Annotated in this window: 41 protein-coding genes and 4 tRNA genes; 37 read left to right on the top strand and 8 right to left on the bottom strand. The window is 73.2% G+C overall.

The genetic code is table 11. From position 1 onward, the window contains the following. The first annotated feature begins 2 nt into the window (after window positions 1-2). The 4 genes from ACZ4W5_RS10305 (at window position 3) to ACZ4W5_RS10320 (ending at window position 413) form a co-directional block, all read left to right on the top strand. Window positions 3-75: transfer RNA gene (locus ACZ4W5_RS10305), tRNA-Glu, on the top strand. Window positions 76-101: 26 nt separating this feature from the next. Continuing rightward, window positions 102-174: transfer RNA gene (locus tag ACZ4W5_RS10310), tRNA-Glu, on the top strand. 26 nt (window positions 175-200) lie between these two features. Next, a tRNA-Glu gene (locus ACZ4W5_RS10315) sits at window positions 201-273 on the top strand. A gap of 65 nt (window positions 274-338) precedes the next feature. Continuing rightward, window positions 339-413 (top strand) — tRNA-Gln (locus tag ACZ4W5_RS10320). 209 nt (window positions 414-622) lie between these two features. On the opposite strand, the gene ACZ4W5_RS10325 is transcribed toward ACZ4W5_RS10320, so the two are convergent. Then, a complete protein-coding gene (locus tag ACZ4W5_RS10325) occupies window positions 623-1,336 on the bottom strand; it encodes an IclR family transcriptional regulator (RefSeq protein WP_030246527.1) in 714 nt (237 codons plus the stop codon). Between the two features lie 233 nt (window positions 1,337-1,569). On the opposite strand from ACZ4W5_RS10325, the gene leuC reads away from it, so the two are divergent. The 4 genes from leuC (at window position 1,570) to ACZ4W5_RS10345 (ending at window position 5,001) form a co-directional block, all read left to right on the top strand. Next, a complete protein-coding gene (gene leuC / locus ACZ4W5_RS10330; RefSeq protein ID WP_360233052.1) occupies window positions 1,570-3,000 on the top strand; it encodes a 3-isopropylmalate dehydratase large subunit in 1,431 nt (476 codons plus the stop codon). Between the two features lie 3 nt (window positions 3,001-3,003). Beyond that, complete coding sequence (gene leuD / locus ACZ4W5_RS10335; protein ID WP_360233055.1) at window positions 3,004-3,600, top strand: 3-isopropylmalate dehydratase small subunit; 597 nt, start codon at window positions 3,004-3,006, stop codon at window positions 3,598-3,600. A gap of 182 nt (window positions 3,601-3,782) precedes the next feature. Next, the gene (locus ACZ4W5_RS10340; RefSeq protein WP_380591584.1) at window positions 3,783-4,133 is read left to right on the top strand and encodes an SCO5555 family protein; all 351 of its coding nucleotides are present in this window, start codon (window positions 3,783-3,785) and stop codon (window positions 4,131-4,133) included. A gap of 133 nt (window positions 4,134-4,266) precedes the next feature. Continuing rightward, a complete protein-coding gene (locus tag ACZ4W5_RS10345; protein WP_465653850.1) occupies window positions 4,267-5,001 on the top strand; it encodes an HU family DNA-binding protein in 735 nt (244 codons plus the stop codon). 222 nt (window positions 5,002-5,223) lie between these two features. Here the strand turns inward: ACZ4W5_RS10345 and ACZ4W5_RS10350 are convergent, their stop codons facing one another. Next, window positions 5,224-5,448: a hypothetical protein gene (locus ACZ4W5_RS10350; RefSeq protein WP_360233061.1), complete on the bottom strand. Its 225-nt coding sequence runs from the start codon at window positions 5,446-5,448 to the stop codon at window positions 5,224-5,226. A gap of 38 nt (window positions 5,449-5,486) precedes the next feature. Further along, window positions 5,487-6,170 (bottom strand): 2-phospho-L-lactate guanylyltransferase, encoded by a 684-nt coding sequence (gene cofC / locus ACZ4W5_RS10355; protein WP_360233064.1) that lies wholly within the window; start codon window positions 6,168-6,170, stop codon window positions 5,487-5,489. A 230-nt stretch (window positions 6,171-6,400) separates the two neighbouring features. Between cofC and ACZ4W5_RS10360 the strand changes: the two genes are divergently transcribed. The 3 genes from ACZ4W5_RS10360 to ACZ4W5_RS10370 all read left to right on the top strand — a co-directional run bounded on the left by ACZ4W5_RS10360 (window position 6,401) and on the right by ACZ4W5_RS10370 (window position 9,476). Beyond that, on the top strand, window positions 6,401-7,234 hold the full coding sequence (locus ACZ4W5_RS10360; protein WP_360233067.1) for a lysophospholipid acyltransferase family protein: 834 nt from the start codon (window positions 6,401-6,403) through the stop codon (window positions 7,232-7,234). 14 nt (window positions 7,235-7,248) lie between these two features. Continuing rightward, window positions 7,249-8,232 (top strand): NAD(P)H-dependent glycerol-3-phosphate dehydrogenase, encoded by a 984-nt coding sequence (locus tag ACZ4W5_RS10365; protein WP_465653891.1) that lies wholly within the window; start codon window positions 7,249-7,251, stop codon window positions 8,230-8,232. 98 nt (window positions 8,233-8,330) lie between these two features. Further along, window positions 8,331-9,476: a D-alanine--D-alanine ligase family protein gene (locus ACZ4W5_RS10370; RefSeq protein ID WP_360233070.1), complete on the top strand. Its 1,146-nt coding sequence runs from the start codon at window positions 8,331-8,333 to the stop codon at window positions 9,474-9,476. A gap of 60 nt (window positions 9,477-9,536) precedes the next feature. Here ACZ4W5_RS10370 and ACZ4W5_RS10375 read toward each other — a convergent pair whose 3' ends face one another. Together ACZ4W5_RS10375 and ACZ4W5_RS10380 are read right to left on the bottom strand one after the other, a co-directional pair. Beyond that, complete coding sequence (locus ACZ4W5_RS10375) at window positions 9,537-10,058, bottom strand: DUF3515 domain-containing protein (RefSeq protein ID WP_360233073.1); 522 nt, start codon at window positions 10,056-10,058, stop codon at window positions 9,537-9,539. A gap of 19 nt (window positions 10,059-10,077) precedes the next feature. Next, complete coding sequence (locus ACZ4W5_RS10380) at window positions 10,078-10,311, bottom strand: Lrp/AsnC family transcriptional regulator (protein WP_360233076.1); 234 nt, start codon at window positions 10,309-10,311, stop codon at window positions 10,078-10,080. Between the two features lie 226 nt (window positions 10,312-10,537). Between ACZ4W5_RS10380 and ACZ4W5_RS10385 the strand changes: the two genes are divergently transcribed. From ACZ4W5_RS10385 to thiD, 3 genes are all read left to right on the top strand, one after another. Continuing rightward, a complete protein-coding gene (locus ACZ4W5_RS10385; protein WP_360233079.1) occupies window positions 10,538-11,503 on the top strand; it encodes a thiamine-phosphate kinase in 966 nt (321 codons plus the stop codon). 167 nt (window positions 11,504-11,670) lie between these two features. Continuing rightward, complete coding sequence (locus tag ACZ4W5_RS10390) at window positions 11,671-12,696, top strand: 6-phosphofructokinase (protein WP_465653851.1); 1,026 nt, start codon at window positions 11,671-11,673, stop codon at window positions 12,694-12,696. 38 nt (window positions 12,697-12,734) lie between these two features. Next, window positions 12,735-13,532, top strand: coding sequence for a bifunctional hydroxymethylpyrimidine kinase/phosphomethylpyrimidine kinase (gene thiD / locus ACZ4W5_RS10395; RefSeq protein WP_465653852.1), 798 nt, complete (start codon window positions 12,735-12,737; stop codon window positions 13,530-13,532). 173 nt (window positions 13,533-13,705) lie between these two features. Here thiD and rpmB read toward each other — a convergent pair whose 3' ends face one another. After that, window positions 13,706-13,891, bottom strand: a complete 186-nt coding sequence (rpmB, locus tag ACZ4W5_RS10400; protein WP_014138233.1) for a 50S ribosomal protein L28 — start codon at window positions 13,889-13,891, stop codon at window positions 13,706-13,708. A gap of 281 nt (window positions 13,892-14,172) precedes the next feature. On the opposite strand from rpmB, the gene ACZ4W5_RS10405 reads away from it, so the two are divergent. The 10 genes from ACZ4W5_RS10405 (at window position 14,173) to mutM (ending at window position 24,160) form a co-directional block, all read left to right on the top strand. Next, window positions 14,173-15,804 carry a DAK2 domain-containing protein gene (locus ACZ4W5_RS10405; RefSeq protein ID WP_360233088.1) on the top strand — a complete coding sequence of 544 codons (1,632 nt, stop codon included), beginning with the start codon at window positions 14,173-14,175 and terminating at the stop codon, window positions 15,802-15,804. A 62-nt stretch (window positions 15,805-15,866) separates the two neighbouring features. After that, window positions 15,867-18,098: an ATP-dependent DNA helicase RecG gene (gene recG, locus ACZ4W5_RS10410; RefSeq protein WP_465653853.1), complete on the top strand. Its 2,232-nt coding sequence runs from the start codon at window positions 15,867-15,869 to the stop codon at window positions 18,096-18,098. Window positions 18,099-18,218: 120 nt separating this feature from the next. Then, the gene (locus tag ACZ4W5_RS10415) at window positions 18,219-18,752 is read left to right on the top strand and encodes a hypothetical protein (protein WP_350508249.1); all 534 of its coding nucleotides are present in this window, start codon (window positions 18,219-18,221) and stop codon (window positions 18,750-18,752) included. A gap of 133 nt (window positions 18,753-18,885) precedes the next feature. Beyond that, window positions 18,886-19,470 carry a 16S rRNA (guanine(966)-N(2))-methyltransferase RsmD gene (gene rsmD / locus ACZ4W5_RS10420; RefSeq protein ID WP_465653854.1) on the top strand — a complete coding sequence of 195 codons (585 nt, stop codon included), beginning with the start codon at window positions 18,886-18,888 and terminating at the stop codon, window positions 19,468-19,470. Between the two features lie 49 nt (window positions 19,471-19,519). Beyond that, window positions 19,520-20,011 (top strand): pantetheine-phosphate adenylyltransferase, encoded by a 492-nt coding sequence (gene coaD, locus ACZ4W5_RS10425; RefSeq protein ID WP_360233097.1) that lies wholly within the window; start codon window positions 19,520-19,522, stop codon window positions 20,009-20,011. Window positions 20,012-20,206: 195 nt separating this feature from the next. Then, on the top strand, window positions 20,207-21,439 hold the full coding sequence (locus ACZ4W5_RS10430; RefSeq protein WP_465653855.1) for a cell division initiation protein: 1,233 nt from the start codon (window positions 20,207-20,209) through the stop codon (window positions 21,437-21,439). A 161-nt stretch (window positions 21,440-21,600) separates the two neighbouring features. Continuing rightward, window positions 21,601-22,245 carry a YceD family protein gene (locus ACZ4W5_RS10435; RefSeq protein ID WP_465653856.1) on the top strand — a complete coding sequence of 215 codons (645 nt, stop codon included), beginning with the start codon at window positions 21,601-21,603 and terminating at the stop codon, window positions 22,243-22,245. A 2-nt stretch (window positions 22,246-22,247) separates the two neighbouring features. Beyond that, window positions 22,248-22,421 carry a 50S ribosomal protein L32 gene (rpmF, locus tag ACZ4W5_RS10440; protein WP_030056747.1) on the top strand — a complete coding sequence of 58 codons (174 nt, stop codon included), beginning with the start codon at window positions 22,248-22,250 and terminating at the stop codon, window positions 22,419-22,421. Between the two features lie 20 nt (window positions 22,422-22,441). After that, window positions 22,442-23,230 (top strand): ribonuclease III, encoded by a 789-nt coding sequence (gene rnc, locus ACZ4W5_RS10445; protein ID WP_360233106.1) that lies wholly within the window; start codon window positions 22,442-22,444, stop codon window positions 23,228-23,230. 54 nt (window positions 23,231-23,284) lie between these two features. Further along, window positions 23,285-24,160, top strand: a complete 876-nt coding sequence (mutM, locus tag ACZ4W5_RS10450) for a bifunctional DNA-formamidopyrimidine glycosylase/DNA-(apurinic or apyrimidinic site) lyase (RefSeq protein ID WP_465653857.1) — start codon at window positions 23,285-23,287, stop codon at window positions 24,158-24,160. Window positions 24,161-24,166: 6 nt separating this feature from the next. On the opposite strand, the gene ACZ4W5_RS10455 is transcribed toward mutM, so the two are convergent. Beyond that, a complete protein-coding gene (locus tag ACZ4W5_RS10455) occupies window positions 24,167-25,087 on the bottom strand; it encodes a DMT family protein (RefSeq protein ID WP_360233112.1) in 921 nt (306 codons plus the stop codon). 316 nt (window positions 25,088-25,403) lie between these two features. Between ACZ4W5_RS10455 and ACZ4W5_RS10460 the strand changes: the two genes are divergently transcribed. The 6 genes from ACZ4W5_RS10460 (at window position 25,404) to ftsY (ending at window position 33,367) form a co-directional block, all read left to right on the top strand. Next, a complete protein-coding gene (locus tag ACZ4W5_RS10460) occupies window positions 25,404-26,744 on the top strand; it encodes a hypothetical protein (RefSeq protein WP_465653858.1) in 1,341 nt (446 codons plus the stop codon). 147 nt (window positions 26,745-26,891) lie between these two features. Then, complete coding sequence (locus ACZ4W5_RS10465) at window positions 26,892-27,386, top strand: winged helix-turn-helix transcriptional regulator (protein ID WP_402480962.1); 495 nt, start codon at window positions 26,892-26,894, stop codon at window positions 27,384-27,386. Between the two features lie 30 nt (window positions 27,387-27,416). Beyond that, the gene (locus ACZ4W5_RS10470; protein WP_360233122.1) at window positions 27,417-27,716 is read left to right on the top strand and encodes an acylphosphatase; all 300 of its coding nucleotides are present in this window, start codon (window positions 27,417-27,419) and stop codon (window positions 27,714-27,716) included. 411 nt (window positions 27,717-28,127) lie between these two features. Further along, the gene (locus ACZ4W5_RS10475; RefSeq protein WP_030243474.1) at window positions 28,128-28,331 is read left to right on the top strand and encodes a hypothetical protein; all 204 of its coding nucleotides are present in this window, start codon (window positions 28,128-28,130) and stop codon (window positions 28,329-28,331) included. A 156-nt stretch (window positions 28,332-28,487) separates the two neighbouring features. After that, entirely contained in the window at window positions 28,488-32,099 is a 3,612-nt protein-coding gene (smc, locus tag ACZ4W5_RS10480; protein WP_465653859.1) for a chromosome segregation protein SMC, read from the top strand. A 47-nt stretch (window positions 32,100-32,146) separates the two neighbouring features. Beyond that, window positions 32,147-33,367 (top strand): signal recognition particle-docking protein FtsY, encoded by a 1,221-nt coding sequence (ftsY, locus tag ACZ4W5_RS10485; RefSeq protein WP_465653860.1) that lies wholly within the window; start codon window positions 32,147-32,149, stop codon window positions 33,365-33,367. Window positions 33,368-33,564: 197 nt separating this feature from the next. Here ftsY and ACZ4W5_RS10490 read toward each other — a convergent pair whose 3' ends face one another. Further along, entirely contained in the window at window positions 33,565-34,242 is a 678-nt protein-coding gene (locus ACZ4W5_RS10490; protein WP_465653861.1) for a bifunctional DNA primase/polymerase, read from the bottom strand. Between the two features lie 595 nt (window positions 34,243-34,837). Here ACZ4W5_RS10490 and nsdA point away from each other — a divergent pair. The 7 genes from nsdA (at window position 34,838) to ftsH (ending at window position 45,536) form a co-directional block, all read left to right on the top strand. After that, window positions 34,838-36,334: a transcriptional repressor NsdA gene (gene nsdA, locus ACZ4W5_RS10495; protein ID WP_402481589.1), complete on the top strand. Its 1,497-nt coding sequence runs from the start codon at window positions 34,838-34,840 to the stop codon at window positions 36,332-36,334. 357 nt (window positions 36,335-36,691) lie between these two features. Then, on the top strand, window positions 36,692-38,089 hold the full coding sequence (locus tag ACZ4W5_RS10500; protein ID WP_465653862.1) for an ammonium transporter: 1,398 nt from the start codon (window positions 36,692-36,694) through the stop codon (window positions 38,087-38,089). After that, entirely contained in the window at window positions 38,089-38,427 is a 339-nt protein-coding gene (locus ACZ4W5_RS10505) for a P-II family nitrogen regulator (RefSeq protein ID WP_350524594.1), read from the top strand. Before ACZ4W5_RS10500 ends, ACZ4W5_RS10505 begins: the two co-directional genes overlap by 1 nt. A 192-nt stretch (window positions 38,428-38,619) precedes the next feature. Beyond that, complete coding sequence (locus tag ACZ4W5_RS10510) at window positions 38,620-41,055, top strand: [protein-PII] uridylyltransferase (protein WP_465653863.1); 2,436 nt, start codon at window positions 38,620-38,622, stop codon at window positions 41,053-41,055. Window positions 41,056-41,293: 238 nt separating this feature from the next. Then, window positions 41,294-42,859 (top strand): signal recognition particle protein, encoded by a 1,566-nt coding sequence (gene ffh, locus ACZ4W5_RS10515; RefSeq protein WP_360233277.1) that lies wholly within the window; start codon window positions 41,294-41,296, stop codon window positions 42,857-42,859. Window positions 42,860-42,956: 97 nt separating this feature from the next. Then, complete coding sequence (locus ACZ4W5_RS10520; RefSeq protein WP_465653864.1) at window positions 42,957-43,499, top strand: GNAT family N-acetyltransferase; 543 nt, start codon at window positions 42,957-42,959, stop codon at window positions 43,497-43,499. 114 nt (window positions 43,500-43,613) lie between these two features. After that, window positions 43,614-45,536 (top strand): ATP-dependent zinc metalloprotease FtsH, encoded by a 1,923-nt coding sequence (gene ftsH, locus ACZ4W5_RS10525; protein WP_465653865.1) that lies wholly within the window; start codon window positions 43,614-43,616, stop codon window positions 45,534-45,536. The last annotated feature ends 114 nt before the right edge of the window (window positions 45,537-45,650 follow it).

A 45,650-nucleotide genomic window follows, 5' to 3' on the forward strand; every position in this document is an offset into this window, starting at 1 on the left:
AAGCCCCCGTTGTGTAGCGGCCTAGCACGCTGCCCTCTCACGGCAGTAGCGCCGGTTCGAATCCGGTCGGGGGTACTGATCCCGCAAGGGATCGCCTGGAAGCCCCCGTTGTGTAGCGGCCTAGCACGCTGCCCTCTCACGGCAGTAGCGCCGGTTCGAATCCGGTCGGGGGTACTGATCCCGCAAGGGATCGCCAGGATGCCCCCGTTGTGTAGCGGCCTAGCACGCTGCCCTCTCACGGCAGTAGCGCCGGTTCGAATCCGGTCGGGGGTACTTCAAAGCACGAAGCCGGTGGCTGTGTTCTTCCGAGGACATGCCCATCGGCCCTTGCTTTGCGTTGGGGTATGGTGTAATTGGCAGCACGAGTGATTCTGGTTCATTTAGTCTAGGTTCGAGTCCTGGTACCCCAGCCAGAAATATGGAAGACCCCGCCCCGCGGGGTCTTTTCGCTTTTCCACCGCTTCCACCGCTTTCCACGGCTTTCCGTCGCGCCCGGGTGTTTCCGCCGCGCAGGCACGCGAAGGGCCCCGCTCGATCCGAGCGGGGCCCTTTCGCATTCGGTGGGGGGGTGGGGGAACGGGGTACGGGGGAGTCGACGGGGTGGGTGGGGGACTCCGCCGGCTCAGCTGCGCCGCAGCGCCTCGGTGAGCCGGTTCGCGGCCTCGATGATGGCCTGGGCGTGCAGCCGGCCCGGGTGGCGGGTCAGGCGCTCGATCGGGCCGGAGACGGAGACGGCGGCCACCACCCGGTTGGAGGGGCCGCGCACGGGGGCGGAGACGGACGCGACGCCCGGCTCCCGCTCGCCGATCGACTGGGCCCAGCCGCGCCGCCGGACGCCGCTCAGCGCGGTGGCGGTGAAGCGGGCGCCCTGGAGGCCGCGGTGGAGCCGCTCGGGCTCCTCCCAGGCCAGCAGGACCTGGGCGGCCGAGCCGGCCTTCATCGGCAGGGTGCTGCCGACCGGGACGGTGTCCCGCAGGCCGGAGAGCCGCTCGGCGGCGGCTACGCAGATCCGCATCTCGCCCTGCCGGCGGTAGAGCTGTGCGCTCTCGCCGGTGACGTCGCGCAGGTGGGTTAGGACCGGGCCCGCGGTGGCGAGCAGCCGGTCCTCGCCCGCCGCGGCGGAGAGTTCGGAGAGACGGGGGCCGAGGATGAAACGCCCCTGCATGTCCCTGGTGACCAGACGGTGGTGTTCGAGTGCGACGGCGAGTCTGTGGGCCGTGGGGCGCGCCAGACCGGTGGCGGCGACCAGCCCCGCCAACGTGGCGGGGCCCGACTCCAGTGCGCTGAGCACCAGAGCGGCCTTGTCGAGAACGCCGACGCCGCTAGTGTTGTCCATGCCCTAAGACTGCAGTCTCATTCCGCGAGACGCAAGTTCAATCTTCCGGGAAAAGCGCCACTCTGGATGCAGCAGCCCGGGAGACATCCAGGATGGGGCCTCGACAGAGTGTCCGCATCGTGGACAGCGATCCGGCGTGCAGGTCTCGCGAACGCGCTCCGCACGGACGGCGCACGCAATGACCCCGACGACACGAGAAGGCCGGCAACGCGGCCGGCTGGAGGGAATCTCCGATGGGACGGACACTCGCAGAGAAGGTCTGGGACGACCACGTCGTGCGGCGCGCGGAGGGCGAGCCCGACCTCCTGTTCATCGACCTGCACCTGCTCCACGAGGTGACCAGCCCGCAGGCCTTCGACGGGCTCCGGCTGGCCGGCCGCAAGGTCCGCCGCACCGATCTGACGATCGCCACCGAGGACCACAACACCCCGACCCTGGACATCGACAAGCCGATCGCCGACCCGGTCTCCCGGGTGCAGCTGGAGACGCTGCGCCGCAACGCGGCCGAGTTCGGCGTACGGATCCACTCGCTCGGCGACGTCGAGCAGGGCGTGGTGCACGTGGTCGGCCCCCAGCTCGGCCTGACCCAGCCCGGCACCACCGTGGTCTGCGGCGACTCCCACACCTCCACCCACGGCGCCTTCGGCGCGCTGGCGTTCGGCATCGGCACCAGCCAGGTCGAGCACGTGCTGGCCACCCAGACCCTGCCGCTGGCGCCGTTCCGCACCATGGCGGTCACCGTCGAGGGCGAACTGCCCGAGGGCGTCACGGCCAAGGACCTGATCCTGGCCGTGATCGCGAAGATCGGCACCGGCGGCGGCCAGGGCTACGTCCTGGAGTACCGCGGCTCGGCGATCCGGAGCCTGTCCATGGAGGCCCGGATGACCGTCTGCAACATGTCGATCGAGGCGGGTGCCCGGGCCGGCATGATCGCCCCGGACGACACCACCTTCGAGTACCTCAAGGGCCGCCCGCACGCCCCGCAGGGCGAGGACTGGGACGCCGCCGTCGAGTACTGGCGGACGCTGACCACCGACGAGGACGCCGTCTTCGACCACGAGGTGTTCATCGACGCGAGCGAGCTCACCCCCTTCGTCACCTGGGGCACCAACCCCGGCCAGGGCGCTCCGCTCGGCTCGAACGTCCCGAACCCCGAGGACTTCGCGGACCCGCAGGAGCGCGTGGCCGCCGAGAACGCCCTCAGGTACATGGGCCTGGAGGCGGGCACCCCGCTGCGCGAGGTCGCCGTCGACGCGGTCTTCGTCGGCTCCTGCACCAACGGCCGGATCGAGGACCTGCGCGCCGCCGCCGCCGTGCTGGAGGGCCGCAAGGTCGCCGACCGGGTGCGGATGCTGGTCGTCCCCGGCTCCGTCCGGGTCGCGCTCCAGGCCGTCGAGGAGGGCCTGGACCAGGTGTTCACCGCCGCCGGGGCCGAATGGCGGCACGCCGGCTGCTCGATGTGCCTGGGCATGAACCCCGACCAGCTCGCCCCCGGGGAGCGCTGCGCCTCCACCTCGAACCGCAACTTCGAGGGCCGCCAGGGCAAGGGCGGCCGCACCCACCTGGTCTCCCCCCAGGTCGCCGCCGCGACCGCCGTCCTGGGCCGACTGGCCGCCCCGTCCGACCTGTCCGTCAACTCCGCCAACGTCGCCGTGGAGGCCTGAGCCATGGAGAAGTTCACCACCCACACCGGCCGGGCCGTCCCGCTGCGCCGCAGCAACGTGGACACGGACCAGATCATCCCGGCCCATTGGCTCAAGAAGGTCACCCGATCCGGTTTCGAGGACGGCCTGTTCGAAGCCTGGCGCAAGGACGAGTCGTTCGTCCTCAACCGGCCCGAGCGCGCGGGCGCCACCGTCCTGGTGGCCGGCCCCGAGTTCGGCACCGGCTCCTCCCGGGAGCACGCGGTCTGGGCGCTGCAGAACTACGGCTTCCACGCGGTCATCTCCTCGCGCTTCGCCGACATCTTCCGGGGCAACTCGCTGAAGAACGGTCTGCTGACCGTCGTGCTGCCGCAGGAGACCGTGGAACGCCTCTGGTCGCTCACCGAGAGTGACCCTTCGGCCGAGATCACCGTTGATCTGGAAGCACGGGAAGTCCGGGCCGAAGGCATCACCGCGCCCTTCGAACTGGACGACAACGTCCGGTGGCGGCTGCTCAACGGCCTGGACGACATCAGCATCACCCTGCAGAACGAGGGCGACATCGCCGCCTACGAGGCGACCCGTCCGGCGTTCAAGCCCCGTACTCTGCCGGTCTCCTGAGTTCCCCTCAGAACAAGCATTCTGACGATCCACCGGATGGCCCGCGCTCCCCCTCGGGGGGGCCGGGCCATCCGCCGTTCCGGAGCACGAGTTAGCACCGGGGCCTCCCCGGATTGCCCATTCGGCTTTGCGGAAGAGGGCCCCGCGCAAGTACAACTGCGGGTAGATGGCACAATCAGTACATGCACCGGCACCATGAACCTCCGTACGCGGGCGGCGAACCCGCGTCCGAGGAGTCCACGGGCCGGGGATCCGAACGCCGAATTGACGATCGGCCGGACGTCACCTCCGCAACACCAGCTGAGGCGCCGGACGACCAGGAAGTCGCAGCGCTCTACGCGCTTGTGGCCGAGCGGTTGAAGCAAGCTCACGCCCGCGTGCATGCGCTGAACGTGTCTGTCGATGCAAAGACCGCTCTCACCCGTCAACTGCTCATCGTCACGGAGACCGCCAAGCGCGATCTTCCGGAGGCGGCAAGGCGGTTGAGTCGCTTTGTACATGACCTCGACGAGGGGCACCCGCCCCTCGACTGAGGTCGCGGACGCGCAAATCCATTGCGACACTAGGGTGATTCGCGCGTTTGGTAATTGAAAGTCCGCAGATACATACCTAACGTGCGAAAAGAACGGATGGAATCATCCGGCGCCCGTTTCCGAAGGGGAAGACGTGAACAAGGCTCAGCTTGTCGAAGCGGTGGCCGAGCAGCTGGGCGGTCGCAAGGCTGCCGCAGAGGCCGTCGACGCAGTGCTCGACACCATGGTCCGTGCCGTTGTGGCCGGTGACCGGGTTTCGGTCACCGGTTTCGGCACCTTCGAGAAGGTGGAGCGCTCCGCGCGCTTCGCCCGCAACCCGCAGACCGGCGAGCGGGTCAAGGTCAAGAAGACCTCGGTGCCCCGCTTCCGTCCGGGTCAGGGCTTCAAGGACCTGGTCAGCGGCAGCAAGAAGCTGCCGAAGGAAGGCCCCTCGGTGAAGAAGGCCCCCAAGGGCTCGCTCACCCCGGGCAAGACCGGTGTCGCCGCGACCCCGGCCGCCAAGCGTGCCGCCACCAAGCGCGCCGCCACCGCTGCGGCCGCCGCCCCGGCCGCCAAGAAGGCCGCCGCCAAGAAGGCGACCACCACGGCTGCCGCCAAGAAGACCACGGCCACCGCCGCGAAGAAGGCGACCGCCACCAAGAAGGCCACCACGGCCGCCAAGAAGACCACGGCCACCGCCACCAAGGCGGCTGCGACCAAGGCCGCGGCGACCAAGAAGACGGCCGCCGCCAAGAAGGCGACCACCACCGCTGCCGCCAAGAAGACCACGGCCACCGCCAAGAAGGCGACCGCCACGGCCAAGAAGACGGCGCCGGCGAAGAAGACCGCCACCCGCAAGACCACCGCGCGCAAGGCCTCGGCCAAGTAAGTCCCGCGCGACTGTCCTCGGACGGCCTTCGGCACAGAGCCGCGGCACCCCCCCTTCCGCGAATTGCGGAGACCGGGCGGCCGCGGCTCTTTCGATTTCCGGGCGCTTAGTCAGGATTCACCGGCGGCCGCCGTCCGGGCGCGGAAATCCGCGGGAACGGCGGGAAGAACGGGAACAGCGGGAACGGCCGGAACGGCGAGGGCGGAGGAAGGGACGGCGCCGTCAGCGGCCGTCGGCCGGGTCGGGGAAGGTCTGCAGGGTCACGAAGACCACCCGGCGGGCCTCGCCCGTGCCCTCGGTGCGGATCCGCACCCGCTGGCCGGGCCGCAGCAGCAGCAGGCCGCCGGCGTCGAAGGCGGCCGCGTCGAACGGCACCGGGGTCCCGTCGTCGAGCAGCACGGAGCCGGCTCGGGTGGCGGGGTCGAAGGTGAACGCGGTGGCCTGCATGCCAGCAGCATAGCGAGCGGCTCCGACCGGCCCGCTGGTCAGGAGCGGTCCAGACGGGCGAACAGCGCACTGGTGTACGGGCCGAGGCCGAGCGTCGCGGCCTCGCCGAGGTCGGCGCCGGTGTCGACGTCCCGGCGCACCGACTCCACGTCCGCCAGGCGCAGTTCGAGCGCCCCGCCGGCCGCGTGCCGGGCCCGCGAGCCGTCCCCGAACGCGGGGGCGAGCGGACGGCCGGGGCCGCTGGCGAGCAGGGTGGTGCCCAGGCCGGGGGAGTCCGGCAGGAAGGCCCGGCCGTCCGACGGCACCGCGCCCAGCACCCGGGCGAGTTCGGCCGGGCGCAGGGCCGGCAGGTCCGCCGAGAGGGCGGCCAGCGGGGTCCGCGGGGCGAGCGCCCGGGCGGCCGAGGCGCCGTGCGCCAGCGCCCGGTTGAGGCCGCCGCCGGGCTCGTCGGCGACCACCAGGGCGCCCAACTCGGCCAACCGCGCGCCGGCGGTGGCGTCCGGGGTGACCACCAGGACGCGCGAGACGCCCGGGGTGGCCAGCGCGGCGGTGACGGTGTCGAGAGCGAAGGACAGGGCCAGCTCGGCCCGGTGCGGGCCCGCGTACGGGGCCAGTCGGCTCTTCGCGAGGGCGAGCGGCTTGAGCGGTAGCACCAGCGACCAGTCGGCGGCGGGTGCGGCGGGCGCGACGGGCCCGCTGGGGCGTACGGTGTCCTGGGTCATCGGCGTCATTGTGACGCCGGTCCCGGAGCCCTCGCCAGGCCGTCCGAGCTGTGCGGACGTGCGTTTGATCACGCCCGCCCGGCGGGTTGGCGCGGCCGCTCGACAGCCGGTGAGCAGGCGGGCGACACTGTTCCGCGCCCGTGCGCCGGGCCCCGGTCGCAGCGGTGCGCGGCACCGGGAGGCTATGACCGCGGCACCCCACGTGCCGCATCGGATGAGAAGGAGCTGGGGTGGCCCGCCGCTCGTACGCCAAGTTCGGCAACGCCGACTACGGCATCTGGTACCGCTTCGCGGCCGTGCTGGTGAAGCCGGTGACGACCGCGCTGGTGAAGCCCGACTGGCGGGGCTGGGAGCACGTTCCCCGGAAGGGCGGCTTCATCGCCGCGGTGAACCACAACTCGATCATCGACCCGGTGATCTACGCGCACTGGCAGTACAACAGCGGGCGTCCGCCGCGGATCCTCGGCAAGTCCTCGCTGTTCTCGATCCCCTTCATCGGGTTCATGCTGCGCAAGACCGGCCAGATCCCGGTGTTCCGCGAGTCCACCGACGCGGCGCAGGCCTTCCGGGCCGCGATCGACGCCGTCAACAACGGCCAGTGCGTGCAGTTCTACCCGGAGGGAACGCTCACCCGGGACCCGGACCTGTGGCCGATGACCGGGAAGAACGGGGTCGCCCGGGTCGCGCTGATGACCGGTGCGCCGGTGATCCCGGTCGCGCACTGGGGCGCCCACGAGATCATCCCGCCGTACGGCCGGGCCGGTTACGGCAAGGGCAAGTTCAACCTGTTCCCGCGGCACCGGGTGACCGTGGCCGCCGGGCCCGCGGTGGACCTGAGCAAGTACCAGGGCATGGAGCTCACCGCCCAGGTGCTCAACGACGCCACCGAGGACATCATGGCGGCGATCACCGAGGTGCTGGCCGGGATCCGCGGCCAGGAGCCGCCGGCCGAGCGCTACGACATGCGCAGGGCCGCCCGCGAGCGGGCCGCCGCCGCGGTGGCCGAACGCCGCCGTGCCAAGGGCAGCAGGATCGGCAACGACGATGAGGGGACGGGCCGGTGACCCGCTGCGCCGTGATGGGGACGGGCTCCTGGGGCACCGCGTTCGCGATGGTGCTGGCCGACGCGGGCTGCGAGGTCGTGCTGTGGGCCCGCCGCCAGGAGCTGGTGGACGCCGTCAACACCACCCACGAGAACCCGGACTACCTGCCGGGCGTCCGGCTGCCCGACACCGTCCGGGCCACCACCGACGCCGCCGAGGCGCTGGCCGGCGCCGACTTCGCGGTGCTGGTGGTGCCCTCCCAGACGCTGCGCGACAACCTGGCCGCCTGGGCGCCGCTGATCGAGCCGCAGACCGTGCTGGTCAGCCTGATGAAGGGCATCGAACTCGGCACCGCGAAGCGGATGAGCGAGGTGATCGACGAGGTCACCAAGGTCGGCCCGGAGCGGGTCGCGGTGGTCAGCGGGCCCAACCTGGCCAAGGAGATCGCCAACCGGCAGCCCGCCGCCAGCGTGGTCGCCTGCGCCGACGAGGCGGTCGCCAAGCGGCTCCAGGCGGCCTGCCACACGCCGTACTTCCGGCCGTACACCAACACCGACGTGATCGGCTGCGAGCTCGGCGGCGCGGTCAAGAACGTGATCGGCCTGGCCGTCGGCATGGCGGCCGGCATGGGGCTCGGCGACAACACCAAGGCCACCCTGATCACCCGCGGACTGGCCGAGACCACCCGGCTCGGCGAGGTGCTGGGCGCCGACCCGCACACCTTCGCGGGGTTGGCCGGGATGGGCGACCTGGTCGCCACCTGCTCCTCGCCGCTGTCGCGCAACAACACCTTCGGGATGAACCTGGGCCGGGGCATGTCGCTGGCCGAGACCATCGCGGCCACCCGGCAGACCGCGGAGGGCGTCAAGTCCTGCGAGTCGGTGCTGGACCTGGCCCGGCGCAACGGGGTCGACATGCCGATCGTCGAGGCCGTGGTGGACGTGGTGCACAACGGGCGGCCCACCCAGGAGGCGCTGCAGGCGCTGATGTCCCGCTCGGCCAAGGCCGAGCGGCGCTGAGGCCCGGCCCGTCGGCCGTGCACCCGGTGCCGGGCGCGGACTCTCCGGACCGGCGTTGACTTCCCGGAAACACCCCGCACGGTAGTCTCAAACCCGATATGAGCATCGAACAGACCACCCCGGACCCGTCCGCCCCCAAGCCGCGCGTCGCGCTGGTCTTCGGCGGGCGCAGCTCCGAGCACGCCATCTCGGTCTCCACCGCGGGCAGCGTCCTCCGGGCGATCGACCGTGACAAGTACGACGTGCTGCCGATCGGCATCACCCACGAGGGCCGCTGGGCGCTGACCAGCGACGAGCCGTCCCGGATGGCCATCACCGACGGCCGGCTGCCGGACGTGGCCCACGTCGCCGAGGCCGTCGACGGGCAGGTCGCGCTGCCGGTCTCGCCGGGCAGCCGGGAGGTGCTGCTGAGCGAGCCGGGGAGCGCCCCCAAGGCCCTCGGCCAGGTCGACGTGGTGTTCCCGCTGCTGCACGGTCCGTGGGGCGAGGACGGCACCCTCCAGGGTCTGCTGGAGCTCTCCGGCGTCCCGTACGTCGGCAACGGCGTGCTGGCCAGCGCGGCCGGCATGGACAAGGAGTTCGCCAAGCGGATCCTGGCCTCGCACGGCCTGGGCGTCGGCCACTACACGATCGTGCGGCCGCGCGACTGGGAGACCGAGCAGGGCCGCGCCGCGGTGCGCGAGCGGGTCGCCGAGCTGGGCCTGCCGGTGTTCGTGAAGCCCTGCCGGGCCGGCTCCAGCATCGGCATCACCAAGGTCCGGGACCTCGCCGAACTCGACGCCGCGATCGAGGAGGCCCGCCGGCACGACCCCAAGCTGATCATCGAGGCCGGGGTCTCCGGCCGCGAGATCGAGTGCGGGGTGCTGGAGTTCGAGGACGGCCCGCGGGCCAGCGTCCCGGCCGAGGTGCTGGTCGGCGAGGGCTTCGACTTCTACGACTTCGAGGCCAAGTACATCGACTCCTCCGAGGTGCGGATCCCGGCCGAGCTGACCGCCGAGGAGGTCGCGGAGATCCAGCGCCAGGCGGTGGCCGCGTTCGAGGCCTTCGGCTGCGAGGGGCTGGCCCGGGTCGACTTCTTCCTGCTGGAGGACGGCAGCTGGATGATCAACGAGATCAACACCATGCCGGGCTTCACCCCGATCTCCGCCTACCCGAAGATGTGGGAGGCCAGCGGGGTCTCCTACGCGGAGCTGATCGACCGGCTGCTGCAGACCGCGCTGCGCCGCTCGACCGGGCTGCGCTAGCGGGCTCGTACGCGTGACAGGGGCGGGCCGGGAGCTCCCGGCCCGCCCCTGTGTGCGGGCTCAGCCCGGGACGTTGGCCTTCACCGCGGGGGTCAGGGCGGCCGCCGGGTCGAAGGGGTTCTGCGCGGCTCCGGCCGGGACGGTCACCTCGACGTAGGCGGCCCGCATGGTCGTCACGAAGCGGTAGCCGCCGTCGGCGAGCCGCTGCGACCACCAGGTGACGTCGTCGACGGTCGGCGACCAGTCCTTGGCGTGCTCGCCGTCCAGCTCGTCCGGCCGGTCGACACCGCACCGCAGCACCACCCGGGGCGAGTCGCCCCAGGCCGCCACGTACGGGGAGGCCGGGGACGGGTCCCGGCGGGTCCGGCCGAGCAAATCCGGGGGCAGCGCGGCGCCCAGCGCCCGGCAGTAGTCCGCGGCCTTCCCGCTCGGCCGCGGGACCTCCACCGCGGGGTCGTCGGCCGAACTCCAACTGCCGATGAGCACCACCACGGTGCAGGTCAGCGCGACGGGCGCGGCCAGCCAGCGGACCGGTGCGGGAAGCGCGGTCAGCGCCCTGGGGATGCGGAGTTCTCTGGCCACCCGCCGATGGTAGCCGGGCTCAGAGGTGCACCACCGGACAGGTGAGGGTGCGGGTGATGCCCTCCACCTTCTGGACCTTGGCGACCACCATGCGGCCCAGGTCGTCGACCGTCTCGGCCTCGGCCTTGACGATGACGTCGTACGGACCGGTGACGTCCTCGGCGGTGAGCACACCGGGGATCCTGGCGATGGTCTCGGCCACCGCGGTGGCCTTTCCTACTTCGGTCTGGATCAGGATGTATGCCTGTACCACGGGTGACCTCCCGGCGGCCGGTTGGGGGGATCGCCGCCGGGATCGCCCGGGCTGGTGCAGGGGTGGGTGCGGGCGCACCGGCAGGCTGATCACCACGCTACCGCGCAGCGGGCCGGGGAGGGGAGACTTCGGTGCCCCCGGAGGGCGTACGCTGCGCGCGGGGGAGCGACGGGGACGGCATCCCGGACGGCGGTGCCGTCCGGGGAGGAAAGGCGAGAGGACGCAGATGCAGGGGACCGTGGGCGAGCTCGGCGAGTTCGGTCTCATCAGGGAGCTGACCGCCCGGGTACCGCTCACCGACGCGGTCGACCTCGGCCCCGGGGACGACGCCGCGGTGGTGAAGGCCCCGGACGGCCGGGTGGTGGCGACCACGGACGTCCTGATCGAGAACCGGCACTTCCGCCGGGACTGGTCCACCGCCTACGACGTGGGCCGCAAGGCCGCCGCCCAGAACCTCGCCGACGTGGCCGCGATGGGCGCGGTGCCGACCGCGATACTGCTCGGGCTGGTCGCCCCCGCCGACCTGCCGACCACCTGGGCCACCGAGCTGATGGACGGGCTGCGCGACGAGTGCCAGGTCGCCGGGGCGACGGTGGTCGGCGGCGACGTGGTGCGCGGCGACACCGTCACGCTGGCGATCACGGCGCTCGGCGACCTCCAGGGGCGCGCGGCGGTGACGCGCTCCGGCGCCCAGGTCGGCGACGTGATCGCGGTGTGCGGCTGGCTGGGCTGGTCCGCGGCCGGACTGACGGTGCTGCAACGCGGCTTCCGTTCCCCGCGCGCCTTCGTCGAGGCGCACCGCCGCCCCGAGCCGCCGTACCACGCGGGCCCGGCCGCCGCCGAGTTGGGCGCCACCTCGATGATCGACGTGAGCGACGGGCTGGTCGCCGACCTCGGCCACGTGGCCCGGGCCAGCGAGGTGGACATCGACCTCAGGGCCGCCGACTTCGACGTCCCGGCGCAGATGGCCGACATCGGCCAGGCGGTCGGGGTGGACCCGCTGGTCTGGGTGCTGTCCGGCGGCGAGGACCACGCGATCGTGGCGACCTTCCCGCGCGGGGTCCAACTCCCGTCCCGCTGGCGGGTGGTGGGCGAGGTGACCGGCCGCCCGCGGGGCTCGCGCAGCGGCCGGGTGACGGTCGACGGCGCGCCCTGGGACCGGGTCGGCGGCTGGGACCACTTCGCCGAGTGAGGTACGGAGTACGGCCGACGGGGCGTGGACGCCGGTACGGCGCGTGACGCTCCGGGCGTGCGGCGGACGGGCTTCGAGCAGGCGTCTTGCGTAGGCTTGCGCCATCCGAGCCCGCCCGCCGTCGGCTGCGGCCGGGCCGAACCACGGCGAGCGGGAGCACACCACACATGCGCATCGGTGTCCTGACCAGCGGCGGCGACTGCCCCGGCCTCAACGCGGTGATCCGCTCGGTGGTGCACCGGGGCACGGACGTGCACGGCGACGAGATCGTGGGCATCCAGGACGGCTTCCTCGGCCTGATCGAGGGCCGTACCCGGCCGGTCTCGCACGACGACGTCACCGGTCTGCTCACCCTCGGCGGCACCATCCTGGGCTCGGCCCGGGTGCAGCGCGAGCGGATCGCCTGGGCGGTGGAGAACGCCAAGACGCTGGCCCGGGACATCGGCATCGACGCACTGATCGCGATCGGCGGCGAGGGGACGCTGACCGCCGCCAAGCTGTTCAGCGAGGCCGGACTGCCGGTGGTCGGGGTGCCCAAGACCATCGACAACGACATCGCCGCCACCGACGTCACCTTCGGCTTCGACACCGCGGTGCACGTGGCGACCGAGGCGATCGACCGGCTCAAGACCACCGCGGAGTCCCACCAGCGCGTCATGGTGGTGGAGTTGATGGGCCGGCACACCGGCTGGATCACCCTCACCGCGGGCATGGCCGGCGGCGCCCACGGCATCCTCATCCCGGAGAAGCCCTTCGACATCGAGGCGGTGGCCCGGATGGTCGAGGACCGCTTCGCCCGCGGCAAGAAGTTCGCCATCATCGCCGTCGCCGAGGGCGCCGCCCCGACGCCAGGCACCATGCGCTTCGACCACGGCGAGGTCGACCAGTACGGCCACCGGACCTTCGGCGGGATCGGCAACCGGCTCGCCCACGAGCTGGAGAACCTGCTCGGCAAGGAGGCCCGCCCGGTCATCCTGGGCCACACCCAGCGCGGCGGCACCCCGACCGCCCGGGACCGGGTGCTCGCCACCCGCTTCGGCTGGCACGCGGTGGAGGCCGTCCACCGGGGTGCGTTCGGGCACTTCACCGCGCTGCGCCGGACCGACATCGAGCTGCTGCCGATCGGCGACGCGGTGACCAGGTTGAAGACGGTGCCGGAGGAGCGCTGGGTGGAGTCGGAGGCGGTGCTCTGACCGCGGTGCCCCGAAGGCGCGCGGGTAGGTTGGGGTCCATGGATTCGACCGCACCTCCCCGCGTCCTCACCGTCGCCGGTTCCGACTCCGGCGGCGGCGCCGGCATCCAGGCCGACCTCAAGGCGATGCTCGCCCTCGGCGTCCACGGCATGAGCGTGATCACCGCCGTCACCGCGCAGAACTCGCTCGGCGTCCAGGGCTACTGGGAACTGCCCGCCGAAGCCGTCCGGGCGCAGTTCCGCAGCGTGGTGGACGACATCGGGGTGCAGGCGGTGAAGACCGGCATGCTCGCCTCGATCGAACTGGTCGAGACCGTCTCGGAGCTGCTGGCCGGGGTGGCCGCCCCGGTGGTGGTCGACCCGGTCGGCGTCTCCAAGCACGGGGACGCGCTGCTGGCCGCCGAGGCGGTCGCCACCGTCCGCGAGCGGCTGCTGCCGGTCGCCACCGTGGTCACCCCCAACCTGCACGAGGTGACCCAGCTCACCGGCCGGACCGTCGAGGACGAGTCGCAGATGCTGGCCGCCGCCGAGGCGCTGCTGGACCTCGGGCCGCGCTGGGTGCTGGTCAAGGGCGGCCACCTGGCCGGCGAGGCGGCCGACCTGCTGTACGGCGGGCCCGGCGAGGTGCACTGGTACCGCGCGCCGCGCTACGACAACCGGCACACCCACGGCACCGGCTGCACCCTGGCCAGCGCGATCGCGGCCGGCCTGGCCAAGGGGGAGTCGGTGCCCGAGGCGGTGGGCTCGGCCAAGGAGTACGTCACCGGCGCGATCGCCGGGGGCTTCGCCCTGGGCGCCGGGATCGGCCCGGTCGACCACGCCTGGCGCTGGCGCTGAGTCGCGGCCCTGGCCGAACGCGGCGACGGCCGGAACGCGGCGACGGGCGGACCCCCGAGGGGGTCCGCCCGTCACGTGTGCGTCCGGAAAGCCTGACCGGTCCCGGAAACAGCGAAGCCGGTCCATCCGGGGATGAACCGACTCACTGGAGGACCGGCATGCCGGTCTGCGCGTCAGCGCGAGACCTTACCGGCCTTGATGCACGAGGTGCAGACGTTGAGCCGCTTCGGCGTACGCCCAATCACAGCGCGCACCGTCTGGATGTTGGGGTTCCAACGACGGGGGGTGCGGCGGTGAGAGTGGGAGATGCTGTTGCCGAAGCCCGGCCCCTTGCCGCAGACGTCGCAGTTGGCAGCCACAGGAGTCACTCCAAGACTTCAGATCAGATACTTTCGAAAACCCACTCACCCACCAGAACACTCGCGTGAACCGGACCGGACAAGGGGGTGAGCCTGGACGGTTCCAGGCAACCGGAAGAGCATACAACGCTTGCTTCCGTCCCACGAAACTACCATGACCGGCCGGGTGATCGCTTCGGTCGGGGGCTCCGGCGGCCCTCCCCGAGCCCCGATAACCTGCCGGTATCACCCCTCGCCGCGGCCCCCGGGCCGGTCCGGCGTCCCGTCCCGGAGGAGACCTGGTGCTGCACACGCTCGATGCCCCGGCCGTGCGCACCTGGTGCCAGCTCGCCCTGCGGGCGCTCGGGCAGGCCCGCGAGGAGATCGACGCGCTCAACGTGTACCCCGTCCCGGACGGCGACACCGGCACCAACCTCTACCTGACCGTCGAGTCCGCCGCCGCCGAGGTGGAGAGCCGCTTCGCCGACCCCGCGGCCGGGCCGGCGCCCGGGCTGGCCGACGCCGTCCGCGCGATGGCCCGCGGCGCGCTGATCGGTGCCCGCGGCAACTCCGGGGTGATCCTCGCCCAGTGGCTGCGCGGCACCGCCGAGATACTGGCCGAGGGCGGCGGCGCCGAACAGCTGCGGGCCGCCCTGCTGCGCGCCGCCGACTCCGCCTACCAGGCCGTCGCGGAGCCCGTCGAGGGCACCCTGCTCACCGTCGCCCGGGTCGCCGCCCGCGAGGCGGTGCGGGCCGGGGACGGGCTCGCCCAGGTCGCCGACACCGCCTACCGGGCCGCCCGGGACGCCCTGCGGCACACCCCCGAGCAGCTCGCCGTGCTGGCCGAGAACGGGGTGGTGGACGCCGGCGGGCGCGGCCTGGTGGCCGTCCTCGGCGCGCTCGCCGACGCCGTCGCCGGGCAGCAGCCGATGGGGCCGGTCGCGCTGCGCGGGGACGTCCGGGCGGTGGAGAGCTGCCCGGCGCACGTCCGGCCGCCGGGCCCCGGGCACCCCGCCTTCGAGGTCATCTACCTGCTGGACGCCGAGGACGAGGCGCTGCCCGCGCTGCGCGAGCGGCTCGGCGGGCTCGGCGACTCGCTGGTGATCGGCGGCGGCGACGGCCTGTGGAACGTGCACGTCCACGTGGACGACGCGGGGGCCGCCGTCGAGGCCGGGGTCGAGGCCGGGCGCCCGCACCAGATCCGGATCACCCACTTCGCCGAGGCCGCCGCCCGGGCCGGCACCGCGGCCGAACGCGGCGAGCGCGAGGAACGGACCCGGGCGGTGCTCTCGGTGGTGTCCGGCGACGGGCTGGCCGAACTGTGCGAGCAGGCCGGCGCCGTCGTCCTGCACGCCGACCCGGACCGCCGCCCGGCCAGCGCCGAACTCGCCGACGCCGTCCGCGGCTCGGCCGCCCGCGAGGTGGTGCTGCTGCTCAACGACCCCGAACTGCGGGCCGCCGCCGGGGCCGCCGCCGACCAGCTGCGCGAGGAGGGCGTGCGGATCGCCGTCCTGCCCACCCGCTCGCCGGTGCAGGGCCTGGCCGCGCTCGCCGTGCACGAGGGCGGGCGCCGCTTCGACGAGGACGTGGTCGCCATGACCTCCGCCGCCGGGGCCACCCGGTACGCCGAACTCGCCGTCGCCGAGGGGGAGTCCTGGACCATGGCCGGGGTCTGCCAGGCCGGCGACGTGCTCGGCCTGATCGACGGGGACGTCGCGGTGATCGGCGCCGGACTGGCCGAGGTCGGCGAGAGCGTGCTCGACCGGATGCTCGGCGCGGGCGGCGAACTCGTCACCCTGATCCTCGGCGAGGGCGCCGACCGGGCGCTCGCCGACCGGCTGGTGGCGCACGTCCGCCAGCAGCGGCCGGAGGTGGACTCGGTGGTCTTCCACGGCGGCCAGGAGTTCACACCGTTGCTCATCGGGGTGGAGTAGCGCCCCTACGGCGGTTCGTCGGTTGCCCGGTTCGTCGGTGCCTTGGTGTAAACAAGGGCCTGATGGGCGCTCTCGATGAACCACTGACCAAGCTCGTCGGCGACCGCACCGCGAAGGTGCTCGCCGACAGTCTCAAGCTGCGCACGGTCGGGGACCTGCTGCACCACTATCCCCGCCGCTACGTCGAGCGCGGCCAGCTCACCAGCCTGGACGAGCTGGAGGTCGACGAGCACGTCACCGTGCTGGCCCGGATCGAGAAGGTCACCCTGATCCCGTTCCGCGGCCGTAAGGGCGACCGGCTGGAGGTGGTCGTCACCGACGGCCGCAGCCGGCTCTCGCTGGTCTTCTTCAACCAGGGCTGGCGGCAGAAGGAGCTCAAGGCCGGCGCCCAGGGCCTGTTCGCGGGCAAGGTCGGGGTCTTCAACCGCAGCCGTCAGCTGGTCTCGCCCGACTACCAGCTGCTGGACGAGGAGGCGGGCTCCGACGCGGCGAAGCAGTTCGCCGGCCGGCTCATCCCGGTGTACGGCGCCAGCGCCCAGATGCCGAGTTGGAAGCTGTCCATCTGCATCGAGACCGCGCTCACCAAGCACCTCGGTGACGTCGGCGAACCGCTGCCCGCCGAACTGCGCGAGCGCCACGACCTGATCCCGCTGCCCGAGGCGCTGGAGCTGATCCACCGCCCGCGCAGCCAGGCCGACCGCGAGCGCGCCCAGAGCCGGCTGCGCTGGGACGAGGCCTTCGTCCTCCAGGTCGCCCTCGCCCAGCGACGGGCCGCCGACTCCGCGCTGCCGGCCAAGCCCCGGGCGCCCCGGGCCGGCGGCCTGCTGGACGCCTTCGACGCCCGGCTGCCGTTCACCCTCACCGAGGGCCAGCGGAAGGTGTCCGCCGAGATCGCCGCCGACCTGGCCACCGAGCACCCGATGCACCGGCTGCTCCAGGGCGAGGTCGGCTCCGGCAAGACCTTGGTGGCGCTGCGGGCCATGCTCACCGTGGTGGACGCCGGCGGCCAGGCCGTGCTGCTCGCGCCCACCGAGGTGCTGGCCCAGCAGCACCACCGCTCGATCGTCGAGATGATGGGCGACCTCGCCGAGGGCGGGATGCTCGGCGGCTCCGAGCACGCCACCCGGGTGGTGCTGCTGACCGGCTCGATGGGCACCGCCGCCCGCCGCCAGGCGCTGCTGGACATGGTCTGCGGGGACGCCGGGCTCGTCATCGGCACCCATGCGCTGATCGAGGACAAGGTCGAGTTCCAGGACCTCGGCCTGGTCGTGGTGGACGAGCAGCACCGCTTCGGCGTCGAGCAGCGGGACGCGCTGCGCGCCAAGGGCCGGCAGCCGCCGCACCTGCTGGTGATGACCGCGACCCCGATCCCGCGCACCGTCGCGATGACCGTCTTCGGGGACTTGGAGACCTCCGTCCTGGACCAGCTCCCGGCCGGCCGTTCGCCGATCTCCACCCATGTCGTCCCCGCGCTGGAGAAGCCCAACTTCCTCACCCGGGCCTGGGAGCGGGTCCGCGAGGAGGTCGGCAAGGGCCACCAGGCGTACGTGGTCTGCCCCCGGATCGGTGACGAGGAGCCGGCCGCCGACCCGAAGGCCACCAGGAAGAGGCGCAAGGCGGCCGAGGAGGACTTCGAGGAGGTCGGCGACGCCGACGCCGGTGCCGGGAGCGACGAACGGCGGCCCCCGCTCTCGGTGGTGGAGACCGCCGAGAAGCTGGTGCAGGGCCCGCTGGCCGGACTGCGGGTGGAGATCCTGCACGGCCGGCTCGCCCCCGACGCCAAGGACGACGTGATGCGCCGGTTCGCCGCCGGGGAGGTGGACGTGCTGGTCGCCACCACGGTCATCGAGGTCGGCGTCAACGTCCCCAACTCCACGGTGATGGTCATCATGGACGCCGACCGCTTCGGCGTCTCCCAGCTCCACCAGCTGCGCGGCCGGGTCGGCCGGGGCAGCGCGGCGGGCCTGTGCCTGCTGGTCAGCGAGATGCCCGGCGGCAGTGCGGCCCGGGCCCGGCTGGACGCGGTGGCCGGCACCCTGGACGGCTTCGAGCTCTCCCGGATCGACCTCGAACAGCGCCGCGAGGGCGATGTGTTGGGCCAGGCCCAGTCCGGGGTGAAGTCCTCGCTCAAGGTGCTGTCGGTGCTGGAGGACGAGGAGGTCATCCTGACCGCCCGGACCGAGGCCACCCGGCTGGTCGCCGAGGACCCGGAGCTGGCCGCCCACCCGGACCTGCGCACCGCCCTGGAGAGCCTGCTCGACGAGGACCGCGCGGCCTACATGGAGAAGGGCTGAGCGGGAGAAGGGCTGAGCGGGTTCCGGCACCGCCGGACTGTCAGACCCCCGGGAGAGAATGTAGTTGTTCAGGGCGCACCCCCAAGGTGCGTTCCTGGCACGACACTTGGGGGTCCTGCCATGGCATTCCGTCATCTCAACGAGCTCCCGCTGGGCGACAAGGTCTTCCGGATCGAACTCGCCAGCGACGACGACCGCGAGGTCACCCTCACCCTGACCGGCTGGCGCGAGGGGGCGGCCGCCGCGCCGCTCGCCTCGGGCAAGCTCCGCCTGCCGGTCGAGGACGTCGCCTCGCTGCGGATCGCGCTCAACCGCGCGCTGCGGGCGCTGGCGATCGTCGCCGATGTCGCCGAACCCATCCCCGACCGCGACGTGCTGCGCGAGCTGTACCCGGGGCACGGCGCCCCGTGGGTGCCGCAGCACGAGGAGGAGCTGGTCCGGCGCTTCCACGACGGCGAGACCGTCGCCCGGATCGCCGCCCGCTTCGGCCGCACGCCCGACTCCGTCCGGACCAAGCTGCGCGAGCTCGGGCACGACCCGCGCCGCCCCGAGTTCTGCCCGCCCGACGGCTGCCTGTCCTGGTCCCGCTACGCCTCGCCGGCGCTGCTCGGCGCGGCGGTCCCGAGCCAGGGGGCGGGCTCCGAGGCGAGCTAGCGAGTGCGCTCCGGGGCCCCGCCGACCCGTCGGCGGGGCCCCGGCCGTGACGCGCCCGCCCACCGGCGCTTGTCCGCTCGCCGCCGGGGCGGGATAGCGTGGTCGGGCAGCGACGAAAGGACCTTCCACCACCATGACCCGCGTGATCGCCGGGGCGGCCGGCGGCCGCCGGCTGGCCGTACCGCCCGGCCGGGGCACCCGCCCGACCTCCGACAAGGCCCGCGAGGCGATGTTCTCCACCCTGGAGGCGTTCCGCGGCACCCTGCACGGGGCTCGGATGCTGGACCTGTTCGGCGGATCGGGCGCGGTCGGCCTGGAGGCGCTCTCGCGCGGCGCCGAGCACGTCCTGCTGGTCGAGGCGGACGCCCAGGCGGCCCGGGTGATCCGGGAGAACGTCCGCACGATCGGCCTGCCGGGCGCGGAGGTCCGGGCGGCCAGGGCCGAGAAGGTGATCGCCGGGCCGCCCCCGCAGACCCGGTACGACCTGGTGTTCCTCGACCCGCCGTACGTGGTGACGGACGACGAGGTGCGCGAGATGCTGATCACACTGTCGGCTGGGGGCTGGCTCGCGGAGGACGCACTCGTCACCGTGGAGCGCAGCACCCGTGGCGGCGAGTTCGGCTGGCCCGAGGGCTTCGAGGTGCTGCGCTCCCGCCGCTACGGCGAGGGCACGCTCTGGTACGGTCGCGCCGCCGCCGAGGCCAGCGAGCAGGAGTAGCGGGCCGCGGCCCGCAGCAGCCGTCACCCCACGAGGGAGCACACACGCCATGCGCCGAGCCGTCTGCCCCGGTTCGTTCGACCCGATCCACAAGGGCCATCTGGAGATCATCGAGCGGGCCTCCAAGCTGTACGACGTGGTGCATGTCGCGGTCCTGATCAACCGCAACAAGCAGGGCATGTTCACCGTCGAGGAGCGGATCGGCCTGATCGAGGAGGTCACCGTCCCGTTCGGGAACGTGGTGGTCGAGTCGCACCACGGCCTGCTGGTGGACTACTGCCGGGATCGCGGCATCCCGGCGATCATCAAGGGCCTGCGGGCGGTCAGCGACTTCGACTACGAGCTGCAGATGGCCCAGATGAACCACGGCCTGACCGGCGTGGAGACGCTCTTCCTGCCGACCTCGCCGACGTACAGCTTCCTCTCCTCGACGCTGGTCAAGGAGGTCGCCTCGTACGGCGGCGACGTCTCGCACCTGCTGCCGGAGACGGTGCACCGCCGGCTGGTGGAGCGGATCGCGGAGCGTAAGGCCGAGCAGTAGGGCCGGAGGGCGGGCCGGGTCCTTTTCTGCCGGTTCGTCATGACTTGTCCGGGACGGTGGAGGCCGGTTCGGCGCAGGCGTTGTGAGCTCGCCGCGCGGGGGCCGTACAGTCTGTAGTCCTGCCCTGCGGTGAGGTGCACCGCGCCGGGCCTGCCTCCGCCGGACCGTCGGCGGCACACGGAAAGACGAAGCCCCGTGGACGTGCAGAAAAAGGTCGACGAGATCGTGGCGGCGGTCGAGAACGCCCGCTCGATGCCGATGTCGGCCTCCTGCGTGGTGAACCGGGCCGAGCTGATCGGCCTGCTCAACGACCTCAAGGCGGCCATGCCCGCCGAACTCGCCCAGGCCCAGTCGGTGATGGCCGACCACGAGCAGGTGGTGGCCGAGGCCCAGGCCGAGGCGGACCGGATCATCCAGGGCGCGCACTCCGAGCGCGGTTCGCTGATCTCCGACACCGAGGTGGTCCGCCGGGCCCAGGCCGAGGCCGACCGGATCCTGGCCGAGGCCCGCGCCGAGGTCGAGGCCCAGCGCGCCGAGGCCGACGACTACGTGGACAGCAAGCTCGCCAACTTCGAGGTCGTGCTGACCAAGACGCTCGGCGCGGTCGGCCGCGGCCGGACCAAGCTGCGCGGCGAGGCCGGCTTCGAGGCCGAGGCCGAGAGTGACGGCGAGGAGTTCCAGCCGCAGCGGCACACCCCGAGCCCCGAGGTCGACGAGTACGTCGACGTGAAGCTCGCCACGCTGGAGAACGTGCTCAGCGCGACCCTGGAGGCCGTCGGCAAGGGCCGGGACAAGCTGCTCGGCAAGAAGCCGATCGACGACCTGGGTGCCTACCTGGCCGCCGCCGACGAGGCCCAGCAGGCCAAGGAGCGCGCCGAGGCGGTGGCCGCCGGCTTCGCCGCGGACGCCGACGGCGCCGACCTCGCCTGGTACCGCGAGGACGTCCCCCAGCAGCAGACCTGGCCGGAACAGACCCCGGCCGCGGCGGGCTGGCAGGCCCCCGGCGCCGACCAGTACGCGGCGGTCGCCCAGCACCAGGGCGACCAGCACCAGCAGCAGCACCAGACCGGCCAGCACCAGACCGGGCAGTACGCCGAGGTGTACGGGGGCGGCTTCGACCCGGCCGGCCAGGGCGACCCGTACAACACCCAGTGGGGCCACCAGCAGGGCGGCTACCCGCAGCAGCAGCCCCACTACGAGGGCCAGCAGCACCAGGGCCAGCACCAGGGCCAGCAGCAGGACGCCTACGGCTATCCGCAGCAGCAGGACGGCTACTCGGCCCAGCCGTACGACGGCTACGCCTACCCGCAGCAGCCCGCGCTGCCCCCGGCCGTGCCGCACCAGCAGCAGCAGAACCTGGACGAGACCAGCTTCTTCGACACCAGCATGATCGACATGACCAGGCTGAGGGAGCTCGGCGGCCGCTGAGCAGCCGCCCGGAGCCTCCCGACGGGACCGAAGTTGGGCCTGACGGGAGACTCCGGTAGTCTGACCACTCCGGCATCCCCATGTCCGGCTGTCGGCTTGCCCTCGCAACGCCGGCGCGTGATGGGGAGCACGGCGTTGATCCCTATGGAAGTCAGGACACCTTGAACCGCCTCGACCACCGCGACCCCCTCGTGTTCGACACGCACGAGCTCGGCCGTCGCCCGGGCTCGATGCGCAAGGTGAGCCGGACCCTGGAGGCCCCCGAGGGCCTCGGGATCATCGACGTGATCGGCGTTCCGGAGAAGAGCCCGATCGAGCTGGAGCTCCGCCTGGAGTCCGTGGTCGAGGGCGTGCTGGTCACCGGCACCGCCGACGCCCACGTCGAGGGCGAGTGCGTCCGGTGCCTGGAGCCTGTCGACTTCGACATCGACGTGGACTTCCAGGAGCTGTACTACTACCCGGAGTCCGACGAGCGTCACCGCGCCCGGACCACCGGGACCGAGGACCTCGACGAGGACTCGGAAGAAGAGACTTACCGCCTGGAGGGCGACCTGTTCGACCTCCAGCCGGTGCTGCGTGACGCGGTGGTGCTCGCACTGCCGCTGCAGCCGGTGTGCCAGGAAGACTGCCTGGGCCTGTGCTCCGAGTGCGGAGCGCGCCTGAGCGACGACCCGGCGCACCACCACGAGGCCGCCGACCCCCGGTGGGCGGCTCTGCAGGGACTCTCCGCCGCCCCCGGCGACGAGGGTGACGGGATCAAGAACAGCGACACCCGTGAGGGTGCCGCCGAGAACCAGGAGAAGTAGCCGTGGCTGTTCCGAAGCGGAAGATGTCGCGCAGCAACACGCGCCACCGCCGTTCCAACTGGAAGGCCGTCGTTCCGGCCCTCGTGGCGTGCGACCGCTGCCACGAGCCGAAGCTCGGCCACATCGCGTGCCCCAGCTGCGGCACGTACAACCGCCGCCAGGTCCTCTCGGTCTGATCGGCGGGGTGCACGGATCGATGTCGGACGGTAACTCCACCCGCAAGGCGTCCTCTGCCTCGAAGGGTTCTTCGGGCAGCGGCAAGGCCGGTGGGCCGGCTTCGACCGAATACGACGTCCTGGAAGGGCGCCTCGGGTACACGCTCGAGCGCGCCCTTCTGGTACGTGCCCTGACCCACCGCTCGTATGCGTACGAGAACGGGGGTCTGCCCACCAACGAGCGCCTGGAGTTCCTCGGCGACTCGGTGCTGGGCCTGGTGGTGACGGACACCCTCTACCGCGTCCACCCGGACGTCCCGGAGGGCACGCTCGCCAAGCTGCGCGCCGCGGTGGTCAACTCCCGCGCGCTCGCGGACGTCGGCCGGGGCCTGGAACTCGGCACCTTCATCCGCCTCGGCAAGGGCGAGGAGGGGACCGGCGGCCGCGACAAGTCGTCGATCCTCGCCGACACCGTCGAGGCCGTGATCGGGGCCGTCTACCTGGACCGCGGTCTGGAGGCGGCGACCGAGTTCGTCCACCGCCTCTTCGACCCGCTGATCGAGGAGTCCTCTCAGCTGGGTGCCGGACTGGACTGGAAGACCAGCCTCCAGGAGCTCACTGCCTCGGTGGGCATCGGCGTGCCCGAGTACGTGGTCATGGAGTCCGGTCCGGACCACGAGAAGACCTTCACCGCGGCGGCCCGGGTGGCCGGCGAGGACTTCGGCAGCGGCGTCGGCCGCTCGAAGAAGGAAGCCGAGCAGAAGGCCGCCGAGAGCGCCTGGCGCGCGATCAAGGAGAAGTACGCCGACCGGCTTCCCGCCGGGGCCTGATCGCCGAGTAGCCTTTCCTCCTGCCGGATCGTCGTACGCAGGAGGCCTGTTCACGTGCCCGAACTCCCCGAGGTCGAGGTCGTCCGCCGAGGTCTGGCGAACTGGGTCGCCGGGCGCACCGTCGCGGACGTCCAGGTGCTGCACCCGCGCGCGGTCCGCCGCCAGCCGGGCGGCGCGGCCGACTTCGCGGACCGGCTGACCGGTAGCGTCCTCGGTGCCGCGCAGCGCCGCGGCAAGTACCTCTGGGTGCCGCTGGGCGGCCCGGGCGCCGGATCCTCGCTGATCGGCCACCTCGGGATGAGCGGCCAACTCCTCGTCCAGGACCCGACGGTGCCGGACGAGACCCATCTGCGGGTCCGGCTGCGCTTCGCCGACGGCGGACGCGAGCTGCGCTTCGTCGACCAGCGGACCTTCGGCGGCCTGGCCGTCGAGGAGGCCGAGGAGGACGCCGAGGGCACCCCGCGCTCCATCGCGCACATCGCCCGCGACCCGCTCGACCCCCGCTTCGACGACGCGGCCTTCGTCGCCGCGCTGCGCGCCAAGCGCACCACCGTCAAGCGCGCCCTGCTCGACCAGACCCTGATCAGCGGCGTCGGCAACATCTACGCCGACGAGGCGCTGTGGCGCTCCAAGCTGCACTACGACCGGCCGACCGCGACCCTCACCCGCCCGCGGTCCGAGCTGCTGCTGGCCAACGCCCGGGCCGTGATGACGGCCGCGCTGGCCGTGGGCGGCACCAGCTTCGACAGCCTCTACGTCAACGTGAACGGCGAGAGCGGCTACTTCTCCCGGGACCTCGACGCCTACGGCCGCGAGGACGAGCCCTGCCGCCGCTGCGGCACCGCGATCCGGCGGGCCGCCTGGATGAACCGGTCCAGCTACTTCTGCCCCCGCTGCCAGCGCGTGCCGCGGACCGGCGGCGGGGGCTGACTCCCGCTACTTGTGGGCGAGTTCAGGGTGGTCGGCGGGCGTCCCGCCGGGGCTGCCGTGGGTGTCCTGACCGAAGTAGGCGACACCGACCGCGGAGACCACCGCGAGCAGGAAGCCGGCCACCCCGAGCCAGCCCAGGCCGGCCTTGGAGGAGTCGCCGAGCCAGAGCACGCCGACCGCGCCCGGCAGCACCGTCTCACCGACCACCAGGGCGGCGGTGGCGCCGTTCACCGAGCCGAGCTGCAGCGCCACGGTGTGCACGTACATGCCGCCCAGGCCGCCGACCAGGACCGCGTAGAGCGCCGGGTCGGAGATCAGCCGGACCAGGTCGAAGGGCTCCACGCCGTTCAGGATGCGCACCCCGACGCCCAGCGCGCCGAAGCCGAGGCCGGAGAGCAGACCGGCGACGATCGCTCCCTTGGAGCCCATCCGGCGCACCAGCAGGCTGCCGCCGGCCAGCAGCACGGTGGTGATGATCAGCAGCCCCCAGTGGAAGGCCATCGACGCGTGGTGGCCGCCCTCCGGGCCGGCCGAGACCGCCAGCAGCACCAGGGCCGAGCAGAGCACGCCGATCGAGGCCCACTCCAGCTGCTTGAGTCGGATGCCCAGCAGCTTGATGCTGAGCACCGCGGTGATCACCAGGTTGGCGCTGATGATGGTCTGGGAGAGGAACAGCGGCAGCAGCCGCGCGGCCAGCGCGCCGAGCCCGAAGCCGATCAGGTCGAGCACCGTGCCGGTGATGAACTCCCAGGTCACGGCGGCCTTGGCGGTGGAGGACAGGCTCGGGCCGCCGTGCTCGGTGGTCGAGCCTGCGGCGCCCTTGGCCGCCTCCTCCCGGGCCGAGCGGCGGGATCCGACGGCCTGGAGGACCGAGCCGGTGCCGTAGCAGGCGGATGCCGCCACGGCCGTGACGAGGCCGATGATCACCGAGCGCTCCGATCGGGAGTTGGGTCAAGAAGAGGTAATGGGACCAGCGGTCCGGGAACAGTCTCCCCCGTCGCACGGTACGGTCGGGACGCCCCCTCGAGCGGCGCCGGAGCGGCCTCCGCAGCGCCCCCGGGCCTGCCGGGACGTACGTCCGGCCGCCTCAGGTGGTTCGCGCCCCACCCGTCTCCGGGTCGACTGGGGGAAATGTCATCCGTGAGAAGGGGAGCCGCCCCGGCGGACGGCGGGGAACCCTGTCGTAACCAGTATGCGAAGGGTATGGCGTGCTCCGCCGCCGGTCGCGGTAGCGTCGGGGTTTATGAGAACCCTTGCACGACGTTCCCGGGGCGCCGGGCCACTTGCCCTGGTGGCGGCGCTGCTCGGGCTGCTGCTCATGTTCGCCCCGGCGGCCTCCGCGGTCGGCGGTCTGAGCGATGCCGCGGCCACCCTCAAGAAGGGCCAGGTCTACGTCGCCCCGGCGATGCAGGACCGCTTCAGCCAGGCGCAGGCGGACGCCCTGACCAAGAAGATCGAGAAGGCCGACAAGCCGATCTTCATCGCGGTGGTCCCCGAGGCCGCCAACAAGGCCACCATCGCCACCGACCTGCGCACCCTGGTGGGCATCGACGGCGTCTACGGGGTCTGGCGCGGAAACGAGTTCCAGGCCTACGCCGACCGCGGGGCGATGGCCCCCGGCGTCGCCTCGCGGATCTCGGGCGCCGTCCTGCGCGCCGACAAGGGCGACATCAACGCGACCCTGAACGACTTCGTCGACCAGGCCGCCCCGCAGACCAAGGGCACCGGGGTCAACCACAGCACCTCGATCGCCTGGGTGATCATCCCGGTCCTGCTGGTGGCGCTGGCCGGCGCCGGTGTCTTCTTCCTCTTCCGCCGCGCCAAGAAGCGCAAGGAGGAGCAGGCCCGGGCCGAGCTGGAGCAGCTGCGCCGGGTCGTGGACGAGGACATCACCGCCTTCGGCGTCGAGCTGGAGCGGCTCGACTTCGACCCGCGCGCCGCCGACGCCGACGACGCCCAGCGCACCGACTACGGCCACGCCCTGGACTCGTACGAGAAGTCCAAGCGGCTGATGAACGAGGCCAAGAAGCCGGAGGACGTCAAGCAGGTCACCGAGGCGATCGAGGACGGCCGGTTCCAGCTGGCCACCCTGGCCGCCCGGCGCGAGAAGCGCCCGCTGCCCGAGCGGCGCCCCCCGTGCTTCATGGACCCGCGGCACGGCCCGTCCGTCAAGGACGTCGACTGGGCCCCGGCCGGCGGCTCCGCCCGCGCCGTCCCGGTCTGCCAGGCCGACGCGGACCGGGTGGCGGCCGGCCTCGACCCGGCGGTGCGCACCGTCGACACCGAGCACGGTCCCCAGCCGTACTGGAACGCCGGCCCGGCCTACGCGCCCTACGCGGGCGGGTACTACAGCGGCTTCGGCGGCGGCCTGCTGCCGGGCCTGCTGGTCGGCACCATGCTCGGCTCGATGATGAGCACCCCGGCCTACGCGGCGGCCCCGATGATGGAGGGCGGCCACGGCGGCTACCAGGACCAGTACGAGGGCGGCGACTTCACCGGCGCCGACTTCAACGCCTCCGACTTCAGCGGTGGCGACTGGGGCGGTGGCGGCGACTTCGGCGGCGGTGGCGGCGGGGACTGGTGACCCGCTGACCCACTGATCCGTCCGCGATCCCCACGGCCCCGCCGGTTCCGACCGGCGGGGCCGTTCGCCGTCCCCGGCAGGGTCGGAGGGTTGTCGAAGGGTTGTCGGAGGGTTTGAGAACGGAACCCGCTGTGGCAGGCTGGCGCTGTGACCCCCGACACCACCGCCCCCGCCGCCGTGCCCGGCCGGCCCTGCTCGATGGCCGCGGCGCTCCAGGTGGTCGGGGAGAAGTGGGCGCTGCTGGCGGTGCGCGAGCTGTTCTACGGCAACCACCGCTTCGACCGGATCGCCCGCAACACCGGCGCCCCGCGCGACCGGCTGACCGCGCGGCTGCGGGCGCTGGAGGAGGCCGGGGTGGTCGAGCGCCGCCCGTACAGCGAGCGGCCGCCGCGCTACGAGTACCACCTCACCGAGGCCGGCCGGGACCTCGCCCCGCTCGCCCACGCACTGCGCACCTGGGGCGACCGCTGGCTGCTGCCGGACTCCCCGGTGACCTTCGCCCACGCCCCGGCGGACCACGAGCCGCATCCCTTCGACCCGGCCTGGGTCTGCCGCACCTGCGGCCGGGAGGCCCGCCGCGGCGAACTGCACGCCGAGGTGCACACCCCGGGCTGGTCGGTCGAGGGCCCGGTGGAGCTGTGACCCGCCCCGGGGCCCGTTAGGGTCGGGGGCATGCACGGTCGTGATGCCCACAGTGATGAACCGGTCCGGGTGACCGCCTGGGTCCGGGGGAAGGTCCAGCAGGTCGGGTTCCGCTGGTGGACCAGGGCGCGGGCGCTGGAGATCGGCCTGACCGGCTACGCGAGCAACCTCGGCGACGGCCGGGTGCAGGTGGTGGCCGAGGGCCTGGCCGCCGACTGCGAGGAGTTGCTGGCCCTGCTGCGCGGTCCCGACACGCCCGGCGCGGTGAGCGGGGTGACGGAGATCTGGACCGCCGTCGGCGCAGGTTACGAGGGTTTCGAGATCCGCTGAGCCGTCTCGCGGCAGGGCGCCGCCGTCGCCTCCCGGAAATGATCCGTAACCGTCGGTGTCATACGGTTGCCATTCGGGCAGACTCGTGGTTGACTCCGCATCGAACGATGATCCACGAGCACGTGGTGGACCCGGGCCCGAGACCCCCAGGCGTGACGACACCGCCGGGCAGGTGACAGGGGCGCGGTAGCGTGCGGTGATCGTGTTGACCCTTTCCGTCTTTGGTGAGACGCTTGAAGCCCGCGCACACGATCGCGTTCCCCGGCAGGCGCATGCTCTCGTGAGCCCAGCTCACGGCGCTTGTGTCGTAGTGCCCAGCCAGCACTTCCGGTGCGCGCCGCGCGTGCGTCCCCCTTCCCCCTAGACCTGTACCGTTCCGGTTCGGTCACTCAGCGTGGAGGACCATTCATCATGGCAAAGGCGCTTCTCGGGTACGTCGGCGGCCCCGACCCGCGAATGCTCTCCGAGATGCGACGGCTTCAGCAGCGCGTCCAGGATCTGGAGTCCGAGCTCCTTCGGATGCAGGCTGAGAACGACGCGCTCACCGCTGTCGCTGACGAGCACTCGCTGCTCAACAGCATCGATCTGGACCAGCGGGAGCCGGCTCTGACCTGAGCCCCGCCCCGGTCTCCCAGATCGACGCCGCTGTGCACTGAGCCGCCCCGAAAGGGATGCAGCTTTGCAAGGGACGCCCGGATGTGGCGTCCCTTCGTCGTGTCGGACTCCGGATACAGTCGGTTCCCGTCGTGAGCGAATGAGGGGACCGGCCGCGTGCACCTGAAGAGTCTGACGCTGCGCGGGTTCAAGTCCTTCGCCTCCAGCACCACCCTGCGCTTCGAACCGGGCATCACCTGCGTGGTCGGCCCGAACGGCTCCGGCAAGTCCAACGTGGTGGACGCGCTGTCCTGGGTGATGGGCGAGCAGGGCGCCAAGTCGCTGCGCGGCGGCAAGATGGAGGACGTGATCTTCGCCGGGACCAGCGGGCGCGCCCCGCTGGGCCGCGCCGAGGTCAGCCTCACCATCGACAACACCGACGGCGCCCTGCCGATCGACTACGCCGAGGTGACGATCACCCGGACCATGTTCCGCAACGGCGGCAGCGAGTACGCGCTCAACGGCGAGACCTGCCGCCTGCTGGACATCCAGGAACTGCTCTCCGACTCCGGCATCGGCCGCGAGATGCACGTCATCGTCGGGCAGGGCCAGCTCGACTCCGTCCTGCACGCCGACCCGATGGGCCGGCGCGCCTTCATCGAGGAGGCGGCCGGCGTCCTCAAGCACCGCAAGCGCAAGGAGAAGGCGCTGCGGAAGCTGGACGCGATGCAGACCAACCTCAACCGGGTCCAGGACCTGGTCGCCGAACTGCGCCGCCAGCTCGGCCCGCTCGGCAAGCAGGCCAGGGTCGCCCGCCGGGCCGCCGGCATCCAGGCCGACCTGCGCGACGCCCGGCTGCGGCTGCTCGCCGACGACCTGCTGGCCCTGCGCCGGGCCGTCGAGGCCGAGGTCGCCGACGAACTGGCCCTGCGGCTGCGCCGGACCACCGTCGAACAGGAACTGGCCCGCGCGGTGCAGCGCGAACGCGTCCTGGAGGCGCAGGTCCAGCAGCTCGGGCCGGGCCTGGAGGCCGCCCGGCAGACCTGGTACCGGCTCTCCGCGCTCGCCGAACGCACCCGCGGCACGATCGGGCTGGCCGAGGCCCGGGCCCGGCACGCCGTCGCCGGGAGCACGGCCGAGGAACGGCGCGGCCGGGACCCGGAGGAGCTGGAACGGGAGGCCCAGCGGGTCCGCGAGGAGGAGGCCGCGCTCGCCGAGGCGCTGGAGGAGGCCCAGTACGCGCTGGCCGAGGCGGTCGAGCACAAGGGCGAACTGGAGCGCGCGCTGGCGGACGAGGAACGCCGGCTGCGGGACGCCGCCCGGGCCATCGCCGACCGCCGGGAGGGCCTGGCCCGGCTCCAGGGACAGGCCGCGGCCGCCCGCTCCCGGGCCGGTTCGGCCCAGGCCGAGCTCGGCCGGCTCACCGAGGCCCGGGACGAGGCCCTGCTGCGTGCCGAGGCCGCCCAGGGCGAACTGGAGGAGCTCCAGCAGCAGGTCGACGGCTCGGCCGCCGAGGACGGACGGGCCGAGGACGACTACCAGCGGGCCCGGGCCGGCCTGGCCGAGGTCGAACGGGAGCTGGCGGCGGCCCGGGACGCGGCCGCCGCCGCCGAACGCGAGCGGGCCGCGCTGACCGCACGGCACGAGGCGCTCTCGCTCGGGCTGCGCCGCAAGGACGGCACCGGCGCGCTGCTGGACGCGGGGGAGCGGCTGACCGGTGTGCTCGGCCCGGCCGCCGCGCTGCTGCGGATCGAGCCCGGCTTCGAGGTGCCGCTCGCCGCCGCGCTCGGGGCAGCCGCCGACGCGGTCGCGGTCGACTCGCCCGGCGCCGCCGCCGGGGCACTGCGGCTGCTGCGCGCCCAGGACGCCGGGCGGGCCGCGCTGTTGGTCGCCGGGTCCGCGGAACTGCCGCGGGCCGAGGGCGAGTTGCCCGAAGGAGCCCGCTGGGCCGCCGAACTGGTCAGTGGCCCGGCCGAGTTGATCGCCGCCGTGCACAACCGGCTGGCCGGGGTGGCCGTGGTCGCCGACCTGGACCGGGCACTGCGGCTGATCGCCGAACGCCCCGAACTGTCCGCCGTCACCGCCGAGGGCGACCGGCTGGGTGCCGGCTTCGCCCAGGGCGGCTCCGCCGGCGCGCCCAGCGAGCTGGAGACCCGGGCGGCGGTGGACCGGGCCGCCCGGGCGATCGCGGAACTCGACCTGCGCTGCGCCGACTCGGCCGGGCGGCTGGCCGAACTCACCGAACTGCGAGGGGAGTCGGCCGCCGAACTGGAGCGGCTCGGCGAACTGCGACGCCGGGCCGAGCAGGAACGGGCCCGGGTGGCGGGCTCGCTCGGCCGGCTCGGCGGGCAGGCCCGGGCCGCCGCCGGGGAGGCCGAACGGCTCTCGGCCGCCGCCGCGCGGGCCGACCAGGGCCTGGCCGAACTGCTCGCCACCGCCGAGGAACTGGCCGAACGGCTGGCTGTCGCCGAGGAGTCGGCGGAGGCGGGGGAGGACGAGCCGGACCGGGCCGAGCAGCAGCGGCTCACCGAGGCCGCCTCGGCCGCCCGGCAGTCCGAACTGGAGGCCCGGCTCTCGGTGCGCACCCACGAGGAGCGGGTCCGCGCCCTGGCCGGCCGGGCCGATCAGCTGGACCGGGCCGCTCGCGCCGAGCGCGAGGCGCGCGCCCGGGCCGCCGAGCGCCGCCGGCGCGCCGAGCACGACGCCCGGGTGGCGAACGCCGTCGCGGCGGGCGCCCGGCAGCTGCTCGCCTGTCTGGAGGTCTCGCTGGCCCGCGCGGACGCCGGGCGCGCGGCCGTCGAGCAGGCGCTCGCCGAGCGGGAGCGCGAGCTCCGGGAGCACCGCGAACACGGGCGCGGGCTCAAGGAGGAGCTGGACAAGCTGGTCGACGCCGGGCACCGGGACGAGGTGCTGCGGGCCGAGAAGCGGCTGCGGATCGAGCAGTTGGAGGCCCGCGCGCTGGAGGAGTTCGGCATCGACGGCGGCGAGCTGCTGGCCTCGTACGGGCCGGACCGGCCCGTCCCGCCCTCGGCGGCGGCGGAGGACGGGCAGGGGACGGGGGAGCCGGGGGAGCCGTACCCGTACGTCCGGGCCGAGCAGGAGAAGCGGCTCCGGGCCGCCGAGAGGGCGTACCAGCAGCTGGGGAAGGTCAACCCGCTGGCGCTGGAGGAGTTCGCCGCGCTGGAGGAGCGCCACAAGTTCCTCGGCGAGCAGCTGGACGACCTCAAGCGCGGTCGGCGCGACCTGCTGGACATCGTCCGGGACGTGGACCAGCGGGTCGAGCAGCTGTTCAGCTCCGCCTACCACGACACCGCCGCCCAGTTCGAGGGCGTCTTCGCCCGGCTCTTCCCGGGGGGCGAGGGGCGGCTGGTGCTGACCGACCCGGACAACATGCTCACCACCGGGGTCGAGGTGGAGGCCCGTCCGCCCGGCAAGAAGGTCAAGCGGCTGTCGCTGCTGTCCGGCGGCGAGCGCTCGCTGACCGCGGTGGCGCTGCTGGTGGCGATCTTCAAGGCCCGGCCCAGCCCGTTCTACGTGATGGACGAGGTGGAGGCGGCGCTGGACGAGACCAATCTGCGCCGGCTGGTCGGGATCATGGAGGAGCTCCGGGAGAGCTCCCAGCTGATCGTGATCACCCACCAGAAGCTGACCATGGAGTCCGCCGACGCCCTGTACGGCGTGACCATGAAGGGCGACGGGATCTCCCAGGTGATCAGCCAGCGGCTGCGCGAGGGGCACCGGGAGCGAGGGGAACGGCGGCCGGCAGGCCTCCGTACGGTGACGGTCTAGCCGCGCCGCGGTCCGGAACGGCTCCGGTCACGGATACTGGTCGGGTTATGGAATACGTGATCCTTGCCGTAGTCATCGCCGTGGTCGCCGTCGGCGCGATCGCCGGCCTCGTCGTTTCCGGCAGACGACGCCAGCAGCTGCCCCCGAAGTCGCAGGCGCCGGTCATCACGGCGCCGAAGACCACCCCGCAGGAGCCCCAGGTCGGCGAGGAGGCCGCGCCGCCGACCGAGGAGCCCCGCCGCACCATCGAGGAGGTGCCGCTTCCCGAGGCCGTCGAGGCCGCCGAGGAGGTGGTGGTCGAGGCCCCGGCCGAGGCCGAGGCGGCGCCCGCCGTCGAGGTCCCCGAGCCCACCGCCGGCCGGCTGGTCCGGCTGCGCTCCCGGCTCTCCCGCTCGCAGAACTCGCTGGGCAAGGGCCTGCTCTCGCTGCTCTCCCGTGAGCACCTGGACGAGGACACCTGGGAGGAGATCGAGGAGACCCTGCTCACCGCGGACGTGGGCGTCGCCCCGACCCAGGAGCTGGTCGAGCGGCTGCGCACCCGGGTGAAGGTGCTCGGCACCCGCAGCCCCGAGGAGCTGCGCGGCCTGCTGCGCGAGGAGCTGGTCGAGCTGGTCGGCAAGGACGCCGACCGCACCGTCCGCTCCACCAAGCACGAGGAGGGCCCGGCCGTGGTCCTGGTCGTCGGCGTCAACGGCGTCGGCAAGACCACCACCACCGGCAAGCTGGCGCGTGTCCTGGTCGCCGACGGCCGTACCGTGGTGCTCGGCGCGGCGGACACCTTCCGCGCCGCCGCCGCGGACCAGCTGCAGACCTGGGGCGAGCGGGTCGGCGCGCGCACCGTGCGCGGCCCGGAGGGCGGCGACCCGGCCTCGATCGCGTTTGACGCGGTCAAGGAGGGCATCGCCGAGGGCGTCGACACCGTGCTGATCGACACCGCCGGCCGGCTGCACACCAAGACCGGCCTGATGGACGAGCTGGGCAAGGTCAAGCGGGTCGTCGAGAAGCACGGCCCGGTGGACGAGGTGCTGCTGGTGCTGGACGCCACCACCGGTCAGAACGGTCTGATCCAGGCCCGGGTGTTCGCCGAGGTGGTGGACATCACCGGCATCGTGCTGACCAAGCTGGACGGCACCGCCAAGGGCGGCATCGTGGTCGCGGTCCAGCGCGAGCTGGGCGTGCCGGTCAAGCTGATCGGTCTGGGCGAGGGCGCGGACGACCTGGCGCCGTTCGAGCCGGGTGCGTTCGTGGACGCGCTGATCGGGGACTGACCGGGACTTCCGTGTCGGTCGGGGTCCGCTCCTTCGGGGGCGGGCCCTTTCGCGTGCCCGGGGGAGGGCCGCCGCCCCGAGCCGAAGGGGCGCGCCGGTGCCGAAAGGGAGAAGCGACCAGCGAGGTACGAGCGCCGGAGCGCCGACCGTCGGCACCGGATCAGAGCGTCCCGGAGGCGAGCGGGCGATTCACAGTGTCACGAGGCGATCCAGGCGGGCTCGGCGGTGCGCTCGCGGCTGCGGTGGCAGGCGTACGCGAGGGTGCCGAGCAGCAGCCGGGCCTCGGGCGGGCAGCCGGCGTTGTCGCGGGTGGGGCGGCGCAGCCAGCGGACCGGGCCGAGCTCGCCGAGCACGGTGGGCGGGGCGGCGACGTAGCTGCCCTCGCCGTGGCAGGTGAGGTCGAGCGCGGCGTCGTCCCAGCCCATCCGGTACAGCAGGTCGGGCAGCCGGCGGGCGGTGCCGGCGGAGACCAGGAACTGGAGCCGGCCGGTGGGCGGGGCCAGCACCGGGCCGACCTGGGTGCCCATCCGCTCCAGCCGGACCAGGGCCTGGAGGCCGGCCTGCTCGGGGACGTCCAGCACGTCGAAGGCGCGGCCGGTGGGGAACAGCACCGAGCCCTCGGCGTCGGCGGCGTCGGCCCGCCCGGTGGTGCCGGGCACGGGGTGCAGGCCGGGGGCGGCGCAGCGCCGGGAGCCGCAGGGACAGCGCGTCGGGGCGGTGCTGCCGGCGGCCGGTTCGCCGGTGGCGACGGTCCAGCCCCAGCGGCCGGTGTACTCCGCGGCGGCCCGGGACGCGGTGACCTTGGTGCGGCGGCGCGCGCCCAGCGGTGCCAGCCGCAGGTGCCCCAGTCGAAGTTCGCCGAACAGGTTGTCCATGCCTCCCCCAACAGGTTCTGGTTGCCGATGGTTACGGGATGGTGACTGTGTGTTGATTGTCCGTTGCGTGGTGCGTGGTGCGGTGGCGGCGCGCAGCGCTTGGCGTGCGCCTGTTGCGGTGGTGCGCCTCGGGCGCCGCCTTGTGGGGGCGGCGCCGATGCCGGATCGTCGTGTGCGCGGGACGGTTGCCGTCCCGAGTGGGCGCCGAACTCGCCTGGGACTGCGATGGATTGCGGGGTCTGCCGGGTCTGCCGGGGTTGGCCGGGGGACTTGGCGGCCCGCATATGCCGGACCGTCGCGACTACCCAGTCAAGCGTGTGCCCCTGAGCTTCGGTTCACTCCTGGGGGTGGCGAAAGGTGGCGTTTCGCCAGGGCCGCTCCCACGGGTGCCTCGCGGGGCACTACGTTCAGCACACGGACGTCGTCGAAGCGCCTGCTCCGAGCCGTCGGGGAACGGGAGTTGGGAATCTGACGGACCGTCCGCAACGATGGCACACCAGTACGACGAGCGGTACCGCGAGGGCAGCACGAGCGGCATCGCGACACCTCAGGCACGGCACGTCTGGCAAGAGCCCGCAACCGTCGGGCGGTCACGATCGGGGGCCCCGCAGGGGCCGGGCGGGATGGGGACGTTCCCATGGCAGAGAAGCAACCCAACGAGAAGCTGACCACGTGGTTCGCCCGCAGCGGCTGGTCCAAGGGCGAGTTGGCCCGCCAGGTCAACCGCCGGGCCCGGCAGATCGGCGCCCACCACGTGTCCACCGACACCTCCCGGGTGCGCCGCTGGCTCGACGGTGAACAGCCGCGCGAGCCGATCCCCAAGATCATGTCCGAGCTGTTCTCGGAGCGCTTCGGCTCGGTGGTCTCGGTCGAGGACCTCGGCCTGCGCGCCGCCATCCCGGTCTCCACCGTCGGCGGCGGCGTCGACCTGCCGTGGAGCGCCCCGCAGACCGTCCAGCTGATCAGCGACTACTCCCGCAGCGACCTGATGCTCAACCGCCGGGGCTTCCTCGGCACCTCCCTCGCGCTGACCGCCGGCGCCGCGCTGATCGAGCCGATGCAGCGCTGGCTCGCGCCCGGCCCGACCGGCGTCCCCACCCCGATCCTCACCGCGGCCAACGGCGGCGAGGCGTTCACCGGCCGGCTCTCCGAGCCGGAGCTGGAACTGCTGGAGCAGACCACGGTCATGTTCCGCCAGTGGGACGCCCAGAACGGCGGCGGGCTGCGCCGCAAGGCCGTGGTCGGCCAACTCCACGAGGTCACCGACCTGCTGCAGGAGACGTACAACGAGGCCACCACCAAGCGGCTGTTCCGGCTCACCGCCGAACTCGCCCACCTGGCCGGGTGGATGTCGTACGACGTCGGGATGCACCCGAGCGCGCAGAAGTACTACGTGCTGGCGCTGCACGCGGCCAAGGAGGCCGGCGACCGCCCGTTCGGCGCGCTGATCCTCACCGACATGAGCCGCCAGATGATCCACCTCAACCGCGGCGAGGACGCCCTGGAGCTGATCCACCTGGCGCAGTACGGCAGCCGGGACACCGCCACCCCGCGCCAGCAGTCCCTGCTGTACGCGATGGAGGCGCGCGCCTACGCCACCATCGGCGAGGTGAACCGCTGCGCCCGGGCGATCCGGCTGTCCGAGGACACCTTCACCGACATCCGCGACGGTGACGGCGACCCGGACTGGCTGAAGTTCTTCTCGCCGGCCGAGCTGAACGCCGAGAACGCCCACTCCTACCGCGACCTCGCGTACCACTCGGACAACGCCCAGCTGTACGCCTCGCTGTCGGCGCCGGTGATGGAGCGCGCGGTCGACCTGTTCCGGCAGGACGACGACCACGTGCGGTCGTACGCCTTCAACCTGATCGGCATGGCCAGCGTGCACCTGCTGCAGCGGGAGGCCGAGGAGGCGGCGCGGTACGCCGAGCAGGCGGTGGACATCGCGACCAAGGTGCGCTCGGAGCGGCTGAACTCCCGGGTCCGCAAGACCACGGAGGCCGCGGCGGCCCGGTTCCAGGGCGTGGACGCGGTGAGCCGGCTCCAGGAGCGGGTGGTCCAGGACATCCCGGAGTTCGTCTCGGTGGTCTGAGCGACTCCGGAGGGCTCCACCGACCGTGACGGCCGCCGCCGTCACGGTCGGTGGCATGTCGGCGCGGCCCGCGTGGGGCGCGGCCCGCGTGGGCCCGAGCGGTGCGGCGCCTAGGTGAGGCGGTGCGGTGAGGCGGTACGGGCGGTGCGGTGAGGCGGCACGGTAACCCATCCGGCCCACCGTCCGGGCCGCGGTTCACGTGCCCGTAACCCGCGCGACGCACGCGTCACGGCCGCGAAACAACCGGCCGCACTGGCCGAAACCAGCCTTCGGCACTCTCCTCTTCATCGCCGCCACCCCGGGTGGCACGGGACAGGTGCCCGGGGGAGGAGCGGCACTCACGCAGAGGAGACGCCGATGCCGGACGGCTTCAGCGCGGGCGACACCGCCTTCGTACTCATCAGTGCGGCCCTGGTCATGGTGATGACCCCGGGCCTGGCCTTCTTCTACGGGGGCATGGTCAGGGCCAAGAGCACACTGAACATGCTGGCGATGAGCTTTCTCTCGCTCGGCATCGTCAGCGTGCTCTGGGTGCTCTACGGCTACTCGCTCAGCTTCGGGCCCGACGCCTTCGCCGGGCTGATCGGCAACCTCGACTTCCTCGGGATGCGCGGCATCGGGCTGAACGAGCTCACCGGATCGATCCCGGTCACGGCGTTCGCGGTCTTCCAGCTGATGTTCGCGATCATCACCCCGGCGCTGATCAGCGGTGCGATCGCGGACCGGGCCAAGTTCTCCGCCTGGGGCCTGTTCATCGCGCTCTGGGTGACGGTGGTCTACTTCCCGGTCGCGCACTGGGTGTTCTTCTTCGACAGCGGCAACGGCGGCTGGCTGGGCGACCGCAACGGCGTGATCGACTTCGCCGGCGGCACGGCCGTGCACATCAACGCCGGTGTCGCGGGCCTCGCGCTCTGCCTGGTGCTGGGCAAGCGGGTCGGCTTCAAGAAGGACCCGATGCGCCCGCACAGCCTGCCGCTGGTGATGCTCGGCTCCGGGCTGCTGTGGTTCGGCTGGTTCGGCTTCAACGCGGGCTCGGCGCTGGCCGCCAACGGCGTGGCCGCGATGGCGATGGTGAACACCCAGGTCGCCACCGGTGCGGCGCTGGTCGGCTGGCTGGTCTTCGAGAAGCTCAAGCACGGCGCGTTCACCACGCTGGGCGCCGCCTCCGGCGCGGTGGCCGGGCTGGTCGCGATCACCCCGGCCTGCGGCTCGGTCAGCCCGCTCGGCGCGGTGGCGATCGGCCTGGTCGCGGGCGCCGTCTGCGCCGCCGCCGTCTCGCTCAAGTACCGCTGGGGCTTCGACGACTCGCTCGACGTGGTCGGCGTGCACGCGGTGGGCGGGGCGATCGGCTCGCTGCTGATCGGCCTGTTCGCCACCGGTGGGGTCGGCCAGACCGCCAAGGGCCTGTTCTACGGCGGCGGGCTCGGCCAGCTCGGCAAGCAGGCGATGGGCGTGGCGGTGGTCGCCGCGTACTCCTTCGTGCTGTCCTGGCTGCTGGCCAAGGCGGTCGACAAGCTGGTCGGCTTCCGGGTCCCCGAGGAGGTCGAGGTGGCCGGCATCGACCAGGCCGAACACGCCGAGTCCGCCTACGATTTCAGCGCCGTCGGTGCGGGGCTGGCCCGGGCGCTCCCGACCGTGGGCGCCGGTGCCGCGCACGGTGGGAAGCCCGCCGGGAAGCCCGCTGACCCGCCCGCCGGAAAGCCCGCTGACACGTCCACCGGGACGTCCGTCGAGAAGACCGAGGTCGACGCCTGATGAAGCTCATCACCGCTGTGATCAAGCCCTACCGCCTGGACGAGGTGAAAGCCGCCCTGCAGGCCTTCGGGGTCCACGGCCTCACCGTCACCGAGGCCAGCGGCTACGGCCGCCAGCGCGGCCACACCGAGGTCTACCGGGGCGCCGAGTACACCGTCGACCTGGTACCGAAGGTCAGGATCGAGGTCCTGGTCGAGGACGAGGACGCCGACGACCTGATCGACGTCCTGGTGAAGGCCGCCCGCACCGGGAAGATCGGCGACGGGAAGGTGTGGAGCATCCCGGTCGACACCGCCGTCCGGGTCCGCACCGGCGAACGCGGCCCGGACGCCCTGTGAGGCACTGACCGATCCGGCGGATCCGCCCCCTGCCCGGGGCGCGGGTCCGCCCGTCGGCGCATCCCCGCTCAGCCGCACCACGGCTCGGCCCTGCGACGCCCAGCCGCACGACGGCCCAGCCCTACGACGGCCAGCCCTACGACGGCTCCTCCCTACGACGGCTCATCCGCACCACGGACGGGACCCACGCGCATGACCACCGAGACCAGCCCCTCCGACCCCCTCGGCCACGCGGCGGCCAGGACCGCGCTGCTGGAGCGCCCCGGGCTGACCGGCCGCCCGCGCCGGGCCGCGCTCGCCCGGCTCACCGACGACTGGCTGGCCGCGCTGCTCGCCGACGCCGGAGCCCCGGCGTCCGGCGTCGCGCTGGTCGCCGTCGGCGGCTACGGCCGGGGCGAGCTGTCCCCGCGCAGCGACCTGGACGTCCTGCTGCTGCACGCCGGCCCGATCCCCCGCGAGCTGCCCGAGCGGATCTGGTACCCGGTCTGGGACGCGGGCGCCAAGCTCGACCACTCGGTGCGCACCGTCGCCGAGGCCCGGGCGGTGGCCGCCACCGACCTCAAGGCCCAGCTCGGCCTGCTGGACGCCCGGCACCTCGCCGGGGACCGCGAGCTCACCGCCGCGCTGCGCTCCGCGGTGTTCACCGACTGGCGCGCGAGCGCCCCCGCGCGGCTGCCCGAACTGCGCGAGCTGGGCCGGGAGCGGGCCGAGCGGCACGGCGAACTGTCCTTCCTGCTGGAGCCCGATCTCAAGGAGGCCCGCGGCGGTCTGCGCGACCTGGTCGCGCTGGACGCCGTCGCCGCCACCTGGCTGGCCGACGCGCCCCGGGACGGCCTGGACGCCGCCGCCCTGCGCCTCGCCGACGTCCGCGACGCGCTGCACCTGGTCACCGGCCGGGCCACCGAGCGGCTCGGCCTCCAGGACCAGGACCAGGTCGCCGAGCGGCTCGGCGTGCTGGACGCCGACACCCTGCTGCGCCAGGTCTACGAGGCCGCCCGGACCATCGCCTACGCGAGCGACGTCACCTGGCGGGCGGTGGACCGGGTGCTCGCCGCCCGGTCCGGCCGGGGCCGCCGGGCGGTCCGGCTGGGCTTCCCGTTCACCGGCGCCGGGCGGGGCGTCGGCGCGGTGGGCCGGGGGGCCGTCGCCCGCCGTCCGCTCGCCGAGGGCGTGGTCGAGCAGGACGGCGAGGCGGTGCTCGCCCAGGCCGCCCGCCCGGCCGCCGACCCGGTGCTGCCGCTGCGCGCCGCGGCCGCCGCCGCGCAGAACGGGCTGACCGTCTCGTACGCGACGGTGCGCCGGCTGGCCGCCGAGTGCCGCCCGCTGCCGGTGCCCTGGCCGGACGAGGCGCGCGAGCAGCTGGTGACCCTGCTGGGGGCGGGGGAGGCGGCCGTCCCGGTGTGGGAGGCGCTGGAGGCGGAGGGGCTGGTGACCAGGCTGCTGCCGGACTGGGAGCGGGTCCGCTGCCGTCCGCAGCGCAACGCGGTGCACCGCTGGACGGTGGACCGGCACCTGGTCGAGACGGCGGTCCGGGCCGCCGCGATGACCCGCCGGGTGGCCCGGCCGGACCTGCTGCTGGTCGCCGCGCTGCTGCACGACCTCGGCAAGGGCTGGCCCGGCGACCACAGCGAGGCCGGCGAGGTGATCGTCCGCGACCTGGCCGCCCGGATGGGCTTCCCCGCCGAGGACACCGAGACCCTGGCGGTGCTGGTCCGCCACCACCTGACGCTGGTGGACACCGCCACCCGGCGCGACCCGGACGACCCGGCCACCGTCGAGGCGATCACCAAGGCGGTCGGCACCCTGCCGGAGCTGGAACTGCTGCACGCCCTCACCGAGGCCGACGCGCTGGCCACCGGCCCGGCGGCGTGGAGCAGCTGGCGGGCCTCCCTGGTGGACGGCCTGGTGGCCCGGGTCGCCGCGCAGCTGGCCGGGGGCACGGCCGCCCCGGCGCAGACGCCGCCCGGCGCGGAGCAGGAGCGGCTGGCGGTCGAGGCCGCCCGCACCGGCGCCCCCGCGCTGTCGCTGCTGGCCCAGGCCGAGGGGGCGGACCCGGGCACCGAGCCGATGGGCGTCGAGCTGAACCTGGCCGTCCCGGACCGGCCCGGGCTGCTCGGCACGGTCGCCGGGGTGCTGGCGCTGCACCGGCTGACCGTCCGCTCGGCGGGCCTGCGCGAGCTGGACCCGATCGGCGCCGGCCCGGTGCTGCTGCTGTCCTGGCGGGTGGCGGCCGAGTTCGGCGAGCTGCCGGAGGCGGCCCGGCTGCGCGCGGACCTGCGCCGGGCGCTGGACGGCTCGCTGGACGTCTCCCGCCGGCTCGCCGAGCGGGACGCCGCCGCCCCGCGCCGCAAGGGCATCCCGACCCCGCCGCCGCTGGTCACGGTGGCGCCCGCGGTGGCCTCGGCGACCGCGACCGTGCTGGAGGTCCGGGCGCACGACGCCCCCGGGCTGCTGCACCGGATCGGCCGGGCGCTGGACGGGGCGGGGGTGCGGGTGCGCACCGCGCACGTCTCCACGCTGGGGGCGGAGGCCGTCGACTCCTTCTACCTGACCGATCCGGCGGGCCTGCCGCTGGACGCCGAGCGGGCCCGGGAGGTGGCGGCGGCGGTCCGGTCGGCGCTGGACTGAGGGCCTCCCGTACGGGCGGCGGAGGCCTGCCCGTACGGGCGGTGGAGGCCCTGCCCGTACGGGCGGTGGAGGTCCGCCCGTACGGGGGTGGAGGCCTGCCCGTACGGGCGGTGGAGGCCCTGCCCGTACGGGCGGTGGAGGTCCGCCCGTACGGGGGTGGAGACCGTACCCGGGGCGGCCGGATACCCTGGGGACGACGACCGTACCGATACCGATGCCGCAGAGGACCCGCGACGACGTGTTCGACACCCTTTCCGATCGCCTCGCAGCGACGTTCAAGAACCTCCGGGGCAAGGGCCGCCTGAGCGAGGCGGACATCGACGCCACCGCCCGCGAGATCCGCATCGCGCTGCTGGAGGCGGACGTCGCGCTGCCGGTCGTCCGGGCCTTCATCAAGCAGGTCAAGGAGCGGGCGCTCGGCGTCGAGGTCTCCGGCGCGCTGAACCCGGCGCAGCAGATCATCAAGATCGTCAACGAGGAGCTCATCGCCATCCTCGGTGGCGAGACCCGCCGGGTGCGGTTCGCCAAGAGCGGCCCGACGGTCATCATGCTCGCCGGTCTCCAGGGTGCCGGTAAGACCACCCTGGCGGGCAAGCTCGGCGCCTGGCTCAAGAAGCAGAAGCACACCCCGCTGCTGGTCGCCTGCGACCTCCAGCGCCCCAACGCGGTCAACCAGCTCCAGGTGGTCGCCGAGCGCGCCGGCGTGGCCTTCTACGGCCCGCAGCCGGGCAACGGCGTCGGCGACCCGGTGCAGGTCGCCAAGGACTCGATCGAGTACGCCAAGCAGAAGCAGTACGACGTCGTCGTCGTCGACACCGCCGGCCGCCTGGGCATCGACGCCGAGCTGATGCAGCAGGCCGCCGACATCCGCGCCGCGGTGAACCCGGACGAGGTCCTGTTCGTCGTCGACGCGATGATCGGCCAGGACGCGGTCACCACCGCGCAGGCCTTCCTCGACGGCGTCGACTTCACCGGTGTCGTGCTCTCCAAGCTCGACGGCGACGCCCGCGGCGGTGCCGCCCTGTCGGTCGCCCACGTCACCGGCCGCCAGATCATGTTCGCCTCCAACGGCGAGAAGGTCGACGACTTCGACGCCTTCCACCCGGACCGGATGGCCTCGCGCATCCTGGGCATGGGCGACGTCCTCTCGCTGATCGAGAAGGCCGAGCAGACCTTCTCGCAGGCCGAGGCCGAGAAGATCGCCGCCAAGCTGCGCGGCGGCCCGAAGGCCTTCACGCTGGACGACTTCCTGTCCCAGCTGGAGCAGGTCCAGAAGATGGGCTCGATCTCCAAGCTGCTCGGCATGCTGCCCGGCATGGGCCAGATCCGCGAGCAGATCAACAACATCGACGACAAGGACGTCAACCGGGTCGGCGCGATCATCAAGTCGATGACCCCGACCGAGCGTGCCGAGCCGGAGCTGATCAACGGCTCCCGCCGGGCCCGCATCGCCAAGGGCGCGGGCGTCCAGGTCGGTGAGGTGAAGAACCTGGTCGAGCGGTTCTTCGACGCCCGCAAGATGATGTCCGCGATGGCCTCCGGCAAGGGCATGCCCGGCATGCCGGGGATCCCGGGCATGGGCGGCGGCGCGAAGAAGTCCGGCAAGAAGGCCCCGCAGGCCAAGGGCAAGCGCAAGAGCGGCAACCCGTTGAAGCGGGCGCAGGAGGAGGCCGCGGCCGCCGAGCGCCGCGCGCTCGGTCCGGGCGCCGGCCAGGGCCCGGCCGACGGCGGCGCGTTCGGTCTCGGCGCGGGCAAGGGCCCGGCCGACTTCGAACTGCCCAAGGAGTTCAAGGACCTGCTGTAGTCCTCGGCGTCCCGCTGTGCGGCCCGTCGTCCGGAGCTCTCCGGGCGGCGGGCCGTTCGCGTGTCCGACGGGCTTCGCGGTGCCGGATGATGTCGGCATGTCAGATGATGTCGGCGTGCGAGTGATGATCAGGGCCCCGAGGGCCGAGGACGAGGTCGAGTACGCGGAGGCGGTCCGACGCTCCGCCGAGCACATCGGACGGTGGAACCCGGTCGAGCCGGACGGGCTACCGGAACTGCTCGGACGCCAGGGGGCGGGCCTGCGCACGTTCCTGGTCATCGACCGGGAGACCGGCGGGCTGGTCGGCAAGGTGAACGTCGCCAACATCGTGATGGGCCGGTTCTGCAACGCCTCGCTGGGCTACGACTCGTACCTGCCGTACGCGGGCACCGGGCGGATGACCGAGGGCCTGCGACTGGTCCTGGACCGCTGCTTCGCCCCGCAGGCGGCCGGCGGGCTGGGCCTGCACCGGCTGGAGATCAACGTGCAGCCGGAGAACGAGCGCTCGATCGCGCTGGCCAAGCGGCTGGGCTTCCGGCACGAGGGCTACACCCCGCGGATGCTGTTTCTCCAGGGGGACTGGCGCGACCACGAGCGGTTCGCGCTGACCGCGGAGGAGTGGCCGGGCGGCACGGCGTAGTCCGCCGCCGGAAGGTCATATCCGCTGGTCACAGGCCTCGGTGCGGGCCGTACGGGCGGTCGGGCGCGGCGTTGCGGTTGGCTCGCCCGAGCGGCTGTCCGTATCGTCCGGTGGGTGACCGAACCCGTGCCGCCGCGCCAGACCCCCGACCAGCCCTGGCGGTCCGAGGGCGCCCCGCCCCCGCCGCCGCCCCGCCGCCGGATGCCCGGCGGCTGGGCGGGCCTCGTCCTCACCGCGCTCGTGGTGTTCCTGATCTCCGACCTGCTGCTGTCGTTCTTCGGCAACCAGGGCGCCACCACGATCTCCTACACCGAGTTCAACAACCAGCTGAACAAGGGCAACATCACCAAGATTTACGCCAAGGGCGACGCGATCGAGGGCACCCTCAAGAGCGCCCAGCCCAAACCCGACGGCGGCAAGGGCGACTACACGGACTTCGCCACCCAGCGCCCCTCCTTCGCGGGCGACAACCTGTGGACCACCCTGCAGCAGCAGGGCGTCGAGGTCACCGCCACCTCCCCGGTCCAGCAGCGCAGCTTCCTGACCAACCTGCTGCTCTCGCTCGCCCCGATGCTGCTGCTGGTCTTCATCTGGGTGTTGCTGGCCCGCCGGATGGCCGGTGGACTCGGCGGCGGACCGCTCGGCCGCAAGGCCCCGCCCAAGCCGGTCACCGCCGACCAGGGCAAGCGCACCACCTTCGCCGACGTGGCCGGCATCGACGAGGTCGAGGCCGAACTCACCGAAGTGGTCGACTACTTGAAGAACCCCGAGCGCTACCGCAGGCTCGGCGCCAAGATGCCGCGCGGGGTGCTGCTCAGCGGCCCGCCCGGCACCGGCAAGACCCTGCTGGCCCGGGCCGTGGCCGGCGAGGCGGACGTGCCGTTCTTCTCCGCCTCCGCCTCCGAGTTCATCGAGATGATCGTCGGCGTCGGCGCAAGCCGGGTCCGCGAACTGTTCGCCGAGGCCCGCAAGGTCGCCCCGGCGATCATCTTCATCGACGAGATCGACACCATCGGCCGCCAGCGCGGCGCCGGCGGCGGCATGGGCGGGCACGACGAGCGCGAGCAGACGCTCAACCAGATCCTCACCGAGATGGACGGCTTCACCGGCTCCGAGGGCGTCATCGTGATCGCCGCGACCAACCGGGCCGACGTGCTCGACCCGGCGCTGCTGCGCCCCGGCCGCTTCGACCGCCGGATCACCGTCAGCCCGCCCGACCGGGAGGGGCGCGCCGCGATCCTGCGCATCCACACCCGGGCCGTCCCGCTGGCCGGCGACACCGACCTCACCCAGCTGGCCAAGGTCACCCCCGGGATGACCGGGGCCGAACTCGCCAACCTGGTCAACGAGGCCGCCCTGCTGGCCGTCAAGCGGCAGCAGGACGCGGTCAACGAGCGGGACCTCTCGGACGCCCTGGAGAAGGTCCAACTCGGCGCCGTGCGACCGCTGGTGATGCCGCAGGAGGAGCGCGAGCGGACGGCGTACCACGAGAGCGGCCACGCGCTGCTGGGCATGCTCCAGCCGGGCGCGGACCCGGTTCGCAAGATCACCATCGTGCCGCGCGGCCGCGCCCTCGGCGTCACCCTCTCGACCCCGGAGAACGACCGCTACTCGTACACCGAGCCCTACCTGCGCGGCCGGATCATCGGCGCGCTCGGCGGGATGGCCGCCGAGCAGGTGGTCTACGGGGTGATCACCACCGGCGCGGAGAGCGACCTGGAGCAGGTCACCAACATCGCCCGCGGGATGGCCGGGCGCTGGGGGATGAGCGAGCGGGTCGGGCGGCTCACCGCCGTGCCCGCGGACGCCCAGGGCGCGTACGGGCTCTCGGCGGCGCCGACCACGCTGGACGCGGTGGACGAGGAGGCCCGGCGGATCGTCGCCGAGTGCTACGAGGACGCGGTGCGGATCCTGAACGAGGAGCGGCACCGGCTGGACGCGCTGGCGGCGGCGCTGCTGGAGGCGGAGACCCTGGACGAGGAGGCGGCCTACCGGGCCGCCGGGGTGCCGCGGAAGGCCTCCGAAAAGGAGGCGTGAGCTGGGGAACCGGGGGGGGGGGGGGGGGGGGGGGGGGGGGGGGCGCGGTGTTGGGTGTGGGGGGGGGGGGTGTGTTGGGGGGACCCCCCCCAAAAAACAGCCCCACCCCCCCCT

This window comes from Kitasatospora sp. NPDC029367 (assembly GCF_055569135.1).

Coding starts and splice junctions, on each gene's coding strand:
- ACZ4W5_RS10390 (WP_465653851.1), top strand. CDS start 11,671: ATGCGCATCGGTGTCCTGACCAGCGGCGGCGACTGCCCCGGCCTCAAC.
- ACZ4W5_RS10325 (WP_030246527.1), bottom strand. CDS start 1,336: ATGGACAACACTAGCGGCGTCGGCGTTCTCGACAAGGCCGCTCTGGTG.
- coaD (WP_360233097.1), top strand. CDS start 19,520: ATGCGCCGAGCCGTCTGCCCCGGTTCGTTCGACCCGATCCACAAGGGC.
- ACZ4W5_RS10370 (WP_360233070.1), top strand. CDS start 8,331: ATGAGCATCGAACAGACCACCCCGGACCCGTCCGCCCCCAAGCCGCGC.
- ACZ4W5_RS10490 (WP_465653861.1), bottom strand. CDS start 34,242: ATGGACAACCTGTTCGGCGAACTTCGACTGGGGCACCTGCGGCTGGCA.
- ACZ4W5_RS10340 (WP_380591584.1), top strand. CDS start 3,783: ATGCACCGGCACCATGAACCTCCGTACGCGGGCGGCGAACCCGCGTCC.
- cofC (WP_360233064.1), bottom strand. CDS start 6,170: ATGACCCAGGACACCGTACGCCCCAGCGGGCCCGTCGCGCCCGCCGCA.
- thiD (WP_465653852.1), top strand. CDS start 12,735: ATGGATTCGACCGCACCTCCCCGCGTCCTCACCGTCGCCGGTTCCGAC.
- ACZ4W5_RS10510 (WP_465653863.1), top strand. CDS start 38,620: ATGACCACCGAGACCAGCCCCTCCGACCCCCTCGGCCACGCGGCGGCC.
- ACZ4W5_RS10520 (WP_465653864.1), top strand. CDS start 42,957: ATGTCAGATGATGTCGGCGTGCGAGTGATGATCAGGGCCCCGAGGGCC.
- recG (WP_465653853.1), top strand. CDS start 15,867: ATGGGCGCTCTCGATGAACCACTGACCAAGCTCGTCGGCGACCGCACC.
- ACZ4W5_RS10350 (WP_360233061.1), bottom strand. CDS start 5,448: ATGCAGGCCACCGCGTTCACCTTCGACCCCGCCACCCGAGCCGGCTCC.
- ACZ4W5_RS10500 (WP_465653862.1), top strand. CDS start 36,692: ATGCCGGACGGCTTCAGCGCGGGCGACACCGCCTTCGTACTCATCAGT.
- ACZ4W5_RS10415 (WP_350508249.1), top strand. CDS start 18,219: ATGGCATTCCGTCATCTCAACGAGCTCCCGCTGGGCGACAAGGTCTTC.
- leuD (WP_360233055.1), top strand. CDS start 3,004: ATGGAGAAGTTCACCACCCACACCGGCCGGGCCGTCCCGCTGCGCCGC.
- rnc (WP_360233106.1), top strand. CDS start 22,442: ATGTCGGACGGTAACTCCACCCGCAAGGCGTCCTCTGCCTCGAAGGGT.
- ACZ4W5_RS10470 (WP_360233122.1), top strand. CDS start 27,417: ATGCACGGTCGTGATGCCCACAGTGATGAACCGGTCCGGGTGACCGCC.
- ACZ4W5_RS10365 (WP_465653891.1), top strand. CDS start 7,249: ATGGGGACGGGCTCCTGGGGCACCGCGTTCGCGATGGTGCTGGCCGAC.
- leuC (WP_360233052.1), top strand. CDS start 1,570: ATGGGACGGACACTCGCAGAGAAGGTCTGGGACGACCACGTCGTGCGG.
- ACZ4W5_RS10475 (WP_030243474.1), top strand. CDS start 28,128: ATGGCAAAGGCGCTTCTCGGGTACGTCGGCGGCCCCGACCCGCGAATG.
- ftsY (WP_465653860.1), top strand. CDS start 32,147: ATGGAATACGTGATCCTTGCCGTAGTCATCGCCGTGGTCGCCGTCGGC.
- ACZ4W5_RS10385 (WP_360233079.1), top strand. CDS start 10,538: ATGCAGGGGACCGTGGGCGAGCTCGGCGAGTTCGGTCTCATCAGGGAG.
- ACZ4W5_RS10460 (WP_465653858.1), top strand. CDS start 25,404: ATGAGAACCCTTGCACGACGTTCCCGGGGCGCCGGGCCACTTGCCCTG.
- rsmD (WP_465653854.1), top strand. CDS start 18,886: ATGACCCGCGTGATCGCCGGGGCGGCCGGCGGCCGCCGGCTGGCCGTA.
- ACZ4W5_RS10505 (WP_350524594.1), top strand. CDS start 38,089: ATGAAGCTCATCACCGCTGTGATCAAGCCCTACCGCCTGGACGAGGTG.